We start from the raw sequence: 54,870 nt of genomic DNA, 5'->3' as shown, positions 1-54,870 counted from the left end.
GTAACCTCGTCAGCCATCAGCACGACGAATAGCAACGTGACGTCGTTGTCAACGTCAACGTCAACGGGCTTGAGCAGTGCCAACAGCTCAATCGCATCGTTGTCTACTGTGGTGTCGACCGGTGTTTCAACAGCAGTGTCAAGTGCGGTATCAACAGCAATGAGCACAGCGACCAGCAGCGTGAACTCACTGTCAACTGCAACATCATCAGCACTGAGTACCGTTGATAGCAATGTGACTTCATTGTCAACGACAACGTCTGCGGCAATCAGCACAACGAATAGCAGCGTGACTTCATTGTCGACAGCAACCTCGTCAGCCATCAGCACAACCAACAGCAACGTGACATCGTTGTCAACGTCAACGTCAACGGGCTTGAGCAGTGCCAACAGCTCAATCGCATCGTTGTCGTCTGCGGTATCGACAGGTGTTTCAACTGCAGTGTCAAGTGCAGTATCAACAGCGTTGAGCACAGCGACCAGCAGCGTTAACTCATTGTCAACGACAACGTCTGCGGCAATTAGCACAACGAATAGCAGCGTGACGTCATTGTCGACAGCAACCTCGTCAGCCATCAGCACGACGAATAGCAACGTGACGTCGTTGTCAACGTCAACGTCAACGGGCTTGAGCAGTGCCAACAGCTCAATCGCATCGTTGTCTACTGTGGTGTCGACTGGTGTTTCAACAGCCGTGTCAAGTGCGGTATCAACAGCAATGAGCACAGCGACCAGCAGCGTGAACTCACTGTCAACTGCAACATCATCAGCATTGAGTACCGTTGATAGCAATGTGACTTCATTGTCAACGACAACGTCTGCGGCAATCAGCACAACGAATAGCAGCGTGACGTCATTGTCGACAGCAACCTCGTCAGCCATCAGCACGACGAATAGCAACGTGACGTCATTGTCAACGGGCTTGAGCAGTGCCAACAGCTCAATCGCATCATTGTCGTCTGCGGTATCGACAGGCGTTTCAACAACAGTGTCAAGTGCAGTATCAACAGCGTTGAGTACAGCGACCAGCAGCGTGAACTCATTGTCAACTGCAACGTCATCTGCGATTAGCACGGTGAGCAGCAATGTGACTTCGTTGTCAACGGCAACGTCGTCAGCCATCAGCACGACGAACAGCAACGTGACGTCATTGTCAACTGCAACGTCAACAGGCTTGAGCAGTGCCAACAGCTCAATCGCATCGTTGTCGTCTGCGGTATCGACAGGTGTTTCAACAGCAGTGTCAAGTGCAGTATCAACAGCGTTGAGCACAGCGACCAGCAGCGTGAACTCATTGTCAACTGCAACGTCATCTGCGATTAGCACGGTGAGCAGCAATGTGACTTCGTTGTCAACGGCAACCTCGTCAGCCATCAGCACGACGAATAGCAACGTGACGTCATTGTCAACGGGCTTGAGCAGTGCTAACAGCTCAATCGCTTCGTTGTCTACAGTGGTTTCAACCAATGTGTCAACGACGGTGTCAAGTGCGGTATCGTCAATCTTGAGTAGCGTTGATAGCGCGGTGACGTCATTGTCAACAGCGACATCGACGGGCTTTAGTACGACAAACAGCAATCTGTTCTCATTGTCAACGTTAACCTCTACTGGTTTTGTCAGTGTGAATAGTGCAGTGGCTTCGTTGTCAACAATGACGTTTACTGGCTTTTACACCGTGAACAGCGCTGTTGCATCGTTGTCGACTGTGACAGGAACTTCGATTGCTTCGTTGTCGACTCTTGTGTCAACAATGGGGACATCGGGTGGTTCTGCTAACAACAGTACGGTCAATTCGTTGTCGACTTCAACGTCAGCGGGCTTGAGCTCAAACAGCAGTGCGATTGCTTCGTTGTCTAGCGTTGTGTCTTCGGGTGTTTCAACGGCGATTTCTACAGTGGTGTCGACGGCACTCTCAACAGTGGTGTCAAGTGCTGTGAGTACCGTGGCTTCAACCGTGATGAGCACAGTGGACAGCACGGTCGGTTCGTTGTCAACGACAACTTCAAGCGGCTTTAGCACTGTCGGTAGCTCAATCGCATCGTTGTCGACTGTTGTGTCTTCGATTGTCTCAACGGGTGTTTCTGGTTTAGAAGATGCTTTGGCGTCATTGTCAACATCAACTTCAACTGGCATGAGAGATAACGTTGTTACGGTTGCTTCACTTTCAACAATCTTGAACGATGTGTACGAAGATGGCTTGAAGTACATGCAAGTGAATTCAGATGGTGGTGTTTCAGCTGTTGCTAAAGGTGTTGATTCAATTGCGATTGGTCCTAATGCCCTTGCAAGTGGTGAAAGCTCTATTGCACAGGGTAACGGTGCAACGGCAAGTGGTACGAATGCCATTGCGATGGGTACGAATGCAAATGCCTTAGGTGTTAATTCTGTGGCCTTGGGTTCGGATTCAGTTGCTGAACGCGACAATACTGTTTCAGTTGGTTCGGCTGGCAATGAGCGTCAAATCACCAATGTGGCGGATGCTACTCATGCGACTGATGCCGTTAATCTTGGTCAGTTACAAGGCATGGGCAACACCTTGAATGCAAGAATTAGTGATTTGGACGGTAAGTTGTCTGGTCGTATTGCAAGTGCCTTGGCTTTAGAAGCTGCGCCTTACATTCCAAGTAAGTTGACTTATGCCGCTGGTGTTGGTTACAGCGGTGGTCAAACGGCCCTTGGTGTGTCAGTGAGAAAAACAGCAGACAACGGTCGCTGGTCTATCTCTGGTGGTGTCGCGGGTTCTGCCAAAGGTGGTGTGAGCGGACGCTTGACTTTCACAGGCATTATTGACTAACAAATCAGGATGGGGTGTGCCTTTGGGCGCACCTCTTGATTTGATACGGCAATCTGAATTGAATTAAGGATAAAGCATGAAAGCAACAAAACTAATTTTAAGTTTTTTAAGTGCAAGTGCCTTGATGTGTGCGATGACATCAGCATGGGCAAAAGACAGCAGTCAAAACAATGGGTTTCCAGAGTTAAGAACATCGTGGTTGAAAACGGGTGATTTTGTGGGTCCAGAAAACCTTCGTCGAATCGCTCAGGGCATGACTAAAGATCAAGTGGCCTTACAAATTGGCTACCCTCATTTTAATGAAGGCATTGGTGGTACTAAGGTTTGGAACTATGCCTTTAATTTGTACACGGGTAATGGTGCGGATTATGTGACTTGCCAATATCAAGTCCGTTTTGACCAAAATACCCGTGTGCGCAGTACACATTGGAAAGACGAACAATGCGGCGGCTTGACGGCTGAGAAGCCTCCTGTGGTGATTAAAGAGGAAGCGCCTAAACAGCCTCCAGTACACTCGATTACCTTATCTGCAGATGGTATGTTTGCATTTGGTAAGGCGGGCTCTAAAGATTTGATGCCTGCAGGACAACAGCGGCTTGAGCGATTGGCGCAACAAATTCAAGCGGGCTACAACTTGAATTCAATCAACGTGATTGGTCATACGGATCGGATTGGATCGGATCGTGCAAATATGGCTTTGTCACAAGCGCGTGCAGATACCGTTAAAGGTTTTTTAATGAGCCGAGGCATCCCAGGTAACTTAATTTCATCATCAGGCGTGGGTTCATCTCAACCTGTGGTGACCTGCTCTGGCTCTGCGACGCCTGCGGTGATTGCATGTTTGCAAGCCAATCGCCGAGTTGACATTGTCATCTCAGGCACAGCCAAGAATTAAGGCATTAAACATTTGTTTCCTCTGTTTTAGTATTAAACTTTGCATTAAAATTTGCATCAAACATGACCTAAAAAAAGCCGCTGTTAAAGCGGCTTTTTTTGTTATGCAGTTTTGGTTAAAGCCCGAATCCAGAGCCTGCACCCAATAATGTTGCGACACCGAGCACTATAAAAATCACCGCGGCAATGCGATGCACGATGGCGGGTTTGATGCTGTTGGCGATTTTGTCACCAAAAATGACAGCGGGCACATTCGCTATCATCATGCCGATTGTGGTCCCTGCAACAACAGCGATTAAATTATTGTATTTAGCGGCCAAGCCCACTGTGGCGATTTGGGTTTTATCACCCATCTCAGCGAGAAAAAATGCAATTAACGTGGTTACAAATACGCCATATCGAGCAAGTTTGGCATCGTCTTCATCGAATTTATCGGGTACGAGAATCCAAATTGCCATGGCGATGAATGAGCCGCCCAAAATCCAACGCATCGTTTCTGGGCTAACGAGTGAAGTGACCCACGCGCCAATCGCGCCAGCGAAGCCATGATTCACCAGCGTGGCGGCAAGGATACCTAAAATGATAGGCACAGGTTTTTTGAATTTTGCGGCCAAAATGAAGGCGAGTAGCTGCGTTTTGTCGCCAATTTCTGCGAGCGCGACAATGCCTGTGGAGATAAGAAAAGCTTCCAATTTAATTCCTTTCTGGTTGTAAACATATAAAAGTTGTGGTTTTTAATCGGTGAAGACAAGCCACTTGTTCTCTAAAAAACAAGTTGAGCTTGAAGGTAGTCGCTATATCAGTCCTCATCCGAAGCGCAGTCATCTGGGATAGAGCCGTCATCTAGCTTCCATTCAGGTTGCAACGTGACGTGCTCGATACCGAACTGCTCGAGCAACATATGGCGCGCATTGTTAAGCAAAATCGGCCATTCAACCGTTGACTCTAAAATGACGTGAGCCATTAAGGTTGGGTGGTTAGGTGACATGTCCCAGATGTGTAAGTCATGAACAGAAGCGACGCCTTCAAGTTCGCGGAGGCTGTGGCCGACCGCGTTGTAGTCAATGTGGTGTGGAACGGCATTCATCAAGTGCCAAACCGATTCTTTAAGCAGTGCCCACGTTGAGCGAATAATCAGTAGGGATACAAAAATAGACAAAATCGGATCAATCGGCATCCAACCCGTATAAGCAATCACTAAACCTGCAGCAATTGCAGCCACAGAGCCGAGTAAGTCGCCCATGACGTGGAGCAACGCTGCGCGCGCATTCATGCTGCTTTGGTCACGATGTAGCAGCCACGCCACTAATAAATTAATCACCAAGCCCAGCGTGGCGACCCAAGTGACGGTCGAGCCATTCACGATGACGGGATGCCACAAGCGCCATAGGGCTTGTCCCATAATCCATAACACAATCGCCGCCATTGTCAGACCATTAATAAATGCCGCCACTATTTCGACGCGCGTGTAGCCAAAAGACAGTTTAGATGAAGCGGGGCGGGACACCATTTTTTGAGCAAAATACGCCAAGGCGAGGGCTGCGGTGTCGGTAAGCATGTGCCCTGCATCCGAGATAAGAGCGAGCGATTGGGCGTGTAAGCCCGCGAAAAATTCAACTAAAGAAAAAACACCCGTGAGCAATAAGGCAAAACCCAGATAATGGGCTTGATTGTAGTGGTGTTGGTGGTTGTGATTCGCATCTCCATCGCCGTGAGCAATGAATTGACCATGGTCGTCATTGTGAAAGGTGTTAGTCATCGTGCGGCTCCGCAATGTGTTCAAGCATGTTGATAATCATGGTTCTGATGTGTGGGTCATTGACGCTGCATAAAATATGTTTGCCCTGTCGTTCACCGTTGACCACGCGTGCAGCGCGAAGTAAACGCAGATGGTGGCTGATGAGCGAAGTACTCACATTTAATTTTTTAGCAATATCAGTCACCGCGATAGGCTCCGCCAAGCAGGTTAATACAACTTGCAATCGGGTTTGGTCGCCCAATAGGTCAAATAAATCGGCCAATTGAACAATGTGTTCGCTGTGTGTGAAATTCATTTGTGTGATGTCTGTTGTGTAGATGTTATGTACATGTTTGAGTTTTGTAAAAACACAGTGATTGTACAAACAATTAAACAATTGTTCAACTGTTTGATTATGGTCTTGTTTAGAGTTTAGCTGGTGTGAAAAAGTTGGCGTGCTGAAATATACAGCTCGACACTTGGATTATTGTATTTCGCTTGTCTTAATCGGCTAAAATACGTTTTTTATTCGCTATTCAAAAAAGGTTCAAAATGGCTCAATATGTTATGTCCATGCTGCGCGTCAGCAAAGTTGTTCCGCCCAAACGTCAAATCATCAAAGACATTTCGTTGTCTTTTTTCCCAGGGGCTAAAATTGGTTTGCTTGGCTTGAATGGTGCGGGTAAATCGACCGTGCTGCGCATCATGGCGGGTGAGGAAAAAGAATTTGAAGGCGAAGTGCAGTGGTTGCCCAACATCCGTAAAGGCTATTTGGCGCAAGAACCCAAACTCAATCCCGACCACACCGTGCGCCAAGAGGTTGAAGCGGCGATGGGTGAAGTGGTTGAAGCGAAAGCCAAGCTCGAAGAAGTGTACATGGCTTATGCAGAACCAGATGCTGATTTTGACAAGCTCGCCGAAGACCAAGCGCGTTATGAAGCGATTATTTCAGCAGCGGGTTCGGACATGGAAACGCAAATGGAAATCGCCGCTGATGCGCTGCGCTTACCGCCGTGGGATGCCAAAATTGGCACGCTGTCGGGCGGTGAAAAACGCCGTGTGGCCTTGTGTCAATTGTTGCTGTCTAAACCAGACATGCTGCTGCTTGATGAGCCCACCAACCATTTGGACGCTGAGTCGGTCGAATGGCTTGAGCAGTTCCTCGTGCGCTTCCCTGGCACCGTGGTCGCGGTGACGCATGACCGCTATTTCTTGGACAACGCCGCCGAGTGGATTTTGGAGCTGGATCGCGGTGAGGGCATTCCTTGGAAAGGTAATTATTCAAGTTGGCTCGAGCAAAAAGATGCGCGTCTGGCGCAAGAAAACAAACAGCGCGACGCACACAGCAAAGCCATGCAACAAGAGTTGGAATGGGTGCGCTCGAACCCGAAAGCACGCCAAGCGAAAAGTAAGGCTCGTTTATCGCGTTATGAAGAAATGCTTAGCGTTGAGTATCAAAAGCGCAATGAGACGCAAGAGATTTTTATTCCGCCAGGAGAGCGTTTGGGCGACCGCGTGATTGATTTCAATGGCGTGTCGAAAGCCTTTGGCGATAAATTGTTGATGGATAACGTCAGCTTCTCAATTCCTGCGGGCGCGATTGTCGGTGTGATTGGGCCAAACGGCGCGGGTAAATCAACATTGTTCAAAATGATTCAAGGCTTGGATACCCCCGACGCGGGCAGCATCGAGGTCGGCAGTACAGTGAAAATCGCTGCGGTGGATCAAAGTCGCGAAGGCTTGGATAACGATAAAACGGTGTTTGAAGTGATTTCAGGTGGCGCGGATCTGTTGACCGTGGGTCGTTTTGAAATGCCGAGTCGTGCGTACATCGGCCGCTTTAACTTCAAAGGCGGCGACCAACAAAAACTGGTCGGCACGTTGTCGGGCGGTGAACGCGGGCGTTTACACTTGGCGCACACCCTCATCGCGGGTGGCAATGTGCTGTTGCTTGATGAACCGTCGAACGATTTGGACGTTGAAACGTTACGTGCGTTGGAAGATGCTTTGCTCGAATTTGCAGGCAGCGCGATTATTGTCAGCCATGACCGCTGGTTCTTAGACCGCATCTGCACACACATTTTGGCCGCTGAGGGCGATTCGCAATGGACGTTCTTTGAAGGCAACTACCAAGAATACGAAGACGATAAGCGCAAGCGACTGGGTGAAGAGGCGGCTAAACCGAAGCGAATCCGCTATAAACCCATCAGCCGCTAAAGGGTTTCATGCGCGCGCTTGAGCAATGTTCCGCTTTATTGTTTGATGGCAGCCACGCAACGGCTGTCAGCCGCTTGTTCACACATCCGCAAGGCGCGTGGTGCGTGCCCGCACCTGTTGCTGCGGATTTAGAGTCAAGTCGTGCGCGTATGCAAGATGTCTTGAATGAGATAGACACCGCCGCGCGCACGGGGGCGCATATTGTATTGTCCATGTCGTATGAGGCGGCACAGGCGTGCGCCATTGGTGCGCACTTAAATCTTCAAATCAAGCCTCAAGCGCATCCTGATGTCGGCGTGACCCCGTGGTTGCAGGCATTGGCATTTGATGCGCCTGAGCTGATGACGCAACAGCAAGCAATTGCCTACCTTGAAACTCAATCCAAGCAGGTCACAACTCACCTCGTGACGCCACAGCCGACGGTCACGCCCATGCAGTTTGATGCCGCGATAGAGCGTACCCGTGAGTGGATTGCCGCTGGCGATACTTACCAAGTGAATTACACCTTCCCTTTTGTGGCGGATGTTTGGGCGCACAGCCCGCATGCATCAGAGGCGGCTTTGGCGGCGATTTATGCGGATTGGGTTCGAGATTTACGCATTGGCTATGGCGGTTTGTTTTTATTTCCGCACAACAGCGTGTTGTCGTTTTCCCCCGAATTGTTTGTTGAATTAAATGGCGACAGCCTGACGTGTCGTCCGATGAAAGGTACGGCCGCCATTGGTGATAATGACAGCGACACCACGCGTCGAGCGACTTTGCTGGCGGCGGATTCAAAAAACCGTGCTGAAAATTTGATGATTGTCGATTTGATGCGCAATGACATGTCGCAGTTGGCATGCACGAAAAAAGTACGCGTGCCCAAGCTGTTTGAGGTCAAACGTTACGGGGATGTGTTGCAAATGACATCGACGGTGCGCGCTGATTTGCATCGACAGCCGAGCTTGAGCGAGTTGTTTGATGCGCTGTTTCCGTGTGGTTCGATTACGGGTGCGCCCAAACGCCGCACGATGGAGATTATTGATGCGCTTGAACCTCATGCACGCGGGGCTTATTGCGGTGCGCTGGGTTATGTCACGCCGACAGAGCAGGGGCGTTTTAATGCGGTCTTTTCCGTGCCCATTCGCACCTTGGAAACTACCGCCACACCGCTTAAATTAAAAGTGAGTGCTCACAGATGGCCCGTGCAATGCAATGTTGGCGCGGGCATTACTTTTGATTCGATAGCCGCTGATGAATGGCAAGAGTGCTTGTTAAAAGCCCGATTTTTTACCCAACATGGGCGTGAGGCCGAGTTGATTGAAACCATGCGGGTTGAACGCAATGGTGCAATGCCTTTATTTAAACAACACATGGCGCGCATGAGGCAGTCTGCGGCCGCGTTTGGTTGGGCTTTGCCCAATAGCGATTTGAACGCTGATGCCGTCAAGGCTTGGCTGGACTCGCAAGAATGGCCAAAAGATGCGGAGGCGGTTGCTTTACGTCTGGGTGTGCAGCCCGACGGTTCTTGGAACGCCCGCATTCGGACACTTGAAGCATGGGACGCGCCTGTTACTTTTGGAATGTATCCGACCACGGTGCATTCGGACAATCCCTTTTTACAACACAAGAGCGCGGTGCGCGCGCTGTATAACGAGGCGATGAGCGAGGCCAAGACCAAAGGCTGGTTTGATTATGTCTTTGTCAATGAAAAAGGTGAAGTCACTGAAGGCGCGCGCAGCTCTATCTTTATCAAGCTTAATGGCCAATGGCTCACGCCGCCTTTGACAAGCGGGCTTTTGGGTGGCATCGCACGAGCCGAATTGTTGGCGGATGAGACCTTGGCGGCGAGTGAGTGCGCCTTTGGTTTGGATGAATTGCGCCAAGCAGAAGAGATTATGTTGTGTAACGCCCTATATCGACTGCGCGCGCAACTAAACAATGATTGATACAGACGGCTCGTTTGGCTGTTCAACGGTATTGAATGGCAATGGGTATGGTTTAAATTCATTGCCATTCGATTGGATATTCAATAAGGGCTGAAACCACGTTGAGCATCAGCCGCTCGTCATTATCCATTCTGTGATGGTACCGCAGCCGTCACGACAATTTCGACTAAATATTGACTGTTCGCCAATGGCGATTGCACCGTGGCTCGTGGGGGCGCGTTGCCTTTGATGTCCTTGACCCACGCATCCCACGCTTCGTTCATGCCCACGTAATCACGCATATTGCTTAGGTAAATCTGAGCCATCAAAATACGCGATTTATCTGTACCCGCAGCGGACAGTAAGGCATCAATCATGCCCAATACTTCACGGGTTTGTTCAGTGACGTTTTGAGTCATGTCGCTGGCAACTTGCCCCGCGAGGTAGGCGACCCCATTGTAAACCGCCATATCTGAATAGCGGTCTTCGACATTGTGACGAGAAATCATAATCATCCTTGTGTTTGAGCAGTGGTGAAATGGAAAGTAAAAAATCAAGTTTGATTCTAATTGAAAAGAGAGAAGATGTTGTTTTTATCTGTCAGCTAAAAACGGCGTTTTTCATAATTTGAAAACTGCTATCGCTTTATGAAATAGTGCTTGCGGCAGCCTGACGCACGGCATAGAATAGAAAACGATGTGAAATACGCAGTATATACAAGAGCGTAGAGACGTTTGAATATCCGCTTTTTATTCAAAATATTTAACAATAACAAATCATTAGGAGCCTAAAGCATGGCAGCACAGGACAAAATGGGCGTGGACATTGACACGCAAGAGACGCAGGAATGGTTGGACGCGCTGGACGCGGTCATTGAGCATCAAGGTTCGGGTCGCGCAGCGTATTTAATCGACCAAACCATTGCATACGCCCGCACGCATGGCGTGCATCAAGCATTTCATGCCCAAACGCCCTATATCAACACCATTCCTGTTGAACAACAGCCCCGTATTCCTGGAGACCAAGACATTGAGCACACCATCCGCGCCTATGTGCGTTGGAATGCCATGGCGATGGTTTTGCGTGCGAACAAAGACACCAACGTCGGCGGACATATTGGCTCATTCCAGTCCTCGGCCACTTTATACGAAGTCGGTTACAACCACTTTTGGCACGCCCCCTCAGAACAGCACGGCGGCGATTTGATTTTTTCACAAGGGCACTGCTCACCGGGCATTTATTCGCGCGCTTACTTGTTAGGTCGCTTAACGGATGAACAGCTTGATTCTTTCCGCCAAGAGGTTGATGGTAAAGGCATTTCATCGTATCCACATCCTTGGTTGATGCCAGATTTTTGGCAATTCCCAACCGTGTCTATGGGCTTGGGGCCGATTATGGCGATTTACCAAGCACGCTTTATGAAATACATCGAAGACCGCGGTTTGCAAAAAACAGCGGGACGCAAAGTGTGGGCGTTCTTGGGTGATGGTGAAACCGATGAGCCTGAATCATTGGGCGCAATTGGCATGGCGGGGCGCGAAAAATTGGGCAACCTCGTGTTTGTGATTAACTGTAATTTGCAACGCCTTGATGGACCTGTGCGCGGTAATGGCAGCATCATCCAAGAACTTGAATCTGAATTCCGTGGTTCTGGCTGGAATGTGATTAAAGTCATTTGGGGTACGAAATGGGATGCTTTGTTTGCACGTGACAAAAAAGGCATTTTGATGGAGCGTTTGGGGCAAATCGTCGATGGCGAGTACCAAACCATGAAATCGAAAAACGGTGCGTATGTTCGCAAAACCGTGTTTAACACGCCTGAACTTGAAGCCCTCGTCGCCGACTGGTCGGATGAGGATATTTGGGACTTGAACCGTGGCGGTCATGACCCGCACAAAATTTATGCTGCGTTCAAAGAAGCGCAAGATGCGACCGACCAGCCGACTTTGATTTTGGCGAAAACGGTTAAAGGGTACGGCATGGGCGCGTCGGGTGAAGCGCAAAATACCGTGCATCAGCAAAAGAAAATGGCGATTGAAGACATCAAAGCCTTCCGCGACCGTTTCCAAATTCCAGTGGCCGACGAAGACCTCGAAAAAGTGCCCTTTGTTAAATTCGCAGAAGGTTCTAAAGAGTTGGAATACATGCGCGCTCGTCGTCAAGCATTGGGCGGCTATTTGCCACAACGTCGTCGCAAAACCGATATTCAATTGACGATTCCAAGTCTAGATGCGTTCGCCCCTTTGTTGGCGGCAACGGCTGAAGGTCGTGAAATTTCGACCACCATGGCGTTTGTGCGATTATTGAATATTTTGTTGAAAGACAAAAACATCAATAAATACATCGTGCCGATTGTGCCCGACGAGTCTCGTACATTTGGTATGGAAGGTTTGTTCCGTCAACTGGGGATTTGGAACCAAGAGGGGCAAACCTACACGCCACAAGACCATGACCAATTGATGTTCTACAAAGAGTCTAAAACAGGTCAAGTGTTGCAAGAGGGCATCAATGAAGCGGGTGCGATGTGCGACTGGATTGCTGCGGCCACATCGTACTCAACGCACAACTTGCCGATGATTCCGTTCTATATTTTCTATTCAATGTTTGGCTTCCAACGCATTGGCGATTTGTGCTGGGCGGCAGGCGATATGCGCTCGCGTGGCTTCTTGGTCGGCGGTACGGCAGGTCGTACAACGTTGAACGGTGAAGGTTTGCAGCATGAAGACGGTCACAGCCACTTGTGGTCGGGCGCGATTCCGAATTGTATTTCTTACGACCCGACTTTTGCGTACGAAGTGGCCGTGATTGTGCAAGATGGCTTGCGCCGCATGTATCAAGAGCAAGAGGACGTGTACTACTACCTCACCGTGATGAATGAAAACTATGCGCATCCAGCCATGCCTGCGGGCGCGGAGCAAGACATTCTCAAAGGCTTGTATGCGTTCCGTAAAAACGGCAAGGCGCGTGTGCGCTTGATGGGTTCGGGTACAATTTTCAATGAAGTCATGGCGGCCGCTGATTTGCTTAAAGCCGATTGGAACGTGGATGCAGATTTATACGCTGCACCTAGCTTTGTCGAATTGGCGCGGGATGGCATGGCGGTTGAACGTCAAAACTTACTCAACCCAACTGCGGCACGCCAACAATCGCATGTTGAAAAAATCTTGGGTGATTCTAAAGCCCCTGTCATTGTGGCGACCGATTACGTTCGTGCGATTCCTGAACAAATCCGAGCCTATGTGCCTGCACGTTATACGGTATTGGGTACGGATGGTTTTGGCCGCTCAGATACCCGTGAAAAATTGCGCCACTTCTTTGAAGTGAATCGTTATTGGGTCACGGTTGCTGCACTCAAAACTTTGGCTGACGAGGGCAGCATTTCAAATGACATCGTGGCGAAAGCAATTGCCAAATACAATTTGGACGTGACTAAGCCCAACCCAATGACGGTTTAATAGCCAACCCCATTGTGAACCAATTGAGCCGATACTGGATACTGAATTGCAACGTATCATTGTTTTGGTTCTCAAGTGCTTCTCAATGGGGGTGTCATTGATACCAGTAATTGATTGTGTTTGAGACCTTCCCGATTGTTGCGGGCGACAGTTTCAAATTCAATCACGAATAAGGCCGCGCGTTACTTTATTCGTATATCCATAATGATTATGAGGAAGACAAAATGAGCCAACTCATTGAAGTGAAAGTCCCAGATATTGGCGACTACAACGACGTACCTGTGATTGAAATTCATGTGAAAGTCGGCGACACCATCGCTGTTGAAGATGCCTTGGTTACGCTTGAATCCGACAAAGCGACGATGGATGTGCCATCGTCAGCGGCAGGCGTGGTGAAAGAAATTAAAGTGGCTTTGGGCGATAAAGTGTCTGAAGGTGCCGTGGTGGTGGTGCTAGAAGCAGCGGCAACAGCCACAGCCGCTGTTGCCACCGCATCGATCCCAGCTCCCGCCCAAACTTCCCCCGCTGCGGTGGCGAGTGCGCCTGTTTCAGGCGGTGTGGTTGAGGTTAAAGTCCCAGATATTGGCGACTACAACGATGTCCCTGTGATTGAGATTCATGTGAAAGTTGGCGACACCATCGCCGTTGAAGATGCCTTGGTTACGCTTGAGTCCGACAAAGCGACGATGGACGTGCCCTCATCAGCGGCTGGGGTGGTCAAAGAAATTAAGGTGGCTTTGGGTGACAAGGTCTCTGAAGGTACCGTCGTGGTGATTTTAGAAGGCGCGGGTGGCGCATCAGTCGCTGCGGTTGCGCCTGTAGTAGCACCTGCCGCTGCGCTAGCCCCCGTGGCCGTAGCAGCACCCGCACCCGTGGCTACCCCCGCTTCAGCGCCAGCCGCAGGTCCTGCGGTTGCCGCTTCAAAAACCGCTCATGCTTCTCCATCGGTGCGTAAATTTGCGCGTGAATTGGGTGTGGACATTGGTCTGGTCAAAGGCACGGGTATCAAAGGTCGCATTACACCAGATGACGTGCGTGGATTCATCAAATCGGTCATGACAGGGCAAGTTGCCTTAGCGGGAGCAGCTGCGCCTGCCGCTGGCTCGGGTGTTGGTTTGGATTTGTTGCCGTGGCCTAAAGTTGATTTTGCAAAATTTGGTGACATTGAGTCACAACCGTTGTCGCGCATTAAGAAAATTTCAGGTGCGAACCTGTCGCGCAACTGGGTCATGATTCCGCATGTGACGGTGAATGAAGATGCCGATGTGACCGAGTTAGAGCAATTCCGCGTACAAATGAACAAAGAGTATGAAAAACAAGGCGTTAAATTCTCCATGCTCGCTTTCATCATCAAGGCGGTGGTGCAAGCTTTGAAAAAATTCCCAGAATTCAATGCGTCGCTCGATGGCGATAATTTGATTTTGAAAAAATACTATCACATTGGTTTTGCAGCGGATACGCCGAATGGTTTGATGGTGCCAGTCCTAAAAGATGCTGATAAAAAAGGTGTGGCACAAATTGCGGCTGAAATGTCTGAGTTGGCCAAACAAGCCCGTGAAGGCAAGCTCAAACCTGCGGACATGAGTGGGGGTTGCTTCACGATTTCATCTTTGGGTGGCATTGGCGGCACATCGTTCACACCGATTATCAATGCGCCTGAAGTGGCGATTTTAGGTGTGATGAAATCAGCGATGAAGCCTGTGTGGAACGGCCAAGCATTTGAACCACGCTTGATGTGCCCGCTGTGCTTGTCATTTGACCATCGTGTGATTGATGGTGCGGCCGCTGCGCGTTTCAATGCGTACTTGGCGAGTATTTTGGCTGATTTTCGTCGCGTGTTGATGTAAGTCATGCACACATCTCATTAGGGCGGATGAATGTGGTCGGGGCATGTCGAGCGACGGCCCGTCCATGTCATGCTTAACACCTAACATTTAGAAAAAGCTTGGTCAATCATGTCAGTCATGATGAACGACACAATGATTAGAGGAAGACAAAATGAATCAATTGGTTGAAGTAAAAGTCCCTGACATCGGCGATTACAGCGATGTGCCTGTGATTGAAATCCATGTCAAGGTTGGCGATACCGTCGCCATCGAGGACGCTTTGGTGACGCTCGAGTCTGATAAGGCCACGATGGATGTGCCTTCGTCTGCGGCGGGCGTGGTGAAAGAGCTGCGCGTGAGCATGGGCGATAAAATTTCCGAAGGTACGGTGGTGGTTGTGCTCGAGGCAGCGGCGAGTTCAACCGCTGCTGCCGCGCCTGTTGCTGCGCCCGCTCCCGTTAAAGAGGCGGCTCCAGTTGCAGTACCCGTCGCATTGCCAGCAGGCTCATACAACGGCCCCGTTGATATTGAATGCGAAATGCTCGTATTGGGCGCAGGCCCAGGCGGCTATTCCGCAGCGTTCCGCTCGGCTGATTTGGGTATGAACACAGTTTTGGTCGAGCGTTATTCGACCCTCGGCGGCGTGTGCTTGAATGTCGGGTGTATTCCATCAAAAGCGCTCTTACACACCGCAGCGATTATGGATGAGGCGCAGCACATGAGCTCCCATGGCATTACATTCGCCAAGCCTGAAGTTGATTTGAATAAACTACGCGATTATAAAGACAGCGTGATTAAAAAATTAACAGGTGGTCTGGCAGGTATGGCGAAAGCTCGCAAGGTCACGACGGTGCGCGGTGTTGGACAATTCCTTGATGCTCATCACATTGAAGTGACCGAAACCACGGGTACAGGCAGCGAAACCATAGGCGTTAAAAAAGTAGTGCGTTTTGCCAAAGCGATTATTGCTGCGGGTTCGCGTGTTGTGCTCTTGCCGTTCATTCCACAAGACCCGCGTATCGTCGATAGTACGGGTGCGCTGGAGCTGCGCCAAGTACCGAAAAAGATGCTGATTATTGGTGGGGGCATCATTGGTCTTGAAATGGGTACAGTGTACTCATCGCTTGGGGCACGCTTGGATGTGGTTGAAATGATGGACGGTTTGATGCAGGGCGCGGATCGTGACCTCGTAAAAGTTTGGCAGAAATACAATGAACACCGTTTTGACAACATCTATGTCAACACCAAAACGGTGGCGGTTGAGGCGCGCGAAGAAGGCATCTATGTCACCTTTGAAAAAGCCAATGACAAGTCAACCGCACCTGCTGAACCGCAACGTTACGATATGGTTTTGGTGGCCGTGGGTCGTGCGCCGAATGGTTTGTTGATTGGCGCGGATAAGGCAGGCGTAGCCGTGACCGACCGTGGCTTCATCAACGTCGACGCACAAATGCGCACCAATGTGCCGCATATTTTTGCGATTGGTGACATTGTTGGGCAGCCAATGCTCGCGCATAAAGCTGTACACGAAGCACATGTCGCCGCCGAAGCCGCTTTTGGCGAAAAATCATTCTTTGACGTGCGTCAGATACCAAGTGTCGCTTACACCGACCCAGAAGTTGCTTGGGCAGGTATGACCGAAGACCAAGCCAAGGCTGAAGGCTTGAAAGTGGGTAAAGGCGTATTCCCATGGGCAGCTTCAGGCCGAGCCATTGCCAATGGGCGTGATGAGGGCTTTACAAAACTGATTTTTGATCAAGAAACAGGGCGCGTTATTGGTGGCGGCATTGTCGGAACAGGCGCGGGAGATTTGATTTCAGAAGTGTGCTTGGCGATTGAAATGGGCGCAGATGCGGTTGATGTGGGTAAAACCATCCATCCACATCCAACGCTCGGAGAGTCGGTCGGTATGGCGGCGGAAGTATTCAAAGGTCACTGCACTGACTTGCCTCCGCAAAAGAAGAAATGACTTAAAAAAAGAGCTTGAAAAAAACGCCACAAAATAATTTTGTGGCGTTTTTTATGAGGGCTATATAACCTAATTAAGTGCTGCGAAAGGGCTTATTTATCATCCTCATCGCATTGATATTCGGGCAGTTCTGAACCACAATTCATGCAAAATTTTGCTTCGGGTAAATGACCTTCCGTGAGGCACTCATGACAGGTGCGGGTTGTTGGTTTTTGACGGAAACGTTTGATATTCCCCATTTCAACCGTCACGATGCCTGTCGGCACAGCTAAAATTCCCCAGCCAGCCAACATCATAATCGATGCAATAAATCGCCCTAAATTAGACGCGGGTGAAATGTCACCGTAACCCACTGTCGTCATCGTGGTAATCGCCCAATAAATAGAGGTGGGAATGCTGCTAAAGCCACTTTCTTCACCCTCAACGATGTACATGATGGTGCCCATAATGATGGTGAGTATCACAACAAATGATAAGAAAATAAAAATCTTGCGCCCGCTGGAGCGGATAGCCGTGACAAGGGCGTAATACTCACGGACGTAGGCACTGAGCCCCAATACACGAAAAATGCGCAACAATCGCAACACACGAATATTGGCCAGCATGTGTGAGCCTGGAATAAAAAAAGCCAAGTACGTCGGTAGGATGGACAGCAGGTCCACCACGCCAAAAAAACTGTTGGCATAGCGGATGGGGTGGCGTATACAGGTCAAACGTAAAATGTATTCAATGGTAAAAACAATGGTAAAAAACCACTCGAGGGCATTAAACCAAGCCCCATAGCGCGCATCAATGCTTTTCACGCTTTCGGCAAATACAACCGCTACACTCAACATAATCATGAGCAGCAAGCTTAAATCAAAGATTCGTCCAGCCCGCGTGTCGGCTTCAAAAATAATGGTGTATACACGTAGTCGCCAACCCGATAAAGGTTTGCCGATGCGCTTGATTTGCTTATCAGGATTGATGTTCAAAATTTCCATGATTATTGATTGTTATAGAAGGCAAGCTGAATGTAGGCATGATGTTAGCTGACTATTTTAGCACCCCTATTCCTTGAAAAGGAATGCTCTTTGGCGAGATTCGGATTTTTTAGGAAAACAAAAAGGGCTTACATTGCTGTAAGCCCTTTTATAATCTGGCTCCCCGACCTGGACTCGAACCAGGGACCTGCGGATTAACAGTCCGTCGCTCTACCGACTGAGCTATCAGGGAATTGAAGAACGACATTATGATGGCTTTTGCTACTTACGTCAAGTACTTTTTTGAATTGTATGCTGTTTTTTTCGATTAATTTTTTGGATGGCCTTGTTCGCGCAGCCACTCGCGTCCCTTGTCAATACATGGCGTTTGAATCAATGCTGCGAATGCTAAGCCAATTAAGCCGCCAACAATTGCGCCTCCTAAAAAGCCTTTTAAAATTTGTCCAAAAATAGCAAATAAAATTAAGGCAATTGCCAATAAAGCCAAAACACGCACCATCACGAAGTTTTTAGGCAAGCGTTTACGCCCTTCTTGTACGGTGCGCCGCATCAGGTCTTTTTGAGTGGCTCTGTCTAAGCCTGTTAATTCTGGAATTTGATTGGCTGTCCAATAGATTTTCATAAGATATCTCCGTTGGTTGATTGGGTTGAGATTGTGTTTGCCCAACGACATTGCCAGTGCGCGGGCGCATTGGCGACCCATGCTTTTAAAGCTGCGCTTTCGTCATCGCTCATTGGACAGGCGACGAGGGTTGAACCAGAGCCGCTCATGCGCGTGGGTGCGACGTGTTGCAAAGCGTTGTAGACCATTTTAACTTCTGGTGACAGCTCGAAGGTCACGCTTTCAAGGTCGTTGCGGTGCTGGGCTTGAAAAGGTTGCTCATGCAATTGTTGCTGAAGTTCAAAAAGCGATGTTGTTAAGGCGGGGTGTTGACGAGGCAAGTTGGGGTGTGTGAAAACAGCCCCAGTATTGACGTGTACATTTGGGTTGACCAAAAGAATCTCGCGCTTGGGCAGGTCTAAAGGTGAGAGTTGTTCACCAATCCCTTGGGCGAAAGCGGCGGGGTGTTCGCTGACGAAAAAAGGAACGTCTGCGCCCAGTTTGAGTCCGATGCTTTGTAATTGTGAATGACTGAAATTTAGATGCCAAAGTTGATTTAATGCCAATAATACGGTTGCAGCGTTGGAGCTGCCTCCTCCCAAGCCTGCGCCCGTGGGAATGTTTTTTTGCAAATGAATGTCTGCGCCTAAAACGTCATTCGAATGGTTGTGCTGATGCGCAAAAGTTTTCAAGGCCACTGCTGCACGATAGGCAAGGTTTGTTTCAATGGCAACGCCACATGAGTCACCTTGTAGATGAATGTTGCCATCATTGCGGAGCTGGATGTGTAATGTGTCGTACCAGTCAATTTGTTGAAATACAGTTTCTAGCGTGTGATAGCCATCATCGCGCTGGCCTGTGACATGCAAGAACCAATTGATTTTGGCAGGTGAAAGATAAACAGTGTGTGGCATGACAAGTGGCGTATAAAATTGTTTTAATTTACTCAGTCTACTCAGTCTACTCAGTCTACTCAGTCTACTCAGTCTACTCAGTCTACTCAGTCTACTCAGTCTACTCAGTCTACTCAGTCTACTCAGTCTACTCAGTCGGTTCAGGCGCATCAGAACGCTCATCAATGAATAAAGTGAATGTTAAAGGCGTTGGTTTGATGCGGGTGATGATGAGTTTTTTGGCAAGATTGGGGTTGGGAAAGCGGTTGGTGACTTTGACGTCCCAGCCTTCAATTCCTTCCAAAACAGTGTGTTCAGCTAACGATTTTTGGCTTGAGCCGACCATGCTGCGCAGGTTCGAAAAAGGCAGCTCATAGCCCAATAAGCGATACATTAATTCTTCGGGCGTGTTTTCGACAAATAAATGACCATCTGACGTTTTAATGCGTGCTTCGTTGGGCGTGATGTGTAACCCTGCAATTGCGTTGCCTAAAGGGGTTGATAATGTAATGTCCGTGGCGCGGCGCGTTTCTTCCCATAGCATTTTGCCCGTCATGCTTTTATCTTCGCCATTCTCGATGTATTGAACAGCGAATCGCCCGTCCATCGAAAATTGGACTTTGTCATCAATATTGTTGGCGTCACGAACGGGTGCCACACTGGCACAGGCGGTTAAAAAAAGGGCGACAACACCAATGGTGCCAGAACGCAGGCGGGCGTAAACAGACATGCTATTTTCCTAAAGGAATGAATTGAAATTTTTTGAACGGTTCATGCGACAAGACATTGACCGTTAAGAACGCCGACAAATTATGCGTCATTGTCTTGGTTGAATGCGTTGAAGCTGGCTCATTGGAATATTCAGCCGTTCAGCTGTGTCGCGTAAATTAGGTAAAAATGGAGAGGTTTCATAAACTTGGCGCAACACGGACAGTGCTTTTTCTTGTTGACCGCTGGCCCATAAAATTTCCCCATAATGGATTTTGACTTCATCATGAGGTTCTTGTACCAGCGATTGTTCAACGAGTTGCAACGCGGTATCCAAGTTGCCGAGGCGGTAGTTAATCCAAGCCAAGCTGTCAATGATGTGAGGCGCAGCTGGTTTTTGAGCAATGGCTTTTTCTATCAAAGTTTTGGCCTCTGGCAGTCGCATGTTTTTATCGGCTAAAAAATAGCCTAAAGCATTTTGATGCTCGGGATTGTTGGGGTCAATTTTGACGAGCTTTTCTAAAGCCGCTAAAGCTTCGTTGTTATAGCCTAAACGATCGGCAACATCGGCCAATAAACCCAAGGCCGGCACATTGTCGGGTGAGTCCTTCAGTATGATTTTCGCCGTTTCGTAGGCGGGACGATATTGTTGGGCATCAATTTGACCATAAGCGCGTTGAATATCGTTTTGAGTTTTCAAGTCTTGTCCGAGCTGTGTATTTGGCGCAAGTTCTTTTAATAGTTTAGCCGCTGTCAGCGCTGGATCTTTTGCGCCCAAAGCCGCCGCGATTTTGTAAGCCAGTTCAGCATAACGCGGGTCGCGTGTGAGTGCGGCGGTGCGCATATACATCATGTAGGCCTCTTGAGGCTTGCCGCGTTGTAACAAAATATCGGCCAAAATGCTATTAAAAGCAATTTCGGGCGTCAGTGCTTGTTTGGGTAGGTTGTACTCCAGTTTTTTGCTGGGCACTGCGGATGGGTTTTGTACCGCATCCTCAAGGGTTTGTGCGTGTATGGGGGTTGAGATGCCGAGTGTCATTGCGCCCAGCATGCTCAACACAGAAAGGCTGAGTGCGCTTGGACGGAGAGAGCCATTTAAGAAGGGCATGTTTAAATCCTGTATGATGATTGTTTATTTATTGGTTTATTAGTGACAAGCAAAGAGGCAAAGAGCATAAACGACAGTACTTTGTTTCCTTAAATCAGTTTTGAGTCAATTTTGAGTCAATTGTACCGATTAATTTGTATGTTTTGTGAACGCAGTTAAATTTGCTGCCCTGTCGCTATTTATAAGCTGTACTTATCCGTTTTTTATTTCTAGACTATCATGCCAGAACTCCCAGAAGTCGAGGTTTCACGCCTTGGCATTGACCCGCATGTGCGGGGGCAAATTATTCAGCAGTTTATCGTCCGCAACGCATCGTTACGTTGGCCCGTGGATTTGCGTTTGCAAGAAACGTTAAAAAACGCAACCATCACGCACACGGCAAGGCGTGGTAAATACTTGATTTTATATTGTGCGTGCGAAGATGATGCGCAAGGCGCGTTGTTGATACACTTGGGCATGTCAGGCAGTGTGCGCATCGTTGCGCCAGACACGCCCGCACAAAAACACGACCACATTGATTGGGTATTTGAAACACACAGATTGCGTTATCATGACCCTCGTCGCTTTGGTTCTGTTATTTGGCATGATTTGGCGGTGGGTGATTTAAATCTTCATCCACGTTTGTTGAGCCTTGGCATTGAACCATTTGATGACGCGTTTACGGGTGAATACTTTTATCAACACAGCCGCAACCGTTCACAAGCAATAAAAGTGGCTCTGCTCGCGGGCGATATCGTGGTGGGCGTGGGTAATATTTATGCCTCTGAAGTGCTATTTCGGTGCAAGATTCATCCCGAAACATCAACCAAAAGCCTTACTTTAGCCCAAAGCAAGCGCATCGCAGCACAGGTGAAAATTGTGTTGCAAGCCGCAATAGATAAAGGGGGAAGTACTTTGAAAGACTTCGTCAATAGTGATGGAAAAAGCGGGTATTTTCAAATGCACTATAACGTCTATGATCGAGCGGGTGAGCCGTGTACCGTCTGCGGACGGGCGATTCAACGCATCGTTCAAGCGCAACGCGCCACGTATTTTTGTGCTCATTGCCAACCCGCCACCCAATAAAAATAGACATGAACAATTCGCCATTCTCCTTTTCCCAAGCCCTTATTAAGTGGCAGCTTGTGCATGGGCGGCATGATTTGCCATGGCAAAATACGACCGATGCCTATCGAATCTGGTTGTCTGAAATTATGTTGCAACAAACCCAAGTGGTGACGGTGAAAGACTACTATGCGCGGTTTTTAAAGCGCTTTCCAGATGTTCAATCGCTGGCATCTGCCGAGCAAGATGAGGTGCTCGCATTATGGACGGGTCTGGGCTATTACAGTCGCGCTCGCAATTTACACGCCTGCGCCCGCAGTGTGGTTGCTGATTTCGGTGGTGAATTTCCTCGAACGCCTGAGCAATTGGTTACTTTGAAAGGCATCGGTGCATCGACCGCAGCCGCGATTGCTGTATTTGCTTATGGATATCCAGCCGCCATTCTTGATGGCAATGTCAAGCGCATCATTGCTCGCGTCATGGGTGTTCGCGCCCCAGCATCTGCCGCCACCGACAAAATTTTGTGGCAGCACGCCAATGAGTTATTGGTGACGAAGGCCGATGCAAAAAAACTCAAAATGCCTCATGCGACAGCCTTGCGCATTTACACACAAGGTCTGATGGATTTGGGTGCGAGTCTATGTGCACGCGGTACTCCACAATGCACAGCATGTCCGATGCAAACCAATTGCTACGCCCGTATTCATCAACTCACGGATGACATTCCTGCGGCTAAAGCACGCAAAGTATCGCCTGAATTTAAAGTGGCTTTATACGTGTATCAACATGCGGGTCGGCTTTGGTTGGAAAAACGAGCAGACCAAGGAATTTGGGCAGGGTTGTACAGTTTTCCTGAACAGAACCGTTTAAATTTCGCAGACTTGAATGAAAGTGAAGCCAAACTACAGCATATTCGACACGTCCTGACGCACCGAGTATTGTATTTACAGCCACATTTATTTCAGTTGGATGCCAGTCAAGCGCGCGCCTTGGAAGACACAGAAAATGCTGGGCAGGGCGGGTGGTTTAGTGTTGAGGACTTAAAACAAGTCGGGTTGCCGAAGCCGATTTTGGAATTGACACGACGAATTTTGGAATGAACTGCCCAGTTATATCGATTAAGCGGTAGATGAAGCAGCAGATTAAACAGGTGAGATTTGTCCGTGCTCAACCATGCTGTGCGCTTCGTGCCCTTTAGCCACGATGAGGTGATCGAGCACATGAATATGCAAGGGCGCCAATTGCATTTGCAATGCTAGCGTACTTTCAATGTCTTGAGCCGATGGTGTTGCATTGCCATTGGGATGGTTGTGCGCGAGGATGATGCCGTGGGCGTTGTGATTAAATGTGCGACGGACAATGTCTCGGATGGGTAAATCCACTTGGGTCGTATGACCTATGCCGATGGTCTCTATGGCTATCAAGTTGAGATGGGCTGTTAAGAATAAGACCAACAATGTTTCTTGGGGTTGTTCCGCCAAGTGGAGTTGAACCAGTGTTTTGACAGAAGCGATGTTGTTAAATGCAGAGTGTTGGCTGATGTGGTCGGTTAGGGCGCGTCGGCTCATTTCAAGTACGGCTTGTAGCTGAACGTATTTTGCTTCACCAATGCCTTTAATTTCAGACAGCTCATTTAAGCGGGCGTTAAATAAAGCCGACAATGAGCCAAAATGAGCGATTAATTCATGGGCTAAATCAACCGCGCTTTTGCCAACCATGCCCACTCGCAAAAAAATAGCCAGTAGCTCCGCATCGCTTAATGCGGATGCGCCGCGAGCCAGTAATTTTTCACGAGGGCGGGTTTCAGGGAGCCAGTCAGTGATGGGCATATGGTTTATAATATCCAAAAATAAGTGGCGCTATGTTACCACTGCTGAACATTGGATAATACCGTAATCATTGTCCGATACACATTTTGTCTCTTTTTAGAAAGTCCAATCATTTTATGTCTACCTCTGAAAACCAATCGACTCTAACTGTGAGTGCCTCTTCTCATGTCACATTGCATTATCGCATCACGGTTTTAGACGAGATATTAAGTGATTTTTTAAGCACGTTTGAAGGTAATCCAGCCACCGTGGCGATTGGTCAAGCGCAGCTGGCACCATTTATGGAAGAGCGTTTACTGGGTTTGGCTGAAGGTACGCATGAAGTATTTGATTTAACGGCAGCGCAGGCATTTGGCGATTACAACCCCGATTTGCGTCAAGAGGTCGGTCGTGGCCTGTTGCTCGAAGGCAATCCTCAAGTGGATGAATTTGTACAAGGTGATTTTGTCGAGTTTTCGATGCCCAATGGTTATCGAATGACGGGAGTGTTTCAGGATTGGAACCAAGACAAGTCAGGGGCATGGATTGATTTTAATCATCCACTGGCAGGCAAAGCCTTGCGTTTAGAACTTAAAGTCATCGGGGTGCTGTGATGTCACAAACTATGGATATTGTTTTGGCGCAACCGCGTGGGTTTTGCGCGGGTGTCGATAGAGCGATTGAGATTGTTGAGCGCGCGTTAGCCCAATTTGGTGCACCCATATATGTGCGTCATGAAATTGTACATAATCGATACGTGGTCGAAGATTTACGCGCCAAAGGAGCGGTGTTCATCGAAGAGTTACATGAAGCGCCCTCAGGCAGTACCGTGATTTTTTCAGCGCATGGGGTTTCACGCGCAGTGCGTGCCGAAGCGGCTGAACGTGGCCTGCACATTTTTGATGCGACTTGCCCGCTTGTGACTAAAGTGCATGTCGAAGTGTCTAAAATGCGCGAGCAAGGTTTGGAAGTCATCATGATTGGGCACCGTGGCCACCCTGAAGTCGAAGGCACGATGGGGCAAGTGGACGATGGTATTTATTTGGTTGAAGTGGTTGACGATGTGTCGACCATACAAGTGAAAACCCCCAATCAACTTGCTTATGTTACTCAGACGACCTTGTCCGTGGATGATACAAGTGGCATCATTGCAGCGTTGAAAGCCCGTTTCCAGAGTATTCACGAACCAAAAAAAGCGGATATTTGTTACGCCACTCAAAACCGACAAGATGCCGTAAAAGTGATGGCACCTCAAGTGGACGTGGTCATTGTGGTGGGCAGCCCCAACAGTTCAAATTCAAATCGGTTGCGCGAATTGGCAGAAAAAATGGGGGTGCGCGCTTACATGGTCGATAATGCGGGTGATGTGGATGAGTCATGGTTCAAAGACGCACGGCGCATCGGCGTCACAGCGGGCGCATCGGCGCCAGAAGTTTTGGTTGAAAGCGTTTTGATGCGCATACGCTCATTGGGCGCAAGTTCGGTGCGCGTACTTGAAGGGGTTGAGGAGGCGGTCAGTTTTCCTTTGCCCAAAGGCTTAAAAGGACTGCAAAGCATTGCAATTTCAGTGGAGAAATAATATGCGCACCCTGTTACATGCACAAACTCACTCACCCGCATCTACCTTTGATGCGATTGTACCCGCGCCATTTGGGGCTGTTGGTGTGCGTTTAAACAACGAGCATGATAAAGTCTTTGAATTAAGCTATTTGCCCAGTGGCTATCAAGAAAAAAAAGGTGACAGCGAATTATCGAGACGTGCTTTTCAACAAATCGAAGCCTACCTCGTAAACAGTAACTCACCTTTTGATTTGCCTTTGATGCCTCAAGGGACAGATTTCCAAAAACGGGTTTGGCAAGCAATTAACGCTATTGAAAGCGGTCAAGTGTTGAGCTACAAACAAGTCGGGCAAATTATTCAGTGCGGCAGTCCTCGCGCGATTGGTGGCGCGTGCGGTGCGAATCCTTATCCATTGATTACGCCGTGTCATCGCGTGGTGGCGCGCAATGGGATTGGTGGTTTTGCGCGGCATGACGATGGTTTTCATATTCATGTCAAACGCTGGTTGTTAAGGCATGAAGGCATTGACTACCATTGACTAGCATTGAATATCATCGAGTATTATTCAGTATTGATGAGTGCTGCAGAATATCAATGACCTCATCAATGTCCGCCCGCCACGATTGTGTGATGACCGCTGTACCAAACATTGACCGACAGAGCAGTTTAATATCCTAAATAAAAAATGACTACTTTGAAGAAAAAACCCCTCTCGTCGCACCCTGACCAAGCATTGATAGATCAATTCACCAGTGGTTTGTGGTTGGCAGATGGACTCTCGAATAACACCTTGGCTGCGTATGGGCGTGATTTGCAACTGCTCGCCGTAGATTTGCATGCCAAAGGCGTGGTCTTGCTTAAGGCTCAACAGGCTGATATTGAGGCACATTTGGCGGCGTCTTTTCGGGCTGGGTTGGTTAAAAAAAGCAGTTCATCTAACCGTAAAATCGCCAGCTTCCGACGATTTTACGCATGGGCGCAGCAGTCAAATTTAATTGCGCATGATCCGTGCTTGAACATTTTGCGTGGCAAGCCAGCGGCGCGCTTGCCCAAAAGCTTATCCGAATCACAAATTGAATCCCTGCTCAATGCGCCCGATGAAAGTTTGCTGGGATTGCGTAACCGAGCAATGATTGAGTTGATGTATGCCAGTGGATTACGCGTATCAGAGTTAATCGGCATGCGCATGCTCGATGTCAGCTTAAATGATGGTGTGTTGCGAATTACGGGCAAAGGCGATAAAACCCGCTTAGTGCCGTTTGGTCAAGAAGCCAACGAGCGGCTCAATATATACTTAAAACAAGCACGAGCGGCTTTACTTAAAGGCAAAACCTGCGATGAAGTATTTGTCACGGCCCGAGGTTCAGCCATGACGCGGCAGATGTTTTGGCATGTGATTAAACGTTATGCGTCGCAAGTAGGGATTCCGCTGGTGTTGATTTCTCCGCATACCCTGCGCCATGCGTTCGCCACCCATTTGCTTAATCATGGCGCCGACTTGCGCGTGGTTCAATTGTTACTCGGGCATGTGGATATCAGCACCACACAAATTTACACACATGTTGCGCGCGAACGCCTAAAAAAAATCCATACTGAACATCACCCACGTGGTTAATTCGTTGTTTTGAGTGGCTTTCTCCCTTATTTTTGCATCTTAAAAGACTGTGTTATTATGCGACTTTTCGTCATACTGTTTGACGATTGGATAGATTTTAAATAGGAACAGCCTTTGGAAACCTTTACTCAAATTTTCAGTTTTATGATGCACATTGACAGCCAGCTTCAAGTGTTGATTCAACAATACGGCTTGTATATTTACGCGATTTTATTTGTCGTGGTTTTCGGTGAAACAGGCTTTGTGGTATTGCCATTCTTACCTGGTGACTCGTTGTTGTTTATTGCAGGCGCTTTTTCAGCCGATGGCTTAATGAATCCGTGGCTTTTGACGGTTCTGTTGATTGTGGCGGCAGTTTTGGGCAACACGGTGAATTATTCGATTGGACGCTTTATTGGTAAAAAAGCCTTTGAAACCGACAGCCGCTGGATAAGCCGTGATGCGCTGATTAAAACCCATGAATTTTACGAGCGGCACGGCGGCAAAGCGATTATTTTGGCCCGATTTTTACCCATCGTCCGCACTTTTGCGCCATTCGTTGCGGGCGTTTCGGAAATGAATCGAGTGCGCTTTCAACAGTTCAATATCATTGGTGCGGTATTGTGGGTCACTATTTTTGTGTGGGGTGGTTACTGGTTCGGTAGTGTCCCGATTATTCGTGATCACCTGTCGACCATTGCGATTATTGGTTTTTTAGCAGCTTTAATTCCTGCGGCTTTGGGGTTTATGTGGCGCTTGTTGCAACGCAAGAAAAAAATGTAAAAAATCCCGTGATGTTCTATCTTTAAATAAAATCAAATAAACGTTGCGCTGCACCATTTTTTTTCTGTATAAAGTTGCCGAGCAAATACAAGGGACAGAAAAGGATAAAAAACTATATTTTATGCTTGCCATTCCTGCTGCACTGCATAATAATCGCGGTCAGGGCTTGCGGTGTATTGGTCGAATGAGCGTAACGGTTTTTTCTTGCGCCATTTAACAACCAGCGTTACAATGCGCAGCGCCTAGTGGTGTTTTAAATATGTACGTAGTTCTTAGAGGGCATGCTTGATATATTGCAACCCAGATGACTTAAGTAGTTTCACATGGAGAAAAGACGATGCAAACAAAATTATTTAAACTAGTACCTTTAATGGCAGCAGTAGCTTTGACCGCTTGCAAACCTGAAGAAAAGAAAGCGGATGCCGCTCAACCAGCTGCTTCTGGTGACACCATTGTGGTGAAAATCGGTAGCGGTGCGCCAAAATCAGGTGAAATTGCTCACTTAGGTAAAGACAACGAAAACGGTGCACAATTGGCCGTGAATGAAATTAACGCTAAAGGTGATTTGGTCATCGGCGGTAAAAAAGTGAAATTGGAATTGGTCGGTGAAGACGACGCAGGCGATCCAAAACAAGGCCCCGTTGTAGCACAAAAATTGGTGGACGCTGGTGCAGTTGCAGTAGTTGGCCATTTGAACTCAGGCGTATCAATTCCTGCAAGTGCTGTATACGCAGCAGCGGGCATGGTTCAAGTCTCTCCTTCTTCTACCAATCCTGACTACACATTGAAAAGCACTAAAACACCAAAAGGCTCTGTGAGTGCTTATCGTGTGGTTGCGACGGATGCTAAACAAGGTCCTTCTGTAGCGAAATACTTGATGGAACACGGCGCGAAAAAAGTGGTGGTTTTGGATGATGCTACGCAATACGGTAAAGGTTTAGCTGACCAAGTAGACAAAACATTGAAAGAAGGTAAAGTTGAAGTGGTTGCACGTGAAGCTGCAACTGATAAAACAACCGATTTCAAAGCCATCTTGACTAAAATTAAAGCCATGAATCCAGATTACATTTTCTGGGGTGGCATGGATGCGACAGCAGCACCATTGGTTAAGCAAATGAAAGAACTCGGCCTGACTGCTAAGTTGGCTTCTGCTGACGGCGCATGTACAGAGAAAATGGTTGAGTTGGCTGGTGAAGCATCTGAAGGCGTTGTGTGCTCAGTTGCAGGTATGCCTTTGGAAAAAATGGCAAAAGGTAAAGACTTTGTAGCCAACTACGAAAAAGCATTTTCTGGCCAAAAAGTTCAAATCTACTCTCCATTTGCTTACGATGCGGTGTACGCAATTGTTGATGCAATGAAAAAAGCCAACTCTGTCGATCGCGAAGCGATTGCTGCAGCAATGCCTAAAGTGTCAATTGAAGGTTTAATCGGTAAAATCGAATTCGAACCAACAGGTGACATCAAAGGTGGTGCCATCACCATCAATGAAATCAAAGGTAAAAAGCTGACAGTTGCGCAAATTATTCAGTAATGCAGTGACAAAACCCTGACTGCGAAGTCAGGGTTTTTTAATGATAATTAATGATAGTTTGACTCACACAGACCAGAATGTGAAACAAATTACTGAATGGTTGACAAAAAATAATAAATTTTGTGTTTTAAAACTCAGAAACTTATGCTCTCTCATAAATGAATGGTGCTTAAGCAGTCAAAGATTTAGAGACAAATAAACGAAGGAGTGCGGAGATGTTTGATACGCTCGTGCAAACGTTAATAAACGGCATCATCGTCGGTAGTATTTATGCGATGGTGGCCTTGGGTTATACCATGGTCTATGGTATTTTAGGCATCATTAACTTTGCCCATGGTGAAGTGATGATGATTGGTGCTATGGTCGCTGTTACGGTATCAACCTTATTGATAAAAGCAGGTTTGCCGATTGCCGTTGTACTGATTATTACCATGCTCGTGGCGATGTTGGTGTGTATGGTGGTCAGTTTCTTGATGGAAAAAATTGCCTATCGGCCTTTACGCAACGCGCCTAAATTGGCACCGTTGATTACCGCCATTGGTATGTCTTTCTTGTTGCAGGCCATTGCGATGTTGGTGTGGGGCTTAGAGCATCGTCCGATGCCTGAATTGTTGCCCTCTCAACGCATCGTGTTGTTCAACGATGTTGGCGTGACCATGCGTGAAATCGTGATTGTCGTATTGTCCGTCATCATGATGGCGGGCTTGTTGACCTTGGTCAATAAAACCAAACTGGGTCGAGCCATGCGTGCCACGTCTGAAAATGTGGGTGTGACGGGCTTGATGGGCGTGAATCCAAATAAAGTGATTTCAGCGACGTTCATGATTGGTGCAGCGTTAGCAGCTGTTGCGGGTATTATGTATGCCCTCAATGTTGGTAAAGCACACTTTTACATGGGCTTTATGCCAGGGATGAAAGCGTTTATTGCGGCGGTACTCGGTGGCATTGGCAATATTCCAGGTGCTGTGGTCGGCGGCTTGGTCTTGGGCTTGGCTGAAGCCTTGGGCGCGGGTTACATCAGTAGCGAGTATCAAGACGTATTTGCATTTGTCGTCTTGGTTGTGGTCTTAATTTTCCGTCCGTCTGGTCTCATGGGTCAACGTACTGCAGATCGCGCATAAGGAGGACATCATGAATAAATTATTGCAAAAAATGAATCCAAAAGAGTCCATGATTGGGTTCTTGATTGCCTTGGCGTTATTAATGGCGATGCCTTTTATCGCAAAAACGGTTGGCGGTACAACGTGGGTACGTATTGTCGACATGGCGTTGTTATACATCATGTTGGCAATGGGCTTGAATATTGTGGTGGGTTTCGCGGGTTTGCTTGATTTGGGTTACATCGCATTTTATGCGGTCGGTGCGTACATGGTGGCATTGTTGTCGTCGTCGCATTTGTCTGATAACTTTGCTTGGGCTCATGAGCACTTTCCAAACGGCCTGCATGTTCCGCTGTGGGTGATTATTCCACTGGGGGCAGGGCTGGCGGCATTGGCTGGGATTATGCTCGGCACGCCGATTTTGAAATTGCGCGGCGACTACTTGGCGCTTGTCACCTTGGGTTTTGGTGAAATCATCCGTATTTTCATGAATAACTTGGGCAAAAATGAGTTTAATTTGACCAATGGCCCTCGCGGTATCAATCGGATTGACCCTGTTACGATTTTTGGCTATCCGCTCGATAGAACCTTAGATATTGGCGGTTTACAATTAACCAAAGAGTTTTTGTACTACTACTTGTTTTTGGTTTTAGCTGCGGCAACGGTATTTGTTTGTTATCGTTTACAAAAATCTCGCCTAGGACGCGCTTGGATGGCTTTGCGTGAAGACGATATCGCCGCCAAAGCAATGGGTATCAATGTACGTAACATCAAGTTGTTGGCCTTCTCATTAGGCGCGACTTTTGGTGGCATCGCAGGTGGTATGTTTGCATCATTCCAAGGCTTTATCTCACCAGAATCATTCACTTATCTTGAGTCAATTGTTATTCTTGCTATGGTTGTTTTAGGCGGCATGGGTCATATCCCTGGCGTGATTTTGGGTGCAGTTATTATGTACTTTTTGCCTGAATTCTTGCGCTTCACCGTTGAGCCGATTCAAAAAGCAGCATTTGGTAAGGTCTTGATTGACACCGCGATTTTGCGTCAAATGTTACTCGGTTTGGCAATGATTTTGATTATGCTCTATCGTCCAAAAGGCTTATGGCCGACGCCGACGCGTGAAGATAAAAAAGACATTCAAGCTGATAAATCAACCAAAGCGGCTTAAGGAGAGAATGATGAAGGCAAATGAACATATCGTCCTCTCAGTTAAGGGCGTGAACAAAAGTTTCGGCGGCTTAAAAGCCTTGTCCGAAGTCGGTTTAGAAGTTAAAAAGAACACTGTATATGGTCTGATTGGCCCTAACGGTGCAGGTAAAACCACATTTTTTAATGTGATTACAGGTTTGTATGAGCCAGACTCTGGCGAGTTCATCCTCAACGGTGTGCACTATCAGCCCACGGCGGTGCATGAAGTGGCAAAAGCGGGTATTGCGCGCACCTTCCAAAATATTCGTCTGTTCGGTCACATGACCGCTTTAGAAAATGTCATGGTGGGTCGTCACGTTCGTACCAAAGGCGGCGTGCTTGGCTCGATTTTTGGGACTAAAGCGGTACGTGAAGAAGAAAAGCAAATTCGTGAACGCGCGCAAGCTTTGCTCGATTATGTCGGCATTGGTGAATATCACGACTACGCGGCTCGCAACTTGGCTTATGGTTTGCAGCGTCGTTTAGAAATTGCACGCGCATTGGCGACTGACCCGAAGTTGTTGGCATTAGACGAACCCGCAGCAGGTATGAACTCTACCGAAAAGCTCGATTTGACGAAGTTGCTTCGTAAAATCAGTGCAGATGGTGTGACGATTCTTATCATTGAACACGACGTGAAGTTAATTATGGAGTTGTGCGATGAAATGACCGTGCTCGATCATGGTGAAATTTTGGCACAAGGCAAACCCGAAGACGTCCGTAAAAATAAAGACGTGATTGAGGCTTACTTAGGTGGAGGACACTAAAATGGCACAACAACCGATGCTAAGTATTAAAGGTCTACAGGTTGCGTATGGCGGTATTCAAGCTGTCAAAAACGTTGATATGGACGTGTACGAAGGTGAGTTGGTGACTTTGATTGGCTCAAACGGAGCGGGTAAAACCACAACGCTAAAAGCCATCACGGGCATGATACCCGCCAAAGCAGGCGAAATTTACTATCGTGGCAAGTCCATCAAAGGGACACCCAGCTGGGATTTATTGGCTCAAGGCTTGGTGATGGTGCCTGAAGGTCGAGGCGTATTTGCCCGCATGACGATTGTTGAAAACCTGCAAATGGGTGCTTACATCCGCGAAGACAAAGCGGGTATTGAAGCAGACATCGAAAAAATGTTTGCCATCTTCCCTCGCTTAAAAGAGCGTGCCAGTCAGTTGGCAGGCACAATGTCTGGTGGTGAGCAGCAAATGTTGGCCATGGCGCGTGCGCTTATGAGTCAACCCAAACTGCTCATTATGGATGAGCCGACCATGGGGTTGTCGCCTGTGATGACAGAAGTGATTTTTAATGTCATTAAACAAGTGTCATCGGAAGGTACGACCATTATTCTGGTTGAACAAAATGCGAAATTGGCCTTGAAAGCAGCCGACCGTGGCTACGTGATGGGTTCAGGCAATATCATCATGAATGGCAAAGCCGCAGACATGTTGGACGACCCGCAGGTTCAATCCGCTTATTTGGGTGAGTAATACAATCTCTTTCGTTGATTGATAAACCAAAACGCCACTTCAAAAAGAAGTGGCGTTTTGTTATCTATTGCTATGTTGAGTTGTATTAAGCGATGCAGTGATCAGCGTTTTTTCGGTTTGCCCAGTTTAAATAAAGCAGCCACTGGCGCAGTGTTTTGCCCCAATTTATTTGGGCGCACTAAAGCGGACGCGTTCGCAGGTTGAGTGTCTTTGTCAGAGCTGGGTGCGGTGGTGGCGGGTTGATACGGTTGAGTGAAAAAAGGGTCGTTTGATAAGCGCGTTTTGCGGCGCAAATATTCTAATTCTTGCTCCTCAACGGCGCTGCGACGGTGTGGTGCGCTGCGCTCGGTATTGCGCACACGCGGTGCATCTGCTCCAGCACGCGGATGCGGTGATGTGCGAGAGTCATCGCGGCGAGGTCGGTCTTCACGGGTGTTGGATGGGGTGGCTTCAAGAGGGATGGCGGTGAATTCTTGTTTGGTTAATTTGCAAATGGCCGCTAACAAGCGCTCATCCAATGGTGTCACAATCGACAGTGCCCGCCCTTGAGCGCCCGCGCGCCCCGTGCGTCCGATACGGTGCACATAGTCCTCTGCGTTGTAAGGTAAATCAAAATTAATGACGCAAGGCATTTGAGAAATGTCTAAACCGCGAGCCGCCACGTCTGTTGCAACGAGAATCGGCACTTCATTCTTTTTAAAACCTTCCAAGGTGGCCAAACGCTCCGCTTGGCTTTGGTCGCCATGAATGCTTTGAGCATTGATTTTCGCACGTTGAAGAAAACGCGATAGCTCGCGAGCCTCGATTTTCGTGTTCACAAAAATCATGGCCTGCTCAACCTTTTGCTCATGAATTAGCTTCACCAGCGCGGCGCGTTTTTGTGTTTTATCCGCAACGCTGTACACCGTTTGAGTAATGTTTTGTGATGCCGCGTTGCGTTGTGCCGTTTCGATGGTCACGGGGTTGGTTTGATACGACTGCGCCAGCTTACGAATTTCAGGTGAAAAAGTAGCTGAAAATAATAAGGTTTGGCGCTGTTTGGGCAATACATTTAAGATGCGTTGCAAGTCAGGCAAAAAGCCCATGTCTAACATACGATCAGCCTCATCAAGAACAAGGTAACCGACCTGTCCTAACGATACATTGCCAGACTCAAGGTGGTCGAGTAAGCGACCAGGTGTGGCAATCAACAGTTCAACGCCCGCACGTAAAGCAGGTGTTTGGCTTTTAATGTCCATACCGCCAAAAACGACCGCACTGCGAATGGGGGTGTGTTTGGCATATTTTTGTGCGTTATCAGCCACTTGTACCGCCAACTCTCGGGTTGGGCACAGCACCAAAGCACGCACAGGGTGTCGCGCAGGAGAAGTACTGGAAGAAGCAAGTGGTAAGATGTTTTGTAAAATCGGTAACACGAAGCTGGCTGTTTTTCCCGTGCCCGTTTGAGCCGAACCCATGACATCCTGACCGTTTAATACCACGGGGATGGCTTGCGCTTGGATGGGGGTTGGGGTGGTGTAACCCGACTCTTCGATGGCGCGCAAAATGCGAGCATCTAAGTTGAAATTTGAAAAATGAGGGGCTGCGGGTGCTGCACTTTGCGTCATTGAAAAATCCAATTAAATCATTGTATTAAAAGCGTTATTGTACCGCATTTAAATTTGATGCCAACGGTCATCTATCGTCGAGGTTCGACAAAAGCACATTTGCCTCACATTGTGTTGTATAGAACAGGCTCATCGAATTAAAAACGCCAAAAAGCCGATAAAGCGTCATTTAAGACAATTGTGCACGTTTGCTTTAAAATCAACAACTTCGCAGGTCGGTGGTTGGTCTGCACAACAAATCACAACAAGGATGTCATCATGGCGCAAGACCATCGTATTTTAGAGCCGCGTATCAAAGGGTTGAGCGAACCTGCCGTCGCACGTACCATCATGCACCGTCGAACATTCAACTTTGAAGTGTTTGAACGTGAAGACGGGTTGTGGGATGTCGATGCGCAAATGCAAGACCACAAAATGCAAGAGATTACCCTAGGTGGTGAGCTGCGCCCCGTAGGCACGCCATTACATGATATGGTGATACGCGTGACTTTAGACCAAACTGTAACCATTGTTGCGGTGGAAAGTAAAACCTTGGCTGCCCCTTATTTGGTGCAGTGCAAAACCATCAATCCTGACTATCAAAAAATGATTGGTTTGAATGTACTGCAAGGTTTTCGTCGAGCCATGAAAGCGCTGTTTGCCGACACAGCGGGCTGCACACATTTAACAGAATTGGCCAATACCATGCCGACCGTTGTTGTGCAAGGGATTGGTTATGAATTGGCGCGGCGCGCACGAATGCAGGACAAAGATGACGCAACATCTAACAAAAAACCATTTCCATTGGATAAATGTCACGCCTTAAGCTCGGACGGCGAGGTCGCTCGATTGTATTACCCCAAATGGTACAAAAGTAAAGGATAGTCGTTTATTCATCGGATAAATCGACTGTTTTATCCAGATTTAACCGTCTTTCTCATGTCAATAAGTGTTGAAAATTGTTGCAGCGCGTAAAAATACTTAAAACAGTTATGCCTTTACTCCCAGTTGTTGTAAAATGTGTAGGTTTAATGCAAATAAGTCGTCGGGCGCATAAACGGTTGCGTGCGACACCTGTTTTAACTTCTCTCAAAGGTGATGTTCCATGAAAATTCATGAGTACCAAGGTAAGGAAATCCTAAAAAAATACGGCGTTCCTGTGCCCCGCGCGATTCCCGCGTTTTCAGTTGATGAAGCCATCGAAGCGGCTAAAGCTTTAGGCGGCTCGGTTTGGGTGGTTAAAGCACAAATCCACGCAGGTGGTCGCGGTAAAGGCGGCGGCGTTAAAGTGGCGAAGTCGATGGACGAATTGAAAGACTACGCAACGCAAATTTTGGGCATGCAATTGGTCACGCACCAAACGGGTCCTGAAGGTCAAAAAGTACGTCGCTTGCTCATCGAAGAAGGCGCGGACATCAAAAAAGAATATTATCTCGGCATGGTCGTTGACCGTGGCACTCAAAAAGTGTGCGTAATGGCCTCTTCAGAAGGCGGCATGGACATTGAAGAAGTGGCCGAGCACACACCTGAACTCATCCATAAAGTTTATGTCAATCCAACCACGGGTTTAACAGACACTGAAGCCGATGACTTGGCACGCAAAATGGGCATGCCCGAAGCATCAGTTGGCGGCGCGCGCGTGGCTTTGCAAGGTTTGTACAAAGCATTTGTTGAAACCGATGCCGATTTGGCAGAAATCAACCCGCTGATTACCACAGGTGACGGCCGTGTGGTCGCACTTGATGCGAAAATGAATTTCGATTCAAATTCTTTGTACCGTCACCCTGAAATCGTTGAAATGCGCGATTTGGACGAAGAAGACCCCGCTGAAATTGAAGCTTCTAAGTTTGACCTCGCTTACATTTCATTGGATGGCAACATTGGTTGCTTGGTCAATGGTGCAGGTTTGGCGATGGCCACTATGGATACCATCAAATTGTACGGTGGCGAACCCGCGAACTTCCTCGACGTAGGCGGTGGCGCGACGACGGAGAAGGTCACAGAAGCGTTCAAAATCATGTTGAAAAACCCCAACTTAAAAGCCATTTTGGTGAATATTTTTGGTGGCATCATGAAATGTGACGTGATTGCAGAAGGTGTGATTGCCGCAGCTAAACAAGTGAAATTGCAGGTGCCTTTGGTTGTGCGCATGAAAGGTACGAACGAAGACTTGGGTAAGAAAATGCTGGCGGATTCAGGTTTGCCCATCATCTCTGCCGACACAATGGCGCAAGCAGCCGAGCGCGTGGTGGCTGCTGCTGAGGGCAAAGACCCTTCGGGAAAAGGCTCTAGCCTAGCCGATCAAGCCGCTGGCTTTGGTTCGGTGGCCGTTGGCGTGGGTACTGTTGCCGTGGGTGCAGTCAGCGCATTATCAAATGGTACAAGTGCGGTTGCACATGCGGCTTTAGAAGGCGTGGATAAAGCCGCTGATGGTTTAGAGACCGTTGCACACGGCGCCTTTGATGCCGTAGTGAGTGGTGCAGAAGCCATTGTAGACAAATCATCAAGCATGCTGGGCTTAACAGCAGGTGTGGCAGGTGATTTAGTGGATACCGTAGGCGAAGTGGTTGGCGGTGTGGCTGAAACTGCCGCTGAAACAGCGGGCGCGGTCGCCAGTGGCGCGGCACACGTTGCAACAGAAGCTTACGATAAAGTGGTGGATGGTGCCGAAGTCGTTTTAAGTGGCGTTGGTGAAGCCGTGGGTACGGTCGGTCAAGTGGTTGGCAGCGTAGCAGAAACCGCTGCTGCAACGGTTGGTGCGGTCGGCGCGGGTGCGGCTGCAATGGTTGGCCTGTCAGGCAAGGACGACAAAAATCAATCTTCAGGCGGTTTAGCTGGCTTGCTCAAACGTTTTTGGTGGGTACCGTTATTGTTAATTGTTGCATTGTTTGTTTTGAAACAATGTGCCGCCAAATAATTTTGACTTGTAAAAGGATAAACCATGAGCATTTTAATCAATAAAGACACCAAGGTCATTACTCAAGGCATTACGGGTAAAACGGGTCAATTCCACACGCGCATGTGTCGTGAATATGCAAACGGCAAAAATTGCTTCGTTGCAGGCGTCAACCCTAAAAAAGCAGGCGAGGATTTTGAAGGTGTGCCTATTTATGGCACGGTCAAAGAAGCCGCCGCACAAACAGGTGCAACTGTTTCTGTCATTTATGTTCCGCCAGCAGGTGCTGCTGCGGCCATTTGGGAAGCCGTTGAAGCGGATTTGGATTTGGCCATTTGCATCACAGAAGGCATTCCTGTTCGCGACATGATGGAAGTTCGCGACCGCATGCGCCGTGAAAATCGCAAAACATTGTTACTCGGCCCCAACTGCCCTGGTGTGATTACGCCTGACGAATTGAAAATCGGCATTATGCCAGGACACATTCATCGCAAAGGCCGTATCGGCGTATTAAGCCGTTCAGGCACGTTGACATACGAGGCCGTTGCACAATTGACCGAACTCGGTTTGGGTCAATCGACCGCAGTTGGTATTGGCGGTGACCCTGTGAATGGACTGAAACATATCGACGTGATGCGCATGTTCAATGACGATCCCGATACCGATGCGGTCATTATGATTGGCGAAATTGGTGGTGGCGATGAAGAAGAAGCCGCTTACTGGATTCGCGACAACATGAAAAAACCTGTGGTCGGGTTTATTGCAGGTGTAACCGCGCCTCCAGGTAAACGCATGGGACATGCAGGTGCGATTATTTCTGGTGGTAAAGGTACTGCGCAAGAGAAATTGGAAATCATGGCGGCTTGTGGTATCACCGTCACGAAAAATCCATCTGAAATGGGTCGCTTGCTCAAAGCCGCTCTATAATCAAATCGCTTCTGATTGGCAAAAGCGAAAGGGCGACCTTTCGCTTTTGTTTTTTGGTGTACACATACTTAAAATGAATAGAATTTAAGGCATAATGCGAATGCTTTATGTGCGCAATCATTTATGTTGGGACAATTAAAATGAAAATTAAAAATGCAATTAAGGTCATGCTCACCGAGTTCTGGGGGGCATGGCTGATTAGTTTTGTGGCCTTGGCTTTTGCTTATAAAATAGGTGGAGTAGCAGGTTTTACAGCAACCCTAATTCTGTGTTTATTCGAAATATCCATCTCGTTTGACAATGCAGTTGTCAATGCGATGGTGCTCAAAAAACAAAGCGCTGCTTTTCGCACCGCATTTTTAACCATTGGCTTTTTGATTGGCGTTGTGGGCATGCGTCTATTATTGCCCTTGCTTATCGTCTCACTGACCACAGGCTTGGCCTTTGCCGAAGTCTATCAATTGGCGGTTAATCAACCCGATGTATACAGCGAACATTTACATGCGCATCACACTGAAGTGATGTTGTTTGGCGGTGGTTTTTTGATGATGGTTGCCCTCACATGGTTGTTTGACCATGAGCGCGACATTCATTGGCTGGGCGGTTTTGAGCGACGTTTAAGTCAAATGGGTCGCTTGTCAATGATTGCTGCAGGCGTCGCTTTACTATTAACCCTCATTGTGGTGTTCAACTTACCCGTAGAAAAACGTTATGCGGGTCTATTGGCGGGCGTGCTCGGTGTAACCGTTTATATTTTTATTGGCGGGATTGGTGATGTGCTCGGCAGTGAAGACAGTCAAGATGCAGGCGATATGGTGAAAAAAGGTCTGGCTGCATCCATTTCAACATTCATGTTCTTAGAAGTCCGTGATGCGTCATTCAGCTTCGACGGCGTGATTGGCGCATTCGCGATTAGCAAAGACATTTTCATTATCATGCTCGGCTTGGGTGTTGGCGCGCAATGGGTTCGTTCAATGACCATATTTTTCGTTAAACGCGACACCTTGAGTGAGTATGTTTACTTGGAACACGGAGCGCACTGGGCTATTTTGGCATTGGCGTTACTCATGTTTGGCAGCGCCCTGCATGAAATTCCAGAAAGCGTCACTGGCTTAATCGGCTTGGTTTTAATTGGGTGGTCTTTGGTATCATCCGTGCGTGCGCGTAACCATTTAAAAGCCAATCAGGCAATGGCTGACAAGGCTCAATAAGAGTGACAGACGCTTAAAAAAACTTAGAAAAACATTTTATAAAGTCTTGCCAAATCAAATGAAGTTGGTTATAATTTCGTTCTTGTCGGAGTGTAGCGCAGCCCGGTAGCGCACCTGGTTTGGGACCAGGGGGTCCAAGGTTCGAATCCTTGTACTCCGACCATAAGTTTTTGCCTTACAGTAATCTGCCCGTAGCTCAGTTGGATAGAGCAACAGCCTTCTAAGCTGTGGGTCACAGGTTCGATTCCTGTCGGGCAGGCCAGTGATGGCAACCTTCTACGGTGGTTGTAGCTCAGTTGGTAGAGTCCAGGATTGTGATTCCTGTTGTCGTGGGTTCGAGCCCCATCAGCCACCCCAATAAATAAGCGACTTACAGAAATGTAAGTCGTTTTTTTATGCGCTTGTGATTTTGTGTCCTATTTGTACCTTTAAAATTAAAAAGGACGGCTTCAAAATGCCGTCCTTTTTTGATACAGTCGCGTTTTAGTAAACTACCTAACTAATTTTCTCATCATATTGTTTAATTGAACTTAGCAACATATCTTTATGTGAATAAATTGCATCTAATGTGTCCAGTTCAAATCGCTCCTCTTTGTCGGGTGTAAATACCGTTATACTTCGTTTTGTTTTACCAAAGTGAAGCCTACAAATTGTTTTCCTATTGTTATCATCAAGGATAATGGCACAGTAGCTTTTTGAATCACGTAGATAAACTCGACTAGCTTGAGTGGCTTCTGAGGCTATTGATTTTATTATTCGATATGCTTCTAATTCATCTTCTGTGGTCACAATTTCGTTGTTGTTTTCCTCTAAATCTAAGTTCGCACTTTGCTTTTCCAAATCTATGCCGCTGCTTCTGTCTGAATCGAGCTGATAAGCGGTTTCAAGGCGACTATTAATACTTTCTTTGATGTGGTTTTTTAGGGTTAGCTTAACTAATCTTGAAAACTGGTCTCTCACCTTTTCAGTGAAAGTCCCTGAGTACACTCGTTTTGTTAATAAACGAACCAACTCTTCAGATGGCTGCTCGAACTCTTTGCTTATTTCTGCTTTCAAAGCTCTTAAATATTTTAGGTTGCTAGCATTGCTAATAATTTCATCCAAGTTAAAAGCTGATTTGCTGAACTTCTTCAGCTCGTCCACTTGCGACTCATTAAAGTTTGTTAGGTCAAATTCAAAAAAAGGAGCTTCGTCCATAACATGCTCTTTTTCCAAGTCGCTATAAAACAAATACTTTATTCCATCGGTTAAAATTGCAAACTTCGTTTCAGGTAAAACTGAGAAGTATCGGTAAAGCTGTCCCGCATGTTTTTCTTGTAAAATTGCGCCTACTTGTTTGCACTCAATCAAAATTATTATTTTTTCATCCAGTGCAATTGCATAATCGACCTTTTCCCCATTTTTATTGGCTGTATCAGCAGTAAACTCAGGAATTACTTCCGTTGGGTTGAATATCTCATAGCCCAATGATTGCAAAAATGGCAAAACAAAAGCGGTTTTTGAAGCCTCTTCAGTCTGGATGAATGCTTTTTGTTTTTCAACACGGCTTGATATTTCTTTCAGCTTATCAATCAAATCCATTTAATCCCCGCTAAATAATTTAAAATTTAAATAATACATTATTAGAATTAGGGTTGCATCGTTTTTAACTTTTGATAAATGCCGATGTTTTTGTGATTATTTGTTTTTTAATTTAAATGCTAATTGGTGACGTTAGTAAAAAACCCAGTAAACATCGAATGTTTCTGGGTTTTTCGTTAAGCATCAAACAAGCTGAATCGATTGATAAACAGCTCAATTTTCTGGAGTGATTAGCAGTTTCTGGGGTTGACGCGAGTTGCACACATTGCGATTGGTAAAAAGCAATCGAGACAGCTCTTCCAGCGCTTGTTGATATACGTCGCGCTTAAAGTCAATGACATCCTCCAGAGGTATCCAATAATCATTCCAGCGCCAAGCATCAAATTCTGGATGAGTGCTGGCACGTAAATTAACATGATGATCGCGGCCAACCAAGCGCAATAAGAACCAAATCTGTTTTTGACCCTTGTAGTGGTTGCGAAAATCACGTTTGACCCATCGGGTTGGCACATCGTAGCGCAACCAGTTGCGGGTGCGTCCGATGATTTTAACGTGCTCGGGTAGTAAGCCTGTTTCCTCGTATAGTTCACGCAGCATGGCTTGTTCGGGGTTTTCTCCGTGGGCAATGCCTCCTTGTGGAAATTGCCACGAGTGCTCACGGATGCGCTTACCCCAAAAAACCTGATTGCGTGAATTGACCAAAATGATGCCGACATTGGGGCGATAACCTTCTTTGTCGAGCATTTTTTCCTCGGTAAATGATTTACAATGGCGTAATTATAGCGCAGCGCTAAAAGCGTGACCGAGCTTTTTATAACGGTCGTCTTTTTTAATTTTTTTAACCTTTTACAAGTGAAGTTTCATGAAAGCCAGTCAGTTTTTTATAAGCACCCTTAAAGAAGCCCCTGCTGAGGCGGAGATTATCAGTCATCAACTTATGATGCGAGCGGGTTTGATTAAGCGCATCGGTAGCGGTATTTACACGTATATGCCGATGGGTTTGCGCAGCGTGCGCAAGGTTGAGCAGATTGTGCGTGAAGAAATGAATAAGGCGGGGGCGATTGAGTTGTTGATGCCTGCGGTGCAGCCTGCGGAATTGTGGCAAGAGTCGGGGCGTTGGGAACAATATGGCCCTGAATTGTTGCGCTTTAAAGACCGTCACGCGCGTGATTTTGTGGTCGGGCCAACGCATGAGGAAGTGATTACGGACTTGGTGCGCCGCGATTTTAAAAGTTATAAGCAGCTTCCCGTGAATTTTTACCAAGTGCAGGCGAAGTTTCGTGATGAAATTCGCCCGCGTTTTGGTGTGATGCGAGGCCGTGAGTTTATTATGAAAGATGCCTATTCATTTGATAAAGATGAAGCGGGCATGAAAGTGTCGTACGACAAAATGTTCAATGCGTACATGACGATTTTCAACCGACTGGGTTTGAATTTTCGAGCGGTGGCTGCTGACAATGGTTCAATTGGTGGCACGGGTTCGCATGAGTTTCATGTGATTGCAGAGACGGGTGAAGATGACATTGTGTACAACCTCAATTCTGATTACGCTGCAAATATTGAAGCGGCCGAGGCGGTTGCACTTGTTTCTGAACGCGCCGAACCCCAGCAGACTTTGGAAAAGCAGCACACACCGAATATGGGTAAGTGTGAATTGGTGGCGGAGTTTTTGAATATTCCACTGGTCAAGCATTTGAAATCGGTGGTTTTGGCGGCTGAGCAAGTCAATGAGAATGGCGAAGCGGTCACGCAAATTGTATTGGTGCTGCTGCGTGCGGATCATCAACTGAACGAAGTGAAGTTGTCTAAATTGCCAGGCTTGAGCACAACGCGCATGGCGACAGAAGATGACATTATGCAGGCGTTTAATACAAAGCCTGGTTTTATTGGCCCTGTTCATCCCGCACAAAAAGTGCTGGTGGTGGCAGATAAAACCGTGGCCAATATGAGCGACTTTGTGTGCGGCGCGAATGAAGTGGATTACCACTTCACGGGCGTGAACTGGGGGCGCGACTTACCTGAGCCTGACCTCGTTGCGGACGTGCGCAATGTGGTTGCAGGCGACCCCGCACCCGATGGCAATGGTACGGTGGATATTTGTCGTGGCATTGAAGTTGGGCATGTGTTTCAGTTGGGTACGAAATACTCAGAAGCCATGAAAGCGACTTTCTTGGATGAGAATGGTAAGCCACAGCCTTTCGTGATGGGCTGCTATGGCATCGGCGTGACTCGGATTTTAGGGGCGGCGATTGAGCAAAATTTTGATGCAAAAGGGATTTTGTGGCCAGCAGCCATCGCGCCTTTTGAAGTGGTGATTTGCCCTGTGGGTGCGGATAAAAATGAACAAGTGCGTTACGAAACGAATAATTTGTATAACGACTTGTTGAAAGAAGGGGTCGATGTGATATTGGATGACCGTGGTGAACGCCCTGGCTCGATGTTTGCGGACTGGGAATTAATTGGTGTGCCCCATCGAGTCACGATCGGTGACCGTGGTTTGAAAGAAGATGGCATGGTCGAGTACCGTGGGCGTCGAGATGAAGCCGCGACCAAGCTGTTACCAGAGGATGTCGCCGCGCATGTGTTGGCACAATTAAAAGCATCGTAATATGCGCGCTCGGGTACGGGTGTTATTGCTCGTATGCGGTTTGTGCTTGGCGATGAATCAACCCGCATACGCGGGTTCGCAAGCCGAAGAGAAATTGTCTGATTCTGTACGGGTATTGTTGCGCCAAGCGGTGCAGGCGGGTTTGCCGAATTTACGCCCGTTTGCCTCGCGCGAGGATGAATCGCGGTTTTATCGCTGGCGTGATGTGATGGGCCAGCGTTTACAACGATACATTCCCGCCGCCCTCGAACGCGAGACTTTACTCAATGCAGTTGATTATGAGGCACACCGTGCGGGCTTAGAGCCTGCATTGGTGCTGGGTGTGATGGAAGTTGAAAGTCGTTTTAAACCGACCGCCCACAGCCATGCGGGAGCCATTGGACTGATGCAGGTCATGCCGTTTTGGGCGCACAGCATCGGTGATGGTCATGTAACGCGCTTATATCATGCGCGAGTCAATATTCGTTACGGTAGTGTCATCTTGCGACACTACCTTGACCGAGAAAATGGCGATGTGGTGCGTGCTTTGGCACGATACAACGGCAGCCTTGGGCAAACAACTTACGCCTACAGCGTGTTGCGTGCCTCACACAAGTATAAATAACACCATAACATTAATAAACGCCATGCTTGATTGCCAAACTAAGCGTAAGCAAGGCGCAACAAGGGCATTATCGAGCCACCTAGCTGTGGCGATATGCGCTGTGGTTGTATGGGTTTATTGATTGTATGGTTTGAACTCTATTTTTTGAAAGGATGTCGTAAATGGATTACAACTTTGTTTCAGCGGCTGTGCTGTTGTTTTTGGTGATTGACCCGCTGGGCAATATCCCCTTATTTAGTGGCGTTTTGAAAGACATTCCAATTCCGCGTCGAAAGGTAATCATCGTCCGCGAGTCCATCATTTCGTTTTTTATTTTGTTGGTCTTTATGTTGGCTGGTAAGAGCTTTTTGCGAGGCATGCACCTGACCCAATGGTCGATGCAAATTGGCGGTGCAATTGTTTTGTTTTTGATTGCGGTGCGCATGATTTTTCCGACAGAAGACGGCATCATGGGCATCACGCCACAAGACCACGAGCCGTTCATCGTGCCATTGTCGATTCCAGGCATGGCAGGGCCATCCTCAATGGCGACGGTGATGCTGCTGTCGTCCGAAGCACCTGAGCGTATGATTGAATGGGTGGGGGCGCTCGCGGTGGTGATGTTTGGCACGGGTGTGCTGCTGTATTACGCGGATTGGATTCAACGTAAATTAGGACACAGTTTTACTGTGGCCATGGAGCGTTTGATGGGGATGATTTTGGTGGCCGTCGCGGTACAGATGTTGTTGACAGGGATTTTTGATTATTATCAGACCTTGCCGATTGCGCGATAAAAAAGAGTCGTACACATAAAGCCGCTCCATAAGAGAGCGGCTTTATTCATGGCTGAATGCATTTTGTGACTTGAGTGAGCCATTGTCCATACAGCTTCTGTTCAATCAGTTCTGGTTCTGTGCTGATTGTGCGCCAATTGGAATTAAAAGCCTCCAATTGTGACATCATGCTGTCCAAATGCCCTTCCTCCTCCTTGATGATTGAGTGCACATGGACGCGACTGCCCGCTGCCGTCAAGGCATTTTGGTAGGTGTGATACAACATCATGGCGCGTACTTCAATCAGATACGTGACGAGCAAGTAACAACCCTGTTTAAGCTCGCGTCCCACCAATCCGCTCTTGCTTAAATGACGGGCGCATGCCACATCGAGCTTATGTAAATACTGAAAGCTGGCGCGAGGGGCCATGAGATGAGCAGGACTGTAATCGGGGCAATCGACATTGAGCTTTAAAATTTGTCGCTTAAGAAAATACGCGTGCCGAGCTTCCTCTGCGGCGTGTTGCAGGGTCGCTAAATCGACTTGGAGCGGATGCACATAGGCGGCAATTTTTCGTGCCCCAACCGATTCCATCATAGACAGGCTATTGAGCCAATGCGCGTGAGTGGTGTCGTCTCGGATGATGCTTGGCAACATCGCGGCGAGTTGTGGACAATGGGTGTCAAAAGTCGAATTCATGGTTATACAATCGCTAAATCAGCTGTGCTGTCGTGGTGTAAAAAGTCAAGGATGCACTCATAAACGTGCTTCAATTGATTCTCGGTGATGCAGTACGGAGGTATCAGATACAGCACACTCCCAATCGGGCGCAATAAAATACCGCGCGATAAAAAATAGTGATAAATGCGGTCGCGCTCGCTGGATAAATATGTGTTGCCTGCGACTGTGCGAATGGTGAGTGCCAAAATCGTGCCGCATTGACGGACATTCTCTACACGAGGATGCGAATCAATCCGTTGAGCGAAATGGGCGTGGGCGCGGGCAAGACTCGCACGTTGCTGCTCACATTCAGGCGTGAGCAGCAAGTCAAGGCTGGTCAAAGCGGCCGCGCATGCAATCGGGTTGGCGGTGTAGGAGTGCCCGTGATAAAAGGCGTGGGTTAAATCGTCACTGTAAAATGCATCAAAGACCGATTGTGTACACGTCGTGATAGCGAGCGGCAAAGTGCCGCCCGTTAAGCCTTTGGACAGGCAAATGAAATCAGGGCTTTCGCTCAGTTGGTCGCAGGCAAATAACGTGCCCGTGCGTCCAAACCCCGTCATGACCTCATCTGCAATCACATACGCGCCATGCGCATGCGCCGCCTTAAATAAAGCATTCAAAGCCTGCGCATCGTGCATCTGCATCCCCGCCGCGCCCTGAACCAAAGGTTCGACAATGAGCGCGGCCACTTCTTGTTGAGCCAAAATTTGGGTCAATGCGTCCAAGCTCTTTTGCGCGTTGTCACGCGTCGGTACAGGAATAAAGACGACTTCAAATAACTTGTCATTAAATGGTTTGGTGAACAGCCCGCGCGCGCTGGTCGCCATCGCGCCAAAGGTATCGCCGTGATAACTGCCCTCTAGGGCGACAATGGTGCGGCGTGTTTGTTGTTGATTGTGAAACGCTTGCAATGCCATTTTGATGGCAATTTCTGTTGCGCAAGAGCCATTGTCTGAATAAAACACTTTGCACATATTGCGTGGCAGAACCTCAAGCAATCGCTCCGCCAGTTCAACGGCGGGCTCGTGTGTCAAACCTGCAAACATGCAGTGCGCCAACGTGCTGGCTTGCTTATAAATGGATTCGGCAATGGCGGGGTGCGCATGTCCATGCAAGTTCACCCACCATGACGACACCGCGTCGATGTACGATTGACCTTGTTCATCAAATAACAACGCCCCTTCGCCACGGACGATGGCCAGCGCATTCGGGCGTAATTTCATCGGGGTGTACGGATGCCAAATGTGTGCTGTATCACGTTGGCTGATGTTGGGTGTTGGCGTCATGGGCGCATCCAAGGAGAAAAAGCTGCGGGTAATTGCAGGCGCAATTGCTGTGCCGCTTGGGCAATGAAGTGAGGCGTGAGTTGTTCAAAATGGGGGATGTGCGCCAGAATGGGTAACTCCGTATAGTCGCAGATAAATTGTTCGCTATCGGGCTGACGCTCGCCATTGATGATGAGACCGAGGGGCGTAATGCCTCGACTACGCAGAGCGGTGACCGCGCTCAAGGTATGGCTGATGCTGCCTAAGTAATGCTGCACCACCAACATACAAGCCCAGCTGTTATGCGCAACGACGTCCGCCACGGTCTCAGTGCTGGTCATGGGTGACATGACCCCGCCCGCCGTTTCAATCAATAAACAGTCGCTTGAGGGGGGCTGTACATCCGCGATGTGAATGTTGATGTTGTCCAAACGCGCCGCCACATGAGGTGAGGCCGCTGTTGTTAATCGGAATGCTTCTGGGTAAATCCGACTGCGCGGATTGGACACACATTCGCGCAGCACATCGCTGTCGGTGTGCGACAAGCCACCCGCTTGCACGGGCTTCCAATAATCGCAACCTAGGGCTTGTGTCAACACCGCCCCGGTGATGGTTTTGCCAATGTCAGTGTGGATGCCAACGAGGGCGAGTGGTGTATGTGATGTCATTGAACGGCACGCCATAAGGTTTGAACCAATATATCCAATTCATTGGTTGTATTGAACGCATGTAAACAAATGCGCAAACGCTCGCTACCTGCAGGCACTGTGGGCGAAAAAATCGGCCGTACATCCAGTTGTTGCGCGCGCAAGGTGTCGACCATGTCAAGGGTGCGCGCCACATCGCCGATGATTAAGCCTTGAATCGGTGAGCTTGAATCCAACCAACGGACACCATGTTCAGACCAATTCATCGCTTCAATACGCGCTCGGAATGATGCAATCAACGCGTGCAGTTCTGCATTTGAAAAATTAGGATGAGCCAGCGCATCATACGCCCGAGCAATCGCCGCGTAACTGGTAGGCGGTAAGGCGGTGCTGTATATCAGAGGCCGTGCAAAGTTAATCAGTGTGTCAATGAGCAACTGTGAGCCAACGACGGCTGCACCGTGACAGCCCAAACCTTTGCCAAAAGTGTGAATGCGCACATCCACGGCACGTTCCAGCCCAAGTCGTTGCACCAAGCCCTCACCGCTATTCTGATTCACGCCAAAAATGCCCGTTGCGTGCGCCTCATCCACCACTAAGCACGCATTAAATTGCTTCGTCAGCGCAGCAATCGTCAGCAATGGTGCGGCATCGCCATCCATTGAATAAATACTTTCGACCACCACGCACAACGGTTTGTCTTGATGTTGCCTCAACAGTTGAGCCAAATGCGACACGTCATTATGACGAAATTTATATCGATGACGACTCATCGACAGCCGCATGCCGTCGATGAGGCTGGCGTGCGCCAATTCATCATAGATAAAAACCGTATGGCGATTTGAAATAGCGGCGAGCGTACCGATGTTGGCATCAAAACCAGAATTGAAGAGCAACGCCGCAGGCGTTTGGTGAAATTGCGCAATCCGCGTTTCGAGGTCGCTAATCGCTTGCCTTTGTCCCGAAAGCAAGCGAGAACCTGTTGCCCCTTGCTGGTTCAGCTCAAGGTTTTTAAGGTTCGGCGCAGTGCGGGATATTGCTAAAAGACTGTCTTCGCGCCTCGCCCAACCCAAATAATCGTTTGAGCAAAAATCAATCGCCAAAGGCGCACGCAAGCGACGACGCTGTTGCGTCGCATCGCGTTGCTCAAGGCGTTTGGCCCACTGTGTGTGCAGTGTGTGAAAATGTGAAGTTGAACTCATGCACGCATTGTAACAAGGCACGTGCGAAGGTTAAAGCGAGTTTGTTTTTAAAGATAAACGAAGTTGTAGTGATATGATTGTATTTTAACGTATTTTATTTGCTGTTCAACGCCCGCCCGACACGTCTAAAAAACTACCCGTCATGTAAGACGAGGCATTTGATAGCAGCCACACCACCGATTCAGCCACCTCTTCAGGCTCGCCAATGCGTTGCATGGGGATGCTGGCTTGCCCTATTTGTAACATGGCATCGCCGCCATTTTTGTCATGAATGCTTGTGCGAATGATGCCGGGGCGCACGCCATTGACACGGATGCCCTCTTCAGCCACTTCTTTTGCCAGACCAACGGTGAGCGCGTCTAATGCGGCTTTAGAGGCGGCATAATCGACATATCGGTGCCCCGAGCCGAGTATCGCTGCACGAGAACTGATGTTGACAATGACGCCGCCAGCGTGACCATAGCGCGTGCTCATGGCTTTGACCGCCTGACCTGCGCACAAAAAAGCCGCAGTGACATTGGTTGAAAACACCTCATTCAAGCGTTGTGCATTCATGTCGTCAACGCGCCCAAAAACAGGAGTGATGCCAACGTTATTCACCAAGCCATTGAGTTGTCCAAAATGCGACAGCACGTCTCTGAATAATTGGTCAATTGCATATTCATCACGCAAATCCGCAGAAAAAGGATGAGCCTGACCGCCATTCATCATGATTCTTGAACACACTTCAGCCGCTGAAAAAGCATCTTGGTGATAATGCACGGCAACCGACCAGCCATCTTGAGCCGCACGGCGTGCTGTCGCCGCGCCGATGCCTTTTGATGCACCTGTAATGAGGAGGACTTTAGTGTTCGTATTCATGGCTTAAACCTTTTAAATCTTAAACCAAATGGGAAATGGCGGCAAATGCCTTACGAGCCGCGGCGATAGTTGATGCGATGTCTTCATCCGTGTGCGCAGCAGACATGAAGCCCGCCTCGAATGCGCTCGGTGCTAAATAAACGCCTTCATCCAACATCGCGTGGAAAAAGGCGGGGAACAAGTCTACGCGTGAAGCCATGACTTCAGCATAGCTTTGTGGTGCTTGGTTGCTGAAAAACAAGCCAAACATACCGCCTTCCATTTCAGTTGAAAACGGAACGCCCGCATCATGCGCTGCCGCGCTAAAGCCAGCGAGTAGGGCGGTGGTTTTTTGACGCAAGTTGTCAAAAAAGCCATCTTGACGCACGATATTCAGAGTGGCTAAACCTGCGGCGACAGCGACAGGGTTGCCCGATAAGGTGCCCGCTTGATAAACGCCACCCAGAGGAGCCATGTGCGCCATGATGTCAGCGCGGCCACCGAATGCCGCAACGGGCATGCCACCGCCGATGACTTTGCCCAATGTGGTTAAATCAGCTTGTACGCCATATACGCCTTGAGCGCATTGTTCCCCAACGCGAAAGCCCGTCATGACTTCATCAATGATGAGCACAGTGCCATATTCGGTGCATAACTCACGCAAAGTGCGCATGAACTCAGGTCGCGCCCGCACAAAATTCATATTCCCCGCAATCGGTTCGAGAATCACCGCCGCGAGTGTATCGCCTTTGTCTTTAAACAAAGTTTTGAGCGCATCCACATCGTTATAAGGCAATACCAACGTGTCTTTGGAAACGGCGACAGGCACGCCCGCCGAACTTGGATTGCCCAATGTCAACAAGCCCGAACCCGCCTTAACCAATAAACTATCGGAGTGCCCATGATAGCAGCCCTCAAACTTCACCAACACATCACGTCCCGTAAAGCCGCGCGCCAAACGAATCGCGCTCATGGTTGCTTCCGTCCCGCTCGAGACTAAGCGCACCTGTTCAAGGCTGGGCAACATGTCGCATAACAATTCAGCCATCTCGACTTCAGCGCGAGTGGGCGTGCCGAAGCCCAAGCCTTTTGCCGCTGCTTCTTGCACGGCTTTAACCACGTTAGGATGCGCATGCCCAACAATAATTGGCCCCCATGAGCCAATGTAATCAATGTAACGCACATCGTTTTCATCCCAAAAATAAGCGTCTTGTGCGCGTTTGATGAAGCGGGGCGTGCCGCCGACAGAGCGAAACGCGCGAACAGGCGAATTGACACCACCTGGTGACGTTTTACTGGCGCGGTCAAAAAGGATTTGGTTTTGGTTCATAATCTCAATCGTTCTATGTGGAAAGTGTTATCGATGCGGCAAGGTTAGCGTTCAATTTTAACTTCTTGCAAAATAGTCGTGGCGATTTCTTCAATCGACTTATGGGTCGAAGATGAAGACGGAATGCCATTGCGCTTCATCATCTTTTCAATTTCATTGACCTCATAACGACAATTTTCAATCGATGCGTACTTACTGCCAGGGCGACGCTCGTTGCGAATTTCAGACAAGCGTTGCGGCTCAATCGACAAGCCAAATAACTTATGGCGATACGGTAATAAATTACTTGGTAGGCTGCCGCGCTCAAAATCCTCTGGAATCAACGGACAGTTCGCCGCCTTAATGCCATATTGCATCGCTAAATATAAGCTGGTTGGTGTTTTACCGCTGCGAGACACGCCCACCAAAATGACATCCGCCTCATCAAGGCTTTTATACGTCTGACCGTCGTCATGCGCCAGCGAAAAATTAATCGCTTCAATGCGGTCGCGGTACGCATTTGAATCGGCGTTGTGGTGTAAACGGTTGATGCTGTGGTTCGATTTTAAGCCCAACTCCTGCTCCAAAGGCGCAACAAAAGTGGTGAACAAATCAATGAAATAAGCCTGCTCGCACGAGTGCACCACACGGTTAATGTCCTCATTGACCAAAGTTGTGAACACCATTGGACGCGCAACGGAATGAGCCGCGATGTCCTTGATTTTTTGCACGGCTTGATGCGCCTTTTCGACCGAGTCGATGAACGGAATGCGATGGTCTTTAATGGTGATTTCAAACTGCGCCAATAATGAATGGGCGAAGTTCTCGGCGGTGATGCCCGTGCCATCCGAGACAATGATGACGTTGCGAAGTGTTGTGCTCATGGTTGTTTTGAATGAAAAGTAAAAGTCGACAGAAAAATACAAAGAATCGCCATCATTGTACGCGCAAAAATCGTTATAAAACAGGTGCATGAAGCGATTTAACGCGGTAAAATGTTCAGCAATTTGCTCGCCTGTGCTCGCTTTCGACTGAAATGTTAGGCAAACAATCAACATCCTCGGCGTCACCGCCATGTCACGCGTAATGTCGCCCTTCGATTGTTTGCCTAACCTTTTAACTTTTGGAGCTTATGATGAACCACAATGTATTGCCGTTTGAGCAATTACGCAAAGAAGACGTCGATTCGGTCGGCGGTAAGAATTCTTCTTTAGGCGAAATGATTTCTCAGCTCGCGACTGCGGGCGTGCGCGTGCCAACTGGTTTTGCGACCACGGCACAAGCCTTTCGAGACTTCTTGACACACAACAACTTGACGCAAAAAATTGCAGAGCGTTTAGAAGGCTTGGACATTGAGGACGTGCGTGCGTTGGCCGCCGCAGGTGCAGACATCCGTCAATGGGTTGTAGAAGCACCGTTGCAACCCGCGTTAGAACAAGACATTCGCACCTCATTCGCCGAATTAACAAAAAATGATGCCGCCGATGCCTCATTCGCCGTGCGCTCATCAGCCACCGCCGAAGACTTGCCCGACGCCTCATTCGCAGGTCAGCAAGAAAGCTACCTCAACGTCGCGGGCATCGATGACGTACTGGACAAAATCAAACACGTCTTCGCCTCACTGTACAACGACCGCGCCATAGCCTACCGCGTACACAAAGGCTTTACTCACGCCGAAGTTGCTTTGTCAGCGGGCGTACAGCGCATGGTGCGCTCCGATGTTGGTTCATCAGGTGTGATGTTCACCATCGACACCGAATCGGGTTTTGACCAAGTGGTCTTCATCACCTCAAGCTATGGCTTGGGCGAAACCGTCGTTCAAGGCGCGGTCAACCCCGACGAATTTTATGTATTTAAGCCCACCTTAGCGCAAGGCAAAGAAGCCATCATACGCCGTTCGATTGGCTCTAAGCTCATTAAAATGGAATTCACACAGGCGGGCGAAGAAGGTCGTGTCAAAACCGTGGACGTGCCTTTAGAACAGCGCAATCGTTACTCCATTACAGACGAAGATGTGAACGAGTTGGCGAAATACGCTGTCATCATTGAAAAGCACTACGGCCGCCCAATGGACATCGAATGGGGCAAAGACGGTCGTGACGGCAAAATTTACATCTTGCAAGCACGCCCCGAAACAGTTAAAAGTCAACAAGGCAATAAAGCCGAAATGAGCTACGCGCTCAAAGGCAGCGCATCCGTACTCACAACAGGGCGCGCCATTGGTCAAAAAATTGGCACAGGTGCAGTGCGCGTTATCATGGATCCATCTGAAATGGAGCGCGTCCAACCTGGAGACATCCTCGTCGCCGACATGACCGACCCCAACTGGGAACCCGTCATGAAACGCGCCGCCGCGATTGTCACCAATCGGGGTGGACGCACCTGCCACGCCGCGATTATCGCTCGAGAGTTGGGTGTGCCTGCGGTGGTGGGTTGTACAGACGCCACTGACGTACTCAAAGACGGCATGCTCGTTACCGTATCTTGCGCCGAAGGTGACGAAGGCAAAATTTATGACGGCATTTTAGACATGGAAGTGTCTGAAGTTGAACGTGGTGAGTTGCCTGAAATCAAAACCAAAATCATGATGAATGTCGGCAACCCGCAACTCGCATTCAACTTCTGCCAAATTCCAAACAAAGGCGTAGGCTTGGCGCGTTTAGAATTTGTCATCAACAACAATATCGGCGTACATCCAAAAGCGATTTTGGAATACCCCAATATTGATTCTGACTTGAAAAAGGCGGTTGAATCGGTGGCTCGTGGGCACGCCAACCCACGCGCATTCTACGTTGATAAAGTCACTGAAGGTGTCGCCACCATTGGTGCGGCATTCTATCCAAAACCTGTCATCGTCCGTCTGTCCGACTTCAAATCCAATGAATACAAAAAACTCATTGGCGGCTCACGTTACGAGCCCGATGAAGAAAATCCAATGCTCGGCTTCCGTGGGGCTTCGCGTTATATTTCAGAAGATTTTGCCGAAGCATTCGCGATGGAGTGCGAAGCGATGAAACGCGTCCGCGACGACATGGGCTTGACCAATGTTGAAATCATGGTGCCGTTCGTCCGCACCTTAGAACAAGGTCGTCGCGTTATTGAGTTACTGGCTGAAAAAGGTCTTAAACAAGGTGAAAACGGCCTGCGCATCATCATGATGTGTGAAGTGCCATCCAATGCGATTTTGGCAGAAGAGTTTTTGCAGATTTTTGACGGCTTCTCAATTGGCTCGAATGACTTAACGCAACTGACCCTAGGTTTGGATCGTGATTCAGGGATGGAGCTGCTCGCTAAAGACTTCGATGAGCGCGACCCCGCTGTTAAGTTCATGCTCTCACGCGCCATCAGCACCGCCCGCCGCATGGGTAAATATGTCGGCATCTGCGGTCAAGGCCCTTCTGACCACTTGGACTTTGCCAAATGGTTGGTCGAAGAAGGCATCGAGTCGATTTCTCTAAATCCCGACACCGTTATGCGCACGTGGAAAGACCTCGCTGTCTAAACCACTGTACAAGCGGTTGCCTCATAA

At 48.4% G+C, this 54,870-nt stretch carries 48 protein-coding genes, 4 tRNA genes and 1 pseudogene; 30 read left to right on the top strand and 23 right to left on the bottom strand.

Annotated elements, in window-relative coordinates:
* A partial coding sequence (locus DFR44_RS11395) for a hypothetical protein (protein WP_211336894.1) occupies window positions 1-1,577 on the bottom strand: 1,577 nt, incomplete at its 3' end.
* Window positions 1,578-1,667: 90 nt separating this feature from the next.
* On the bottom strand, window positions 1,668-2,132 hold the full coding sequence (locus DFR44_RS11390) for a hypothetical protein (RefSeq protein WP_162845154.1): 465 nt from the start codon (window positions 2,130-2,132) through the stop codon (window positions 1,668-1,670).
* On the opposite strand from DFR44_RS11390, the gene DFR44_RS11385 reads away from it, so the two are divergent.
* A complete protein-coding gene (locus tag DFR44_RS11385; protein ID WP_162845153.1) occupies window positions 2,131-2,793 on the top strand; it encodes a YadA family autotransporter adhesin in 663 nt (220 codons plus the stop codon). The genes DFR44_RS11390 and DFR44_RS11385 overlap by 2 nt on opposite strands.
* 76 nt (window positions 2,794-2,869) lie before the next feature.
* Window positions 2,870-3,688 carry an OmpA family protein gene (locus DFR44_RS04370; RefSeq protein ID WP_133619485.1) on the top strand — a complete coding sequence of 273 codons (819 nt, stop codon included), beginning with the start codon at window positions 2,870-2,872 and terminating at the stop codon, window positions 3,686-3,688.
* A 115-nt stretch (window positions 3,689-3,803) separates the two neighbouring features.
* Here the strand turns inward: DFR44_RS04370 and DFR44_RS04365 are convergent, their stop codons facing one another.
* The 3 genes from DFR44_RS04365 to DFR44_RS04355 form a co-directional block, all read right to left on the bottom strand.
* Window positions 3,804-4,379 carry a TMEM165/GDT1 family protein gene (locus DFR44_RS04365; RefSeq protein ID WP_133619484.1) on the bottom strand — a complete coding sequence of 192 codons (576 nt, stop codon included), beginning with the start codon at window positions 4,377-4,379 and terminating at the stop codon, window positions 3,804-3,806.
* A 107-nt stretch (window positions 4,380-4,486) separates the two neighbouring features.
* Complete coding sequence (locus tag DFR44_RS04360) at window positions 4,487-5,446, bottom strand: cation diffusion facilitator family transporter (protein WP_133619483.1); 960 nt, start codon at window positions 5,444-5,446, stop codon at window positions 4,487-4,489.
* Window positions 5,439-5,741 carry an ArsR/SmtB family transcription factor gene (locus tag DFR44_RS04355; RefSeq protein WP_133619482.1) on the bottom strand — a complete coding sequence of 101 codons (303 nt, stop codon included), beginning with the start codon at window positions 5,739-5,741 and terminating at the stop codon, window positions 5,439-5,441. The genes DFR44_RS04360 and DFR44_RS04355 overlap by 8 nt, the downstream gene beginning before the upstream one ends.
* 236 nt (window positions 5,742-5,977) lie before the next feature.
* Here DFR44_RS04355 and ettA point away from each other — a divergent pair, with 236 nt between their 5' ends.
* The gene (gene ettA, locus DFR44_RS04350; RefSeq protein WP_133619481.1) at window positions 5,978-7,642 is read left to right on the top strand and encodes an energy-dependent translational throttle protein EttA; all 1,665 of its coding nucleotides are present in this window, start codon (window positions 5,978-5,980) and stop codon (window positions 7,640-7,642) included.
* A gap of 8 nt (window positions 7,643-7,650) precedes the next feature.
* Window positions 7,651-9,570: a chorismate-binding protein gene (locus tag DFR44_RS04345; RefSeq protein WP_133619480.1), complete on the top strand. Its 1,920-nt coding sequence runs from the start codon at window positions 7,651-7,653 to the stop codon at window positions 9,568-9,570.
* A 122-nt stretch (window positions 9,571-9,692) separates the two neighbouring features.
* Here DFR44_RS04345 and DFR44_RS04340 read toward each other — a convergent pair whose 3' ends face one another.
* Complete coding sequence (locus DFR44_RS04340; RefSeq protein ID WP_133619479.1) at window positions 9,693-10,064, bottom strand: RidA family protein; 372 nt, start codon at window positions 10,062-10,064, stop codon at window positions 9,693-9,695.
* A 279-nt stretch (window positions 10,065-10,343) separates the two neighbouring features.
* On the opposite strand from DFR44_RS04340, the gene aceE reads away from it, so the two are divergent.
* The 3 genes from aceE to lpdA all read left to right on the top strand — a co-directional run bounded on the left by aceE (window position 10,344) and on the right by lpdA (window position 16,799).
* Entirely contained in the window at window positions 10,344-13,004 is a 2,661-nt protein-coding gene (gene aceE / locus DFR44_RS04335; RefSeq protein ID WP_133619478.1) for a pyruvate dehydrogenase (acetyl-transferring), homodimeric type, read from the top strand.
* Window positions 13,005-13,228: 224 nt separating this feature from the next.
* Window positions 13,229-14,851: a dihydrolipoyllysine-residue acetyltransferase gene (aceF, locus tag DFR44_RS04330; RefSeq protein ID WP_133619477.1), complete on the top strand. Its 1,623-nt coding sequence runs from the start codon at window positions 13,229-13,231 to the stop codon at window positions 14,849-14,851.
* Window positions 14,852-15,002: 151 nt separating this feature from the next.
* On the top strand, window positions 15,003-16,799 hold the full coding sequence (gene lpdA / locus DFR44_RS04325) for a dihydrolipoyl dehydrogenase (RefSeq protein ID WP_133619476.1): 1,797 nt from the start codon (window positions 15,003-15,005) through the stop codon (window positions 16,797-16,799).
* Between the two features lie 92 nt (window positions 16,800-16,891).
* On the opposite strand, the gene DFR44_RS04320 is transcribed toward lpdA, so the two are convergent.
* From DFR44_RS04320 to DFR44_RS04295, 6 genes are all read right to left on the bottom strand, one after another.
* A complete protein-coding gene (locus tag DFR44_RS04320) occupies window positions 16,892-17,782 on the bottom strand; it encodes an ion transporter (RefSeq protein ID WP_133619475.1) in 891 nt (296 codons plus the stop codon).
* Between the two features lie 156 nt (window positions 17,783-17,938).
* A tRNA-Asn gene (locus tag DFR44_RS04315) sits at window positions 17,939-18,014 on the bottom strand.
* Window positions 18,015-18,089: 75 nt separating this feature from the next.
* Complete coding sequence (locus DFR44_RS04310; protein WP_133619474.1) at window positions 18,090-18,404, bottom strand: YtxH domain-containing protein; 315 nt, start codon at window positions 18,402-18,404, stop codon at window positions 18,090-18,092.
* Entirely contained in the window at window positions 18,401-19,297 is an 897-nt protein-coding gene (gene ispE / locus DFR44_RS04305) for a 4-(cytidine 5'-diphospho)-2-C-methyl-D-erythritol kinase (RefSeq protein ID WP_133619473.1), read from the bottom strand. The genes DFR44_RS04310 and ispE overlap by 4 nt, the downstream gene beginning before the upstream one ends.
* A gap of 127 nt (window positions 19,298-19,424) precedes the next feature.
* Window positions 19,425-20,006, bottom strand: coding sequence for an outer membrane lipoprotein LolB (locus DFR44_RS04300; protein ID WP_133619472.1), 582 nt, complete (start codon window positions 20,004-20,006; stop codon window positions 19,425-19,427).
* A gap of 87 nt (window positions 20,007-20,093) precedes the next feature.
* The gene (locus DFR44_RS04295) at window positions 20,094-21,092 is read right to left on the bottom strand and encodes a tetratricopeptide repeat protein (protein ID WP_133619471.1); all 999 of its coding nucleotides are present in this window, start codon (window positions 21,090-21,092) and stop codon (window positions 20,094-20,096) included.
* A gap of 219 nt (window positions 21,093-21,311) precedes the next feature.
* Between DFR44_RS04295 and mutM the strand changes: the two genes are divergently transcribed.
* Window positions 21,312-22,157 (top strand): bifunctional DNA-formamidopyrimidine glycosylase/DNA-(apurinic or apyrimidinic site) lyase, encoded by an 846-nt coding sequence (mutM, locus tag DFR44_RS04290; protein ID WP_133619470.1) that lies wholly within the window; start codon window positions 21,312-21,314, stop codon window positions 22,155-22,157.
* Window positions 22,158-22,165: 8 nt separating this feature from the next.
* Window positions 22,166-23,236, top strand: coding sequence for an A/G-specific adenine glycosylase (gene mutY / locus DFR44_RS04285; RefSeq protein ID WP_133619469.1), 1,071 nt, complete (start codon window positions 22,166-22,168; stop codon window positions 23,234-23,236).
* A 42-nt stretch (window positions 23,237-23,278) separates the two neighbouring features.
* Here mutY and radC read toward each other — a convergent pair whose 3' ends face one another.
* Window positions 23,279-23,965, bottom strand: coding sequence for a RadC family protein (gene radC / locus DFR44_RS04280; RefSeq protein ID WP_133619468.1), 687 nt, complete (start codon window positions 23,963-23,965; stop codon window positions 23,279-23,281).
* A gap of 116 nt (window positions 23,966-24,081) precedes the next feature.
* Here radC and DFR44_RS04275 point away from each other — a divergent pair, with 116 nt between their 5' ends.
* The 10 genes from DFR44_RS04275 to DFR44_RS04230 all read left to right on the top strand — a co-directional run bounded on the left by DFR44_RS04275 (window position 24,082) and on the right by DFR44_RS04230 (window position 33,189).
* Window positions 24,082-24,558 (top strand): FKBP-type peptidyl-prolyl cis-trans isomerase, encoded by a 477-nt coding sequence (locus DFR44_RS04275; protein ID WP_133619467.1) that lies wholly within the window; start codon window positions 24,082-24,084, stop codon window positions 24,556-24,558.
* Window positions 24,558-25,523, top strand: coding sequence for a 4-hydroxy-3-methylbut-2-enyl diphosphate reductase (gene ispH / locus DFR44_RS04270; RefSeq protein WP_133619466.1), 966 nt, complete (start codon window positions 24,558-24,560; stop codon window positions 25,521-25,523). Before DFR44_RS04275 ends, ispH begins: the two co-directional genes overlap by 1 nt.
* A gap of 1 nt (window position 25,524) precedes the next feature.
* Window positions 25,525-26,043, top strand: a complete 519-nt coding sequence (locus DFR44_RS04265; RefSeq protein WP_133619465.1) for a methylated-DNA--[protein]-cysteine S-methyltransferase — start codon at window positions 25,525-25,527, stop codon at window positions 26,041-26,043.
* A gap of 147 nt (window positions 26,044-26,190) precedes the next feature.
* Window positions 26,191-27,120 carry a site-specific tyrosine recombinase XerD gene (gene xerD, locus DFR44_RS04260; protein ID WP_133619464.1) on the top strand — a complete coding sequence of 310 codons (930 nt, stop codon included), beginning with the start codon at window positions 26,191-26,193 and terminating at the stop codon, window positions 27,118-27,120.
* A 114-nt stretch (window positions 27,121-27,234) separates the two neighbouring features.
* On the top strand, window positions 27,235-27,882 hold the full coding sequence (locus tag DFR44_RS04255) for a VTT domain-containing protein (protein WP_425459559.1): 648 nt from the start codon (window positions 27,235-27,237) through the stop codon (window positions 27,880-27,882).
* 337 nt (window positions 27,883-28,219) lie between these two features.
* Window positions 28,220-29,413 (top strand): branched-chain amino acid ABC transporter substrate-binding protein, encoded by a 1,194-nt coding sequence (locus DFR44_RS04250; RefSeq protein WP_133619463.1) that lies wholly within the window; start codon window positions 28,220-28,222, stop codon window positions 29,411-29,413.
* A 215-nt stretch (window positions 29,414-29,628) separates the two neighbouring features.
* Window positions 29,629-30,534, top strand: coding sequence for a branched-chain amino acid ABC transporter permease (locus tag DFR44_RS04245; protein WP_133619462.1), 906 nt, complete (start codon window positions 29,629-29,631; stop codon window positions 30,532-30,534).
* Window positions 30,535-30,544: 10 nt separating this feature from the next.
* Window positions 30,545-31,681: an ABC transporter permease subunit gene (locus DFR44_RS04240; RefSeq protein ID WP_133619461.1), complete on the top strand. Its 1,137-nt coding sequence runs from the start codon at window positions 30,545-30,547 to the stop codon at window positions 31,679-31,681.
* Window positions 31,682-31,691: 10 nt separating this feature from the next.
* Window positions 31,692-32,468, top strand: coding sequence for an ABC transporter ATP-binding protein (locus DFR44_RS04235; RefSeq protein ID WP_425459560.1), 777 nt, complete (start codon window positions 31,692-31,694; stop codon window positions 32,466-32,468).
* Window position 32,469: 1 nt separating this feature from the next.
* Window positions 32,470-33,189 (top strand): ABC transporter ATP-binding protein, encoded by a 720-nt coding sequence (locus DFR44_RS04230; RefSeq protein WP_246012043.1) that lies wholly within the window; start codon window positions 32,470-32,472, stop codon window positions 33,187-33,189.
* A 101-nt stretch (window positions 33,190-33,290) separates the two neighbouring features.
* Here DFR44_RS04230 and DFR44_RS04225 read toward each other — a convergent pair whose 3' ends face one another.
* On the bottom strand, window positions 33,291-34,796 hold the full coding sequence (locus tag DFR44_RS04225; RefSeq protein ID WP_133619459.1) for a DEAD/DEAH box helicase: 1,506 nt from the start codon (window positions 34,794-34,796) through the stop codon (window positions 33,291-33,293).
* 258 nt (window positions 34,797-35,054) lie between these two features.
* Here DFR44_RS04225 and DFR44_RS04220 point away from each other — a divergent pair, with 258 nt between their 5' ends.
* The 7 genes and pseudogenes from DFR44_RS04220 to DFR44_RS04190 all read left to right on the top strand — a co-directional run bounded on the left by DFR44_RS04220 (window position 35,055) and on the right by DFR44_RS04190 (window position 40,166).
* The gene (locus DFR44_RS04220; RefSeq protein WP_133619458.1) at window positions 35,055-35,660 is read left to right on the top strand and encodes a DUF2889 domain-containing protein; all 606 of its coding nucleotides are present in this window, start codon (window positions 35,055-35,057) and stop codon (window positions 35,658-35,660) included.
* A 220-nt stretch (window positions 35,661-35,880) separates the two neighbouring features.
* Window positions 35,881-37,044 (top strand): annotated as a pseudogene (gene sucC, locus DFR44_RS04215) (ADP-forming succinate--CoA ligase subunit beta); the annotation flags it as partial.
* A 672-nt stretch (window positions 37,045-37,716) separates the two neighbouring features.
* Window positions 37,717-38,598, top strand: a complete 882-nt coding sequence (gene sucD, locus DFR44_RS04210; RefSeq protein WP_133619457.1) for a succinate--CoA ligase subunit alpha — start codon at window positions 37,717-37,719, stop codon at window positions 38,596-38,598.
* A 140-nt stretch (window positions 38,599-38,738) separates the two neighbouring features.
* Complete coding sequence (locus DFR44_RS04205; RefSeq protein WP_162845152.1) at window positions 38,739-39,809, top strand: DUF475 domain-containing protein; 1,071 nt, start codon at window positions 38,739-38,741, stop codon at window positions 39,807-39,809.
* Between the two features lie 86 nt (window positions 39,810-39,895).
* A tRNA-Pro gene (locus DFR44_RS04200) sits at window positions 39,896-39,972 on the top strand.
* 22 nt (window positions 39,973-39,994) lie between these two features.
* Window positions 39,995-40,071, top strand: a tRNA-Arg gene (locus DFR44_RS04195).
* A 19-nt stretch (window positions 40,072-40,090) separates the two neighbouring features.
* Window positions 40,091-40,166, top strand: a tRNA-His gene (locus tag DFR44_RS04190).
* A 138-nt stretch (window positions 40,167-40,304) separates the two neighbouring features.
* Here DFR44_RS04190 and DFR44_RS04185 read toward each other — a convergent pair.
* On the bottom strand, window positions 40,305-41,390 hold the full coding sequence (locus DFR44_RS04185; protein WP_133619455.1) for a type I restriction endonuclease: 1,086 nt from the start codon (window positions 41,388-41,390) through the stop codon (window positions 40,305-40,307).
* Window positions 41,391-41,603: 213 nt separating this feature from the next.
* The gene (locus DFR44_RS04180; RefSeq protein WP_133619454.1) at window positions 41,604-42,134 is read right to left on the bottom strand and encodes an RNA pyrophosphohydrolase; all 531 of its coding nucleotides are present in this window, start codon (window positions 42,132-42,134) and stop codon (window positions 41,604-41,606) included.
* A 118-nt stretch (window positions 42,135-42,252) separates the two neighbouring features.
* Between DFR44_RS04180 and DFR44_RS04175 the strand changes: the two genes are divergently transcribed.
* The 3 genes from DFR44_RS04175 (at window position 42,253) to DFR44_RS04165 (ending at window position 45,375) form a co-directional block, all read left to right on the top strand.
* Window positions 42,253-43,998 (top strand): proline--tRNA ligase, encoded by a 1,746-nt coding sequence (locus DFR44_RS04175; RefSeq protein ID WP_133619453.1) that lies wholly within the window; start codon window positions 42,253-42,255, stop codon window positions 43,996-43,998.
* A 1-nt stretch (window position 43,999) separates the two neighbouring features.
* A complete protein-coding gene (locus DFR44_RS04170; protein WP_133619452.1) occupies window positions 44,000-44,602 on the top strand; it encodes a lytic transglycosylase domain-containing protein in 603 nt (200 codons plus the stop codon).
* 161 nt (window positions 44,603-44,763) lie between these two features.
* The gene (locus tag DFR44_RS04165) at window positions 44,764-45,375 is read left to right on the top strand and encodes a MarC family protein (RefSeq protein WP_133619451.1); all 612 of its coding nucleotides are present in this window, start codon (window positions 44,764-44,766) and stop codon (window positions 45,373-45,375) included.
* A gap of 46 nt (window positions 45,376-45,421) precedes the next feature.
* Here the strand turns inward: DFR44_RS04165 and DFR44_RS04160 are convergent, their stop codons facing one another.
* The 7 genes from DFR44_RS04160 to ppsR form a co-directional block, all read right to left on the bottom strand.
* A complete protein-coding gene (locus DFR44_RS04160; RefSeq protein ID WP_211336893.1) occupies window positions 45,422-46,054 on the bottom strand; it encodes a hypothetical protein in 633 nt (210 codons plus the stop codon).
* Between the two features lie 2 nt (window positions 46,055-46,056).
* Complete coding sequence (locus DFR44_RS04155) at window positions 46,057-47,364, bottom strand: adenosylmethionine--8-amino-7-oxononanoate transaminase (protein ID WP_133619450.1); 1,308 nt, start codon at window positions 47,362-47,364, stop codon at window positions 46,057-46,059.
* Window positions 47,361-48,011: a dethiobiotin synthase gene (bioD, locus tag DFR44_RS04150; protein ID WP_162845151.1), complete on the bottom strand. Its 651-nt coding sequence runs from the start codon at window positions 48,009-48,011 to the stop codon at window positions 47,361-47,363. Before bioD ends, DFR44_RS04155 begins: the two co-directional genes overlap by 4 nt.
* Window positions 48,008-49,192 carry an aminotransferase class I/II-fold pyridoxal phosphate-dependent enzyme gene (locus DFR44_RS04145; protein ID WP_133619448.1) on the bottom strand — a complete coding sequence of 395 codons (1,185 nt, stop codon included), beginning with the start codon at window positions 49,190-49,192 and terminating at the stop codon, window positions 48,008-48,010. The genes bioD and DFR44_RS04145 overlap by 4 nt, the downstream gene beginning before the upstream one ends.
* 105 nt (window positions 49,193-49,297) lie before the next feature.
* Window positions 49,298-50,053 carry an SDR family oxidoreductase gene (locus tag DFR44_RS04140; RefSeq protein ID WP_133619447.1) on the bottom strand — a complete coding sequence of 252 codons (756 nt, stop codon included), beginning with the start codon at window positions 50,051-50,053 and terminating at the stop codon, window positions 49,298-49,300.
* Window positions 50,054-50,072: 19 nt separating this feature from the next.
* A complete protein-coding gene (hemL, locus tag DFR44_RS04135; protein ID WP_133619446.1) occupies window positions 50,073-51,362 on the bottom strand; it encodes a glutamate-1-semialdehyde 2,1-aminomutase in 1,290 nt (429 codons plus the stop codon).
* A 44-nt stretch (window positions 51,363-51,406) separates the two neighbouring features.
* Entirely contained in the window at window positions 51,407-52,225 is an 819-nt protein-coding gene (ppsR, locus tag DFR44_RS04130; protein ID WP_133619445.1) for a posphoenolpyruvate synthetase regulatory kinase/phosphorylase PpsR, read from the bottom strand.
* A gap of 248 nt (window positions 52,226-52,473) precedes the next feature.
* On the opposite strand from ppsR, the gene ppsA reads away from it, so the two are divergent.
* Window positions 52,474-54,843 (top strand): phosphoenolpyruvate synthase, encoded by a 2,370-nt coding sequence (ppsA, locus tag DFR44_RS04125; protein ID WP_133619444.1) that lies wholly within the window; start codon window positions 52,474-52,476, stop codon window positions 54,841-54,843.
* Window positions 54,844-54,870 lie beyond the last annotated feature (27 nt).

It is taken from the genome of Hydromonas duriensis, from assembly GCF_004363775.1.
Classification (GTDB): domain Bacteria; phylum Pseudomonadota; class Gammaproteobacteria; order Burkholderiales; family Burkholderiaceae; genus Hydromonas; species Hydromonas duriensis.
Note: the sequence above shows the minus strand (reverse complement) of the source record. Positions and strands in the feature narration are given on the sequence as shown.

Excerpts from the sequence above, each read along its gene's own strand:
- DFR44_RS04340 (WP_133619479.1), bottom strand. The coding sequence starts at position 10,064 with ATGATTATGATTTCTCGTCACAATGTCGAAGACCGCTATTCAGATATG.
- radC (WP_133619468.1), bottom strand. The coding sequence starts at position 23,965 with ATGCCCATCACTGACTGGCTCCCTGAAACCCGCCCTCGTGAAAAATTA.
- DFR44_RS04310 (WP_133619474.1), bottom strand. The coding sequence starts at position 18,404 with ATGAAAATCTATTGGACAGCCAATCAAATTCCAGAATTAACAGGCTTA.
- DFR44_RS04145 (WP_133619448.1), bottom strand. The coding sequence starts at position 49,192 with ATGAGTTCAACTTCACATTTTCACACACTGCACACACAGTGGGCCAAA.
- mutY (WP_133619469.1), top strand. The coding sequence starts at position 22,166 with ATGAACAATTCGCCATTCTCCTTTTCCCAAGCCCTTATTAAGTGGCAG.
- DFR44_RS04355 (WP_133619482.1), bottom strand. The coding sequence starts at position 5,741 with ATGAATTTCACACACAGCGAACACATTGTTCAATTGGCCGATTTATTT.
- DFR44_RS04175 (WP_133619453.1), top strand. The coding sequence starts at position 42,253 with ATGAAAGCCAGTCAGTTTTTTATAAGCACCCTTAAAGAAGCCCCTGCT.
- ispE (WP_133619473.1), bottom strand. The coding sequence starts at position 19,297 with ATGCCACACACTGTTTATCTTTCACCTGCCAAAATCAATTGGTTCTTG.
- DFR44_RS04160 (WP_211336893.1), bottom strand. The coding sequence starts at position 46,054 with ATGAATTCGACTTTTGACACCCATTGTCCACAACTCGCCGCGATGTTG.
- DFR44_RS04235 (WP_425459560.1), top strand. The coding sequence starts at position 31,692 with ATGAAGGCAAATGAACATATCGTCCTCTCAGTTAAGGGCGTGAACAAA.
- DFR44_RS04320 (WP_133619475.1), bottom strand. The coding sequence starts at position 17,782 with ATGGAAATTTTGAACATCAATCCTGATAAGCAAATCAAGCGCATCGGC.
- DFR44_RS04360 (WP_133619483.1), bottom strand. The coding sequence starts at position 5,446 with ATGACTAACACCTTTCACAATGACGACCATGGTCAATTCATTGCTCAC.
- xerD (WP_133619464.1), top strand. The coding sequence starts at position 26,191 with ATGACTACTTTGAAGAAAAAACCCCTCTCGTCGCACCCTGACCAAGCA.
- bioD (WP_162845151.1), bottom strand. The coding sequence starts at position 48,011 with ATGACATCACATACACCACTCGCCCTCGTTGGCATCCACACTGACATT.
- DFR44_RS04205 (WP_162845152.1), top strand. The coding sequence starts at position 38,739 with ATGAAAATTAAAAATGCAATTAAGGTCATGCTCACCGAGTTCTGGGGG.
- hemL (WP_133619446.1), bottom strand. The coding sequence starts at position 51,362 with ATGAACCAAAACCAAATCCTTTTTGACCGCGCCAGTAAAACGTCACCA.
- DFR44_RS04250 (WP_133619463.1), top strand. The coding sequence starts at position 28,220 with ATGCAAACAAAATTATTTAAACTAGTACCTTTAATGGCAGCAGTAGCT.
- DFR44_RS04220 (WP_133619458.1), top strand. The coding sequence starts at position 35,055 with ATGGCGCAAGACCATCGTATTTTAGAGCCGCGTATCAAAGGGTTGAGC.
- aceF (WP_133619477.1), top strand. The coding sequence starts at position 13,229 with ATGAGCCAACTCATTGAAGTGAAAGTCCCAGATATTGGCGACTACAAC.
- DFR44_RS04185 (WP_133619455.1), bottom strand. The coding sequence starts at position 41,390 with ATGGATTTGATTGATAAGCTGAAAGAAATATCAAGCCGTGTTGAAAAA.
- DFR44_RS04170 (WP_133619452.1), top strand. The coding sequence starts at position 44,000 with ATGCGCGCTCGGGTACGGGTGTTATTGCTCGTATGCGGTTTGTGCTTG.
- sucD (WP_133619457.1), top strand. The coding sequence starts at position 37,717 with ATGAGCATTTTAATCAATAAAGACACCAAGGTCATTACTCAAGGCATT.
- DFR44_RS04245 (WP_133619462.1), top strand. The coding sequence starts at position 29,629 with ATGTTTGATACGCTCGTGCAAACGTTAATAAACGGCATCATCGTCGGT.
- DFR44_RS04265 (WP_133619465.1), top strand. The coding sequence starts at position 25,525 with ATGCGCACCCTGTTACATGCACAAACTCACTCACCCGCATCTACCTTT.
- aceE (WP_133619478.1), top strand. The coding sequence starts at position 10,344 with ATGGCAGCACAGGACAAAATGGGCGTGGACATTGACACGCAAGAGACG.
- DFR44_RS04300 (WP_133619472.1), bottom strand. The coding sequence starts at position 20,006 with ATGTCTGTTTACGCCCGCCTGCGTTCTGGCACCATTGGTGTTGTCGCC.
- DFR44_RS04345 (WP_133619480.1), top strand. The coding sequence starts at position 7,651 with ATGCGCGCGCTTGAGCAATGTTCCGCTTTATTGTTTGATGGCAGCCAC.
- ppsA (WP_133619444.1), top strand. The coding sequence starts at position 52,474 with ATGATGAACCACAATGTATTGCCGTTTGAGCAATTACGCAAAGAAGAC.
- ettA (WP_133619481.1), top strand. The coding sequence starts at position 5,978 with ATGGCTCAATATGTTATGTCCATGCTGCGCGTCAGCAAAGTTGTTCCG.
- DFR44_RS04180 (WP_133619454.1), bottom strand. The coding sequence starts at position 42,134 with ATGCTCGACAAAGAAGGTTATCGCCCCAATGTCGGCATCATTTTGGTC.
- DFR44_RS04140 (WP_133619447.1), bottom strand. The coding sequence starts at position 50,053 with ATGAATACGAACACTAAAGTCCTCCTCATTACAGGTGCATCAAAAGGC.
- DFR44_RS04225 (WP_133619459.1), bottom strand. The coding sequence starts at position 34,796 with ATGACGCAAAGTGCAGCACCCGCAGCCCCTCATTTTTCAAATTTCAAC.
- DFR44_RS04295 (WP_133619471.1), bottom strand. The coding sequence starts at position 21,092 with ATGCCCTTCTTAAATGGCTCTCTCCGTCCAAGCGCACTCAGCCTTTCT.
- DFR44_RS04370 (WP_133619485.1), top strand. The coding sequence starts at position 2,870 with ATGAAAGCAACAAAACTAATTTTAAGTTTTTTAAGTGCAAGTGCCTTG.
- ispH (WP_133619466.1), top strand. The coding sequence starts at position 24,558 with ATGTCACAAACTATGGATATTGTTTTGGCGCAACCGCGTGGGTTTTGC.
- ppsR (WP_133619445.1), bottom strand. The coding sequence starts at position 52,225 with ATGAGCACAACACTTCGCAACGTCATCATTGTCTCGGATGGCACGGGC.
- mutM (WP_133619470.1), top strand. The coding sequence starts at position 21,312 with ATGCCAGAACTCCCAGAAGTCGAGGTTTCACGCCTTGGCATTGACCCG.
- lpdA (WP_133619476.1), top strand. The coding sequence starts at position 15,003 with ATGAATCAATTGGTTGAAGTAAAAGTCCCTGACATCGGCGATTACAGC.
- DFR44_RS04165 (WP_133619451.1), top strand. The coding sequence starts at position 44,764 with ATGGATTACAACTTTGTTTCAGCGGCTGTGCTGTTGTTTTTGGTGATT.
- DFR44_RS04240 (WP_133619461.1), top strand. The coding sequence starts at position 30,545 with ATGAATAAATTATTGCAAAAAATGAATCCAAAAGAGTCCATGATTGGG.
- DFR44_RS11390 (WP_162845154.1), bottom strand. The coding sequence starts at position 2,132 with ATGCCAGTTGAAGTTGATGTTGACAATGACGCCAAAGCATCTTCTAAA.
- DFR44_RS04230 (WP_246012043.1), top strand. The coding sequence starts at position 32,470 with ATGGCACAACAACCGATGCTAAGTATTAAAGGTCTACAGGTTGCGTAT.
- DFR44_RS11385 (WP_162845153.1), top strand. The coding sequence starts at position 2,131 with ATGAGAGATAACGTTGTTACGGTTGCTTCACTTTCAACAATCTTGAAC.
- DFR44_RS04275 (WP_133619467.1), top strand. The coding sequence starts at position 24,082 with ATGTCTACCTCTGAAAACCAATCGACTCTAACTGTGAGTGCCTCTTCT.
- DFR44_RS04155 (WP_133619450.1), bottom strand. The coding sequence starts at position 47,364 with ATGACGCCAACACCCAACATCAGCCAACGTGATACAGCACACATTTGG.